The organism is Streptomyces sp. NPDC004111 (genome assembly GCF_042874215.1).
GTDB lineage: Bacteria > Actinomycetota > Actinomycetes > Streptomycetales > Streptomycetaceae > Streptomyces.
Genome location: NZ_JBIAMU010000037.1, coordinates 1 through 51,808, shown reverse-complemented (window position 1 = coordinate 51,808; position 51,808 = coordinate 1). Strand labels below are relative to the sequence as shown.

Annotated in this window: 52 protein-coding genes and 2 pseudogenes; 35 read left to right on the top strand and 19 right to left on the bottom strand. The window is 69.1% G+C overall.

What is annotated here, in order from left to right:
- The 5 genes and pseudogenes from ACFYVL_RS42860 to ACFYVL_RS42840 form a co-directional block, all read left to right on the top strand.
- Positions 1-137 (top strand): annotated as a pseudogene (locus ACFYVL_RS42860) (antibiotic acetyltransferase); the annotation flags it as partial.
- 50 nt (positions 138-187) lie between these two features.
- The gene (locus ACFYVL_RS42855; RefSeq protein WP_389255279.1) at positions 188-1,462 is read left to right on the top strand and encodes an erythromycin esterase family protein; all 1,275 of its coding nucleotides are present in this window, start codon (positions 188-190) and stop codon (positions 1,460-1,462) included.
- Entirely contained in the window at positions 1,459-1,884 is a 426-nt protein-coding gene (locus ACFYVL_RS42850; protein ID WP_389255277.1) for a VOC family protein, read from the top strand. The genes ACFYVL_RS42855 and ACFYVL_RS42850 overlap by 4 nt, the downstream gene beginning before the upstream one ends.
- A 302-nt stretch (positions 1,885-2,186) precedes the next feature.
- Complete coding sequence (locus tag ACFYVL_RS42845) at positions 2,187-2,801, top strand: TetR/AcrR family transcriptional regulator (protein ID WP_389255275.1); 615 nt, start codon at positions 2,187-2,189, stop codon at positions 2,799-2,801.
- Entirely contained in the window at positions 2,801-3,391 is a 591-nt protein-coding gene (locus tag ACFYVL_RS42840) for an SRPBCC family protein (RefSeq protein WP_389255273.1), read from the top strand. The genes ACFYVL_RS42845 and ACFYVL_RS42840 overlap by 1 nt, the downstream gene beginning before the upstream one ends.
- An 815-nt stretch (positions 3,392-4,206) precedes the next feature.
- On the opposite strand, the gene ACFYVL_RS42835 is transcribed toward ACFYVL_RS42840, so the two are convergent.
- Entirely contained in the window at positions 4,207-5,865 is a 1,659-nt protein-coding gene (locus ACFYVL_RS42835; RefSeq protein WP_389255271.1) for an amidohydrolase, read from the bottom strand.
- A gap of 11 nt (positions 5,866-5,876) precedes the next feature.
- Positions 5,877-7,274 carry an MFS transporter gene (locus ACFYVL_RS42830; protein ID WP_389255269.1) on the bottom strand — a complete coding sequence of 466 codons (1,398 nt, stop codon included), beginning with the start codon at positions 7,272-7,274 and terminating at the stop codon, positions 5,877-5,879.
- Between the two features lie 286 nt (positions 7,275-7,560).
- On the opposite strand from ACFYVL_RS42830, the gene ACFYVL_RS42825 reads away from it, so the two are divergent.
- The 3 genes from ACFYVL_RS42825 (at position 7,561) to ACFYVL_RS42815 (ending at position 11,145) form a co-directional block, all read left to right on the top strand.
- Complete coding sequence (locus ACFYVL_RS42825) at positions 7,561-8,592, top strand: LacI family DNA-binding transcriptional regulator (RefSeq protein ID WP_389255267.1); 1,032 nt, start codon at positions 7,561-7,563, stop codon at positions 8,590-8,592.
- Positions 8,593-8,950: 358 nt separating this feature from the next.
- Positions 8,951-9,847 carry a peptidoglycan-binding protein gene (locus tag ACFYVL_RS42820; RefSeq protein WP_389255265.1) on the top strand — a complete coding sequence of 299 codons (897 nt, stop codon included), beginning with the start codon at positions 8,951-8,953 and terminating at the stop codon, positions 9,845-9,847.
- Between the two features lie 320 nt (positions 9,848-10,167).
- Complete coding sequence (locus ACFYVL_RS42815; protein WP_389255263.1) at positions 10,168-11,145, top strand: phosphotransferase family protein; 978 nt, start codon at positions 10,168-10,170, stop codon at positions 11,143-11,145.
- 511 nt (positions 11,146-11,656) lie between these two features.
- On the opposite strand, the gene ACFYVL_RS42810 is transcribed toward ACFYVL_RS42815, so the two are convergent.
- The 8 genes from ACFYVL_RS42810 to ACFYVL_RS42775 form a co-directional block, all read right to left on the bottom strand.
- Positions 11,657-12,019 carry a VOC family protein gene (locus ACFYVL_RS42810; protein WP_389255261.1) on the bottom strand — a complete coding sequence of 121 codons (363 nt, stop codon included), beginning with the start codon at positions 12,017-12,019 and terminating at the stop codon, positions 11,657-11,659.
- Between the two features lie 9 nt (positions 12,020-12,028).
- Complete coding sequence (locus ACFYVL_RS42805; protein WP_389255259.1) at positions 12,029-12,214, bottom strand: hypothetical protein; 186 nt, start codon at positions 12,212-12,214, stop codon at positions 12,029-12,031.
- Positions 12,215-12,538: 324 nt separating this feature from the next.
- Positions 12,539-12,742: a cold-shock protein gene (locus tag ACFYVL_RS42800; protein WP_389255257.1), complete on the bottom strand. Its 204-nt coding sequence runs from the start codon at positions 12,740-12,742 to the stop codon at positions 12,539-12,541.
- Positions 12,743-13,031: 289 nt separating this feature from the next.
- The gene (locus ACFYVL_RS42795; RefSeq protein WP_389255255.1) at positions 13,032-13,286 is read right to left on the bottom strand and encodes an EF-hand domain-containing protein; all 255 of its coding nucleotides are present in this window, start codon (positions 13,284-13,286) and stop codon (positions 13,032-13,034) included.
- A gap of 316 nt (positions 13,287-13,602) precedes the next feature.
- Positions 13,603-14,028 (bottom strand): hypothetical protein, encoded by a 426-nt coding sequence (locus ACFYVL_RS42790; RefSeq protein ID WP_389255253.1) that lies wholly within the window; start codon positions 14,026-14,028, stop codon positions 13,603-13,605.
- Between the two features lie 535 nt (positions 14,029-14,563).
- Complete coding sequence (locus ACFYVL_RS42785) at positions 14,564-15,070, bottom strand: winged helix-turn-helix domain-containing protein (protein WP_389255251.1); 507 nt, start codon at positions 15,068-15,070, stop codon at positions 14,564-14,566.
- A 393-nt stretch (positions 15,071-15,463) separates the two neighbouring features.
- Positions 15,464-15,718 carry a hypothetical protein gene (locus ACFYVL_RS42780; protein WP_389255249.1) on the bottom strand — a complete coding sequence of 85 codons (255 nt, stop codon included), beginning with the start codon at positions 15,716-15,718 and terminating at the stop codon, positions 15,464-15,466.
- Positions 15,719-16,342: 624 nt separating this feature from the next.
- Positions 16,343-16,795 (bottom strand): peptidase inhibitor family I36 protein, encoded by a 453-nt coding sequence (locus ACFYVL_RS42775; protein WP_389255247.1) that lies wholly within the window; start codon positions 16,793-16,795, stop codon positions 16,343-16,345.
- Positions 16,796-16,961: 166 nt separating this feature from the next.
- Here ACFYVL_RS42775 and ACFYVL_RS42770 point away from each other — a divergent pair, with 166 nt between their 5' ends.
- From ACFYVL_RS42770 to ACFYVL_RS42750, 5 genes are all read left to right on the top strand, one after another.
- Positions 16,962-17,135, top strand: coding sequence for a hypothetical protein (locus tag ACFYVL_RS42770; RefSeq protein WP_389255245.1), 174 nt, complete (start codon positions 16,962-16,964; stop codon positions 17,133-17,135).
- Between the two features lie 381 nt (positions 17,136-17,516).
- On the top strand, positions 17,517-17,936 hold the full coding sequence (locus ACFYVL_RS42765) for a hypothetical protein (RefSeq protein WP_389255243.1): 420 nt from the start codon (positions 17,517-17,519) through the stop codon (positions 17,934-17,936).
- A gap of 214 nt (positions 17,937-18,150) precedes the next feature.
- Entirely contained in the window at positions 18,151-18,339 is a 189-nt protein-coding gene (locus tag ACFYVL_RS42760; protein ID WP_389255241.1) for a sigma factor-like helix-turn-helix DNA-binding protein, read from the top strand.
- A gap of 401 nt (positions 18,340-18,740) precedes the next feature.
- Positions 18,741-18,944, top strand: a complete 204-nt coding sequence (locus tag ACFYVL_RS42755; protein ID WP_389255239.1) for a DUF5708 family protein — start codon at positions 18,741-18,743, stop codon at positions 18,942-18,944.
- Positions 18,945-20,074: 1,130 nt separating this feature from the next.
- Entirely contained in the window at positions 20,075-20,857 is a 783-nt protein-coding gene (locus ACFYVL_RS42750; protein ID WP_389255237.1) for an IS5 family transposase, read from the top strand.
- On the opposite strand, the gene ACFYVL_RS42745 is transcribed toward ACFYVL_RS42750, so the two are convergent.
- Together ACFYVL_RS42745 and ACFYVL_RS42740 are read right to left on the bottom strand one after the other, a co-directional pair.
- Positions 20,823-21,317: a hypothetical protein gene (locus ACFYVL_RS42745; RefSeq protein WP_389255235.1), complete on the bottom strand. Its 495-nt coding sequence runs from the start codon at positions 21,315-21,317 to the stop codon at positions 20,823-20,825. The two genes, ACFYVL_RS42750 and ACFYVL_RS42745, sit on opposite strands and share 35 nt — an antisense overlap.
- Positions 21,318-21,646: 329 nt before the next feature.
- A complete protein-coding gene (locus ACFYVL_RS42740) occupies positions 21,647-22,561 on the bottom strand; it encodes a hypothetical protein (protein WP_389255233.1) in 915 nt (304 codons plus the stop codon).
- 394 nt (positions 22,562-22,955) lie between these two features.
- Here ACFYVL_RS42740 and ACFYVL_RS42735 point away from each other — a divergent pair, with 394 nt between their 5' ends.
- From ACFYVL_RS42735 to ACFYVL_RS42725, 3 genes are all read left to right on the top strand, one after another.
- Positions 22,956-23,315, top strand: coding sequence for a hypothetical protein (locus tag ACFYVL_RS42735; protein WP_389255231.1), 360 nt, complete (start codon positions 22,956-22,958; stop codon positions 23,313-23,315).
- A 257-nt stretch (positions 23,316-23,572) separates the two neighbouring features.
- Positions 23,573-24,499 (top strand): hypothetical protein, encoded by a 927-nt coding sequence (locus tag ACFYVL_RS42730; protein WP_389255229.1) that lies wholly within the window; start codon positions 23,573-23,575, stop codon positions 24,497-24,499.
- Between the two features lie 861 nt (positions 24,500-25,360).
- Positions 25,361-25,798 carry a hypothetical protein gene (locus ACFYVL_RS42725; protein ID WP_389255227.1) on the top strand — a complete coding sequence of 146 codons (438 nt, stop codon included), beginning with the start codon at positions 25,361-25,363 and terminating at the stop codon, positions 25,796-25,798.
- Positions 25,799-26,224: 426 nt separating this feature from the next.
- Here the strand turns inward: ACFYVL_RS42725 and ACFYVL_RS42720 are convergent, their stop codons facing one another.
- Entirely contained in the window at positions 26,225-26,935 is a 711-nt protein-coding gene (locus ACFYVL_RS42720) for a DinB family protein (protein WP_389255225.1), read from the bottom strand.
- Positions 26,936-27,576: 641 nt separating this feature from the next.
- Between ACFYVL_RS42720 and ACFYVL_RS42715 the strand changes: the two genes are divergently transcribed.
- Together ACFYVL_RS42715 and ACFYVL_RS42710 are read left to right on the top strand one after the other, a co-directional pair.
- Positions 27,577-28,413 (top strand): hypothetical protein, encoded by an 837-nt coding sequence (locus ACFYVL_RS42715; protein ID WP_389255223.1) that lies wholly within the window; start codon positions 27,577-27,579, stop codon positions 28,411-28,413.
- Between the two features lie 657 nt (positions 28,414-29,070).
- Positions 29,071-29,322, top strand: coding sequence for a protein kinase (locus ACFYVL_RS42710; protein WP_389255221.1), 252 nt, complete (start codon positions 29,071-29,073; stop codon positions 29,320-29,322).
- A gap of 49 nt (positions 29,323-29,371) precedes the next feature.
- Here ACFYVL_RS42710 and tkt read toward each other — a convergent pair whose 3' ends face one another.
- Positions 29,372-31,489: a transketolase gene (tkt, locus tag ACFYVL_RS42705; RefSeq protein WP_389255219.1), complete on the bottom strand. Its 2,118-nt coding sequence runs from the start codon at positions 31,487-31,489 to the stop codon at positions 29,372-29,374.
- A gap of 481 nt (positions 31,490-31,970) precedes the next feature.
- On the opposite strand from tkt, the gene ACFYVL_RS42700 reads away from it, so the two are divergent.
- The 11 genes from ACFYVL_RS42700 (at position 31,971) to ACFYVL_RS42650 (ending at position 41,260) form a co-directional block, all read left to right on the top strand.
- The gene (locus tag ACFYVL_RS42700; protein WP_389255217.1) at positions 31,971-32,699 is read left to right on the top strand and encodes a GntR family transcriptional regulator; all 729 of its coding nucleotides are present in this window, start codon (positions 31,971-31,973) and stop codon (positions 32,697-32,699) included.
- A 76-nt stretch (positions 32,700-32,775) separates the two neighbouring features.
- Positions 32,776-33,231: a PTS sugar transporter subunit IIA gene (locus ACFYVL_RS42695; protein ID WP_389255215.1), complete on the top strand. Its 456-nt coding sequence runs from the start codon at positions 32,776-32,778 to the stop codon at positions 33,229-33,231.
- Positions 33,231-33,512 carry a PTS sugar transporter subunit IIB gene (locus tag ACFYVL_RS42690; RefSeq protein WP_389255213.1) on the top strand — a complete coding sequence of 94 codons (282 nt, stop codon included), beginning with the start codon at positions 33,231-33,233 and terminating at the stop codon, positions 33,510-33,512. The genes ACFYVL_RS42695 and ACFYVL_RS42690 overlap by 1 nt, the downstream gene beginning before the upstream one ends.
- Positions 33,513-33,706: 194 nt before the next feature.
- The gene (locus ACFYVL_RS42685) at positions 33,707-35,212 is read left to right on the top strand and encodes a PTS ascorbate transporter subunit IIC (RefSeq protein ID WP_389255211.1); all 1,506 of its coding nucleotides are present in this window, start codon (positions 33,707-33,709) and stop codon (positions 35,210-35,212) included.
- Positions 35,213-35,774: 562 nt separating this feature from the next.
- Entirely contained in the window at positions 35,775-36,011 is a 237-nt protein-coding gene (locus ACFYVL_RS42680) for a hypothetical protein (RefSeq protein WP_389255209.1), read from the top strand.
- A gap of 283 nt (positions 36,012-36,294) precedes the next feature.
- Entirely contained in the window at positions 36,295-36,624 is a 330-nt protein-coding gene (locus ACFYVL_RS42675) for a hypothetical protein (protein WP_389255207.1), read from the top strand.
- A gap of 172 nt (positions 36,625-36,796) precedes the next feature.
- Positions 36,797-37,276, top strand: coding sequence for a hypothetical protein (locus ACFYVL_RS42670; protein WP_389255205.1), 480 nt, complete (start codon positions 36,797-36,799; stop codon positions 37,274-37,276).
- A 97-nt stretch (positions 37,277-37,373) separates the two neighbouring features.
- A protein-coding gene (locus ACFYVL_RS42665) for an IS5 family transposase (RefSeq protein ID WP_389255281.1) occupies positions 37,374-38,164 on the top strand; the annotation gives its coding sequence in 2 pieces (ribosomal slippage) (positions 37,374-37,689 and positions 37,689-38,164; 792 coding nt in all).
- A gap of 102 nt (positions 38,165-38,266) precedes the next feature.
- Entirely contained in the window at positions 38,267-38,656 is a 390-nt protein-coding gene (locus tag ACFYVL_RS42660) for a hypothetical protein (protein ID WP_389255203.1), read from the top strand.
- Positions 38,657-39,535: 879 nt separating this feature from the next.
- Positions 39,536-39,676 (top strand): transposase family protein, encoded by a 141-nt coding sequence (locus tag ACFYVL_RS42655; RefSeq protein WP_389255201.1) that lies wholly within the window; start codon positions 39,536-39,538, stop codon positions 39,674-39,676.
- 606 nt (positions 39,677-40,282) lie between these two features.
- Positions 40,283-41,260, top strand: a complete 978-nt coding sequence (locus ACFYVL_RS42650; protein WP_389255199.1) for a helix-turn-helix domain-containing protein — start codon at positions 40,283-40,285, stop codon at positions 41,258-41,260.
- Between the two features lie 147 nt (positions 41,261-41,407).
- Here ACFYVL_RS42650 and ACFYVL_RS42645 read toward each other — a convergent pair whose 3' ends face one another.
- From ACFYVL_RS42645 to ACFYVL_RS42635, 3 genes are all read right to left on the bottom strand, one after another.
- Positions 41,408-41,725 (bottom strand): hypothetical protein, encoded by a 318-nt coding sequence (locus ACFYVL_RS42645; protein ID WP_389255197.1) that lies wholly within the window; start codon positions 41,723-41,725, stop codon positions 41,408-41,410.
- 753 nt (positions 41,726-42,478) lie between these two features.
- On the bottom strand, positions 42,479-42,670 hold the full coding sequence (locus ACFYVL_RS42640) for a hypothetical protein (protein ID WP_389255195.1): 192 nt from the start codon (positions 42,668-42,670) through the stop codon (positions 42,479-42,481).
- A gap of 234 nt (positions 42,671-42,904) precedes the next feature.
- On the bottom strand, positions 42,905-43,111 hold the full coding sequence (locus ACFYVL_RS42635; RefSeq protein ID WP_389255193.1) for a hypothetical protein: 207 nt from the start codon (positions 43,109-43,111) through the stop codon (positions 42,905-42,907).
- Between the two features lie 1,144 nt (positions 43,112-44,255).
- Between ACFYVL_RS42635 and ACFYVL_RS42630 the strand changes: the two genes are divergently transcribed.
- The 3 genes from ACFYVL_RS42630 to ACFYVL_RS42620 all read left to right on the top strand — a co-directional run bounded on the left by ACFYVL_RS42630 (position 44,256) and on the right by ACFYVL_RS42620 (position 47,612).
- The gene (locus ACFYVL_RS42630; RefSeq protein WP_389255191.1) at positions 44,256-44,654 is read left to right on the top strand and encodes a DUF6415 family natural product biosynthesis protein; all 399 of its coding nucleotides are present in this window, start codon (positions 44,256-44,258) and stop codon (positions 44,652-44,654) included.
- Positions 44,655-44,917: 263 nt separating this feature from the next.
- Positions 44,918-45,385 carry a hypothetical protein gene (locus ACFYVL_RS42625; RefSeq protein ID WP_389255189.1) on the top strand — a complete coding sequence of 156 codons (468 nt, stop codon included), beginning with the start codon at positions 44,918-44,920 and terminating at the stop codon, positions 45,383-45,385.
- Between the two features lie 10 nt (positions 45,386-45,395).
- Entirely contained in the window at positions 45,396-47,612 is a 2,217-nt protein-coding gene (locus tag ACFYVL_RS42620) for a tetratricopeptide repeat protein (RefSeq protein WP_389255187.1), read from the top strand.
- Between the two features lie 94 nt (positions 47,613-47,706).
- Here ACFYVL_RS42620 and ACFYVL_RS42615 read toward each other — a convergent pair whose 3' ends face one another.
- Entirely contained in the window at positions 47,707-48,285 is a 579-nt protein-coding gene (locus tag ACFYVL_RS42615; protein WP_389255185.1) for a hypothetical protein, read from the bottom strand.
- Positions 48,286-49,181: 896 nt separating this feature from the next.
- Between ACFYVL_RS42615 and ACFYVL_RS42610 the strand changes: the two genes are divergently transcribed.
- Positions 49,182-49,310, top strand: coding sequence for a hypothetical protein (locus ACFYVL_RS42610; protein ID WP_389255183.1), 129 nt, complete (start codon positions 49,182-49,184; stop codon positions 49,308-49,310).
- 852 nt (positions 49,311-50,162) lie between these two features.
- Here ACFYVL_RS42610 and ACFYVL_RS42605 read toward each other — a convergent pair.
- Positions 50,163-50,372, bottom strand: a complete 210-nt coding sequence (locus ACFYVL_RS42605; protein WP_389255181.1) for a hypothetical protein — start codon at positions 50,370-50,372, stop codon at positions 50,163-50,165.
- 282 nt (positions 50,373-50,654) lie between these two features.
- On the opposite strand from ACFYVL_RS42605, the gene ACFYVL_RS42600 reads away from it, so the two are divergent.
- Together ACFYVL_RS42600 and ACFYVL_RS42595 are read left to right on the top strand one after the other, a co-directional pair.
- Positions 50,655-51,104: a hypothetical protein gene (locus ACFYVL_RS42600; protein ID WP_389255179.1), complete on the top strand. Its 450-nt coding sequence runs from the start codon at positions 50,655-50,657 to the stop codon at positions 51,102-51,104.
- 269 nt (positions 51,105-51,373) lie between these two features.
- A pseudogene (locus ACFYVL_RS42595) lies at positions 51,374-51,716 on the top strand (transposase); the annotation flags it as partial.
- Positions 51,717-51,808: the final 92 nt, after the last annotated feature.

The following is a 51,808-nucleotide window of genomic DNA, read 5'->3' as shown; positions in this document are numbered from 1 at the left end:
AGAAGGACATCGCCCGGCTGCTCGCGGTGGCCTGGTGGGACTGGCCCGCCGAGCACCTCACCGCACACGTACGGACCCTCATGTCCGGCAGCGTCCGCCAGTTGCAGCAGGCGGCCCCCTCCCGTCCGAACACGTGATCCCGGCGCGCCCACGTGCGCGCCTCCACCTCCCGGAAATGAGCTGCCCCATGCCCGCCACCGACCCGACGCCCTTCGCCGACTGGCTCCGCGGCCACGCCGCGTCCCTCGACCATCTCGACCCGGCAGCACCCCTGGAAGACCTGGAACCGCTGCGCGGCATCCTCGACGGCGCCCGGGTGGTCGCTCTCGGCGAACACTCCCACTTCATCGCCGAATTCGCCGCGGTGCGACAGCGCATCCTGCGCTTCCTCGTCGAGCGCTGCGGATTCACCGTCCTGGCCTTCGAATACGGCTTCAGCGAAGCCCTCCGGCTCGACGCCTGGGCCCATGGCGAAGGCGCGGACGACGACCTCTCCGCACTCCTGGCGACCGCGGTCCCCATCGGCATCCAGGAGCCCTTGCGCTTTCTGCGCCGGCACAACCGCACGGCCACCGAACCGGTCCGTTTCGCGGGGACCGACATCCCCGCGGCCGGCGGGTCGCTGCTCCCCGCCCTGGCCCCGGTCGCCGACTACCTCCACGACATCGACCCGGAAGCCCTGCCGGCGGTCCGGAGCGCAACCGCGATCGCCGCGTCCTTCGCCGGTGACTCCGCAGCCCTGGCCGCACCCGCATGGGCGCGGCTGCCCAGCGCCGACCAGGACGCGCTCACCGCGCTTCTGTCGCGACTGCTCCTGCGATTCCGCTGCCTGAAACCGCTGTACCTCTCCCGCGGAGACGAGCACAGCTACGACACCGCGCTGCGCTGCCTGGAGGCCGCCCGCCACGGCGACCACACATTCCGCGCCATGGCCGCTCTCTTTGCCGGGAACGGTCTCACCGCCGACACCTCCGCCCGCGACCACTTCATGGCCGAATCACTTCTGTGGCACCTGGACCGGCTCGATCCCGCGGCCCGCGTCGTACTGATGGCGCACAACGCCCACATCCAGAAGTCGCCGGTCGTCTTCGACGGCCACCTCGCAGGGCTCCCCATGGGGCAGTACCTGCATCACGCCCTCGGTGACACGTACTTCGCCCTCGGCCTGACCAGCGTCACCGGCCACACCGCCGAAATGCGCCGCGACGAGGCGGCCCCCTTCGGTTTCACCGTCCACGACACCCCTCTGGAGCCGCCCACGCCAGGCAGCATCGAAGCGGCCTACGCCGACAGCGGCCTCGCCATAGCAGTCGCCGATCTCCGGCGGGCACGGACCACAGGCCTCGTCAGCCCCAACCGCATCCGAATGCAGAGCATCTACCAGCACACCCCGGTCGTCGACGCGTTCGACGGCATTCTCAGTGTCCCCACCTCCACCACCACCGCTCTGGAGAAGCCATGACGAGCAGATTCACCGAATTGGTCATCGACTGTCACGACCCCGAGCGCCTCGCGGCCTTCTGGTGTGCGGTCCTGGACTTCACGGTGCTCGACCGCGGGGAAGGCAGGGTCGAGATCGGCTCGTGGGAACCGACCGCCGAGGCCATCCGGGCCGGCCAGATGCCGCCGACGATCATGTTCATTCAGGTGCCCGAGGGAAAGTCATTGAAGAACCGGCTCCACCTCGACGTGAGTCCCATCGACGCCGACACCCACACCGAGGCGGCCAGGCTGATCAGCCTCGGCGCCACCAAGGTCGACGTGGGTCAGGGCCCCGCCCGCAGCTGGGTGGTCATGGCCGATCCCGAAGGCAACGAGTTCGATGTCCTGCGCACCCTGGCACCCGCCACCCCCACCATGCCCACCGCGCAGTCAGGATCCTAGGTGTGCCCGCTCCCGCCCTGGCCGCCGCGATTCAGCGATGCATGGGGCCCACATCGCCCTTGTTGCTGAGGGGGCACGTACATCGACTCCAGTGCTGGCGCGGGAGCGCGGCGGCTTCAACCGGGCTGGTGCGCGCGGCCGCAGCGCCCCGCCGCCGGGGGTGCGACCAGTTCGACCAGTGCTAAATCCGTGACGGCTCGCTGATCCCGGACCAGAATTCCGCTACGACCGTTGCGTAAAAGGCGAGGGGGTCGTATGGTCCATTTACGAAACCGGCGTATCGAAATAGTGAGGGGGCGGGCATGGCGCAACGGGGCAGGCCCCGTGACGCGGAGACGGACGACCGGATCCTGCGGGCGGCACTGGAGCAGCTGTTGGCGTACGGCTACGGCGGCTTCGTCGTGGACAAGGTCGCCGAGCAGGCCCAAGTGGCCAAGACGACGCTGTACCGGCGTTGGCCCACCAAGGACCATCTGGTTGTCGCAGTGATAGCCCGCATGCAGGACGACGTGACCGTCCCGGACACCGGTGACGTTCACGCGGATCTCATCGACTACGCGGAGCAGATCGCTCTGGGGCTCAACCGCATGCGGCGTGCCGGGCGAGAGGGCGAGGCGGACGACGCTTCGGCGGGCGTGGTTGCCGAACTGGTCGCCGCGGCCGCCCGCCATCCCGACGTGGGCGCACTGGTACGGACATTGTTCGCCCGGCGCAACGAGCTCGTCCTGGAGCTGATCGACCGTGCCCGCCGGCGCGGCGCCCTCCGCTCCGACACCGACCCCGGTGTGCTGTTCGACCAGCTCGCCGGGGCCCTCTACTACCGGCTCCTGGTCACCGGTCAGCCGATCGACCGCAGTTACGCCGAACGCCTTGTCACCGGCGCCCTCCGCGGCGTCCTTCCTCCCAGGGAGAGCTGATGACCGCATTACCGGAAACGGCAGAATCCACGGAAACACAACAGAGGCCCGTCTCGCCTCGCCGGAAGCGCAAGGGCCGCCGTCTGCTCGCCATTCTCGTGCCGCTCATTGTCCTGCTGGCCGCCTACACGGTCTGGACGAACGCCCGCTCCTACAACCTGAGTTCCTCCATCGAGCTGGACGCCACCCCTGAGGACGCCTGGCGGGCCCTCGCCGACCTGTCCGCCTACGACGAGTGGAACCCGTTCATCGTCTCCGCCGACGGCACCGTCCAGAAGGGGGCCACCTTGCACCTGGTGATGCGCGATGCGACGGGAGACACCACCTTCACACCCACGGTGCTGGCCGCTGAGACCGGCAAAGAACTGCGCTGGATCGGCCGGATCGGTCCAGGCTGGATCTTCGACGGTGAACACCGGTTCCTGCTGGAGTCGCTGGGGGAGCACCGGGTCAGGCTGACGCAGACCGAAAGCTTCCGCGGCGTGCTGGTCCCGTTCTTCCGGAACTACCTGCATTCCCACACACTGCCGCAGTTCGATGCGATGAACCGGGCGCTAGCCGATCGTATCGCCACACTTCGGACGTCATGACCCACCGCAGTTGGGACCGCCGGCAAGCCGTCCACGACGTCTCCCACCCGCGGGCCGGCCAACGCCGCGGCCCACCTGCGGGACTTCGCCACCGACGTCGAACGCCTTCTGACGTTACTGGACGTTACTGACTGACACCGACCGGGGCGCCGGCCACGCCTGAAGCCTGCGCCTGCGCCCGGTTCGGCTCCAAGCGTCAAGCGTCCCCCTGGAGGCCAGTAGGCGACGCCGCTTGCACCCCTTCACCAGGGCCCGCAGGGCCGTCCCGCAGACGGACTACGCCCGCGCTGGCCGGGGGTCCAGGACGCCAGTCGGCGCAGGGCCGCCTCCACCCGGTCACCTGCCCCCCGCAGCCGCCGGTTGTACCCACTTTGCGACAGCCGTCGCACGGGCCCGCGGCGGTGCGCGGCCGAGCGCCAGCGACGTCCTGACGGCGACCGGAAGTTCCGGCCTGCGCGGCTGGGCACCCATAGCAGGGCCATTACCGTGAGCCCAGGCACTGCCAGGAGAGTGCGCTCCTTCGCTGAAAGGCTCCGGCTTCTACTGCCATCAGGCGCTGGCCGGAATGGTCCCCTTCGATACGGTGGCGGAGGCGGATCGGGTGCTGGCCTTCCGTCACACCAACCCGTCGTGCCCTGTCCACTGCGGGGGACGGCGGGCAGGGCGACGCAGGCCTGGGGGAGTGTGCCGGGGCTGGCCGGCTCCTCGTCCGCGACGACACGGGACCTCACCCGCGGGCACCTGTTCATGCCACTCCGGCAAGTCGCCACCGGACCCGGACCCCGCCGGGCTCGCCGGGACCGCGCGCCGTGGTATCACGCGCCGTGCTGGATCCGGCCCTGTACGACGGTGGCCAGCACCGGGTTGACCGCCTGCTGCTCGGGGGTGAGGGTGAGCGGGTTGGCGGCCAGTACGGTCAGGTCGGCGAGATGCCCCTCCTTGACCCGTCCTGCGTGGCCCGCGTGCCCGGCGGCGGCCGCGGCGTGGGTGGTGTAGCCCTCGTGGGCCATCCGCGCCGTCAGCGCCTGCTCCGGCTGGACCGGGGCGCACCCGGGCCTCTCCACGGGACGGCGCAGCTGGGCGTCGGCCATCATCGCGCGCGGGTCGGAGGGGGTCACCGGCCAGTCGGAGCCGAGCGCGAGGGTGACCCCGCGGTCGCGCAGGTCCCGGCAGCGCCAGCCGCGTGCGGCGCGCTCCTCGCCGAGCCGTACGGACCAGTTGTCGGTGCGGTCGGCGCGGGTGTGGTGGGTGCCGTGGACCGGTTGCATGCTGGCGACGACGCCCAGCCGTACGAACTCCTCCACCAGTTCGTCCGGCACGGTCTCGATGTGCTCGATCCGGTGCGGCACCAGGTGCCGGGCGTCTCCGGCGCCTTCGATCGCGGCCAGGGCGTGTGCCACTCCGGCGTCGCCGATCGCGTGCGTGGCGGTGGGGATGCCGGCCCGGACGAAGTACCTGAGGGCGCGTGCGTAGCTCCCGGGGTCGCGCCAGGCGGGTTCCTGGTTCTCGCCGTACACGTCGGGGTGTTCCAGCCACGCCGTACCGTTGTCGATGGTGCCGTCCACGAAGAACTTGACGCCCTCGACGGTCCACCGCCGTCCGTGCCGCCCCTGCAGTGAGCACAGCGCGTCCCAGTCGGCCACGCCGGTCCCGGGCATGCACCACGGGGAGAGGCGCAGCCGGAGCGGGAGTTCGGTGCGCTCCTCGATTGCTTCGAGCAGTTCCAGGGTGCCGTCCGCCAGGTCCATGACGTGGGCGCCGGTCAGACCGCAGGCGGCCATCTGCCGCAGCCGGTCGAGCACAGCCTCGACATCGTCCTCGAAGGTGAACCGGGGCAGCACCGGGTCCATGAGGCCCATGGCGCCCGCTTCGAGCAGCAGTCCGGTGGGGGTGCCGTCCGGGCCGAGCTCGACGGAGGAGCTGTCGGCGAAGGTCTCGCCGCCCCTTATCCCGGCGAGTGCGAGTGCCGCGGGACTGGCCACAGCCGAGTGGGCGTCGCGCAGCCGCAGGTGTACGGGGCGGCCCTCCAGCGCTTCCGCGAACACGCGGCCGTTCATCGGCCCGTCGGCGAAAACATTGGGGTCGAGCCCCCAGCCGAGCAACCACCCCTGCTCGCCCAGGGGTTCGGTGGCCCGCAGCGCCTCGATCACGGCGGGCAGGGTGAGGTCGGTGAGGTCCGCGCCGCGCGCCAGGCCGGTGACGCCGCCGACGGGGTGCGAGTGCGCGTCGGTGAGACCGGGCAGGAGGGTCGCGGCTCCGAAGTCGACGACCTCGGTGGCGGGGCCGCGGTGCGCGTCGAGCACCTCGGGCCCGCCGACGGCGAGGATGCGCTCGCCCCGGACGGCGACGGCACGCGCGGTGGGGCGCTGTTCGTCGAACGTCTCGATGTGGGCGGCGAGATAGACGGTGTCGGCGATGGAGTGCGCGGGGGCAGGTGCGGGTGCGGGGGCGTGGGTGGTCTCGGGGGCGGTCATGGGTGTTTCCTTCACTTCGGCAGGGGAGTGGTCTGGACGCCGGGGGTGGGGGCGGCGGGTGTACGAGTGGGTTCGGGGGCGGGAGTGGCCGAGGCGGCGGCGGGCCTGGCTTCGGCCTTCGTGTCATGGGTGGGGCCGGGGTCGGCTTCCGCGTTCCGGGGGGCGCCTTCAGCGACGCCTCCGGCCTCACCGCGCCCACCCGCCTCATCGATCGCGCCGCCGTGTTCGCTCACCCCGCTGCGGCGGGAGACCAGCAGCAGGATCACGCCGGTCACGACGCTCGGCACGGCGACGGTCAGCCCGAACACCACGGGCGCCGCACGGCTGAACAGTGCGCCGCCGACCACCGGTGCGAACGCGATGCCAATGATGTAGACGCTCTGCACGAGCAGGCCGACCCGCCCGGACAGCGCCATCCTGGCCGCCAGTCCGAAAACGAGCGCCAGGATGGCCCCGTACAGGACGCCCCAGACGGTGAGCGCTGTGCCGTAGACGGCCGGGCCGCTCGCAGTGGCGATGAGGAACTTGCAGACGGTGCTGACGGCCAGGATGACGAGGATCGACCAGGACCGGCCGATCCGCTTGAGCGCCACCGGCGCCAGCAGGGCCCCGAGGAGTCCGCCCACGATCTTCAGCGAGAGCAGTTGCGAGGAGGTGTCGGCGGTCAGCCCGACCTGGCCGGTCGCGATGTTCCCGGCCATCGAGTAGACCATGTCCTCGGTCAGCGACCACGCCCCGAAGACCAGGGCCAGCACGATGGCGAGCGTGCCGAACCGCTCGCCGCCGGGTACCAGGGGCTTCCCGGCGAGCCCGGCTTGCTCCCCCGAGCCCTCCGTGTCCTCCGTGGGCGGTTGGGCCGGCAGGTTGGGCAGTGCCCCGGCGAAGCAGAACCCGGTGATTCCGGCCCCGGCCAGCACCAGCAGAACGGTGCGCAGTCCGTCGCCGAGGAGGGGTACGACGGCCAGCAAGAGTGCCGCCATCACCCGGTTGACGACGACCACGGTGCTCGTCGTCCGGTCCGGGTCCACCGTGGCAGCCGACGCCGCGGTGCCCGCCGCGACCACGATGCCGCAGCCCATTCCGCCCACGACGATGCCGCCCGCCACCACCGCCTGTTGTGGGAACAGGGCCGCGATGCCGAATCCGGCTGTCATCGTCGCGAGGCCGTACCGCGCGATGCGCGGCCGGTCGCCCCGGGTCACGTACCGGTTCGCGGCGAACAGGGCGAGCGCCGTGCCCAGCGACATGCCCGTGGCCACCGCACCGGCGCCGGTCACGCTCATCCCCAGGTCGGCGACGAGTCCGCCGATGAGTACGGGCACCAGGTTGGCCGCCAGGAAGGCGACCACCGAGGTCCCCACGAAACTGGTGATCACACGGGGCGTCAGCGACGCGAGGGCACGATTCATGTTGCCTCCTTCACGACTCACGGATTCACAACTCACGACTCACGGATTCGCCGCTGCACGGCTCACGGGCGCGGCTGACGGGCAGGGCTCACGGATGCGGCTCGGGACCGGACGGGTCCGCGCCGGGCAGCCTCCTTTGAGGCACGCGGGGACGAGACGGCCGGACGGCCACATGCAGTGATGCCCGTCACGCCCGCCGCGACGTTGGATCACGCTAGGGAGGTAAAACGTTTTATACAATCCCCTGTCCGCAGTGCTTCGTTGACAACTCGGGAGGGGAAAACGCATGGCACGCAGGCAGGGCGTCACCATCAAGGAGGTGGCCCGCGCGGCGGGGGTGTCCATCACCGCCGTGTCCCACACGCTGAACGGCAAGGGCACCCTCAGTGCCGCCACCCGCGCGCACATCCGTGTCGTGGCCGAGGAGTTGGGGTACGAGGCCGACGCCTTCGCCCGGGGACTGCGGCAGTCCCCGATAGGTGCGGTGGGGCTGGTGCTCCGCTCGCTCGACGCGCTGGGCGACTACGCGCCGGCGGGCGTGGACGTCTTCGAACGCTTCGTGGGTACGGCGGTCTCCCAGGCGCTGAACCGGGGGCTCACCCTCACCCTCGTACCCGATCTGACCCGCACCCCGGTGCCCCCGCTGGCCTTCGCCATGGACGGCTACATCGTCACCAACCCGCACCTGGACGACCCGGTCGTCGCGCTGCTGGAGAAGCGTTCCATCCCGTACGTCACATACGGCGCCGTACCCGGCCGGCCGGACTTCACCCACTGGGCGGGCGAGGACGACCCGGCCTCGATGCGGCTGGTGCTCGCGCACCTGGAGAGCGGCGGGGCTCGCGACGTGGCCCTGGTACGCGGTACCGACAACAACGCCTGGAACAGCGACAACGAGCGTGCGTACCAGGGCTGGTGCGCCGAGCGGGGGCGCGCCGCACGGGTGTTCCGGCTCACCGAGGGCGCGGGGGTGGCCGGCGGGGCAAAGCTCGCCGGGCGCATCGCCGAGGACGGACTGCCGGACGCCGTCGTATGCCTGACGGGCCGCCATGCGGCGGGGCTTCAGCAGGGACTGACGGCTCGGGGCGTCCGTGTACCGGAGCAGCTGATGGTCGTCACCGGCTCTGACTCGGAGCACGCCCGCGCCGCGCGCCCCGCCATCTCCGCCGTGTCCCGCAACCCGGTCGACAGTGTGGCCGCCCTGCTGGACATCCTCCAGGCCCTCATCGCCGACCGCCCGGCCCTGGCCCCCCGGCTGACCAGAGCCCACTTCCGGCCACGCGCGTCGTCCGACCGCCCGGGGGCGGGCCGCGCCTGACGAGGGGCGCCGCCTGGGTGGCGGATCGGCCGGTGTGCGCCCGTGAGCCGACTTCGGCCTCTCTGGTCGCGCAGTACCGTCGCGCCACGGAACCGTGGTGGTGCACCGAACCGGGCGGCTCGCCTCAATCTGTGCCTGTCCCTGGGTAGTTGATGAGGTGGCACTGCCGACGGGGGCAAAGTGTGAGCTGCGCCACAATCCCAGGATGGTTGAGGAATCAACGTCTAGAGTGTCCGTTTTTATCGAATTTTGTTGGCAGTTGACGCCTACTTCGCCGCTGGGGCAGATTCTCCTCAGCACCCCCTCGTTCACCTGGCTGTCACGGCCCTCTCGACTTCTCCATGCCTGGAGCATCTGCATGCCCGACCTGACTGCCCCGCCCGCAGCAGTCACCACCGACACCCCTGCATCGGAGCGAACCCCCGCGCAGGACAACCGCGTCTTCGGCAAGGTGGCCCGTCACCGCGGCAACGGGTCCGCGGGCGCCCGGCCACAGGACATCGAACTGTTCGACGCCACCCTCGCCCTGCCGGAAGCGCCCTCCGCGGACGCACGCCCTGCGGCAGAAACTTCCCGGCGCGTACGCGTGCGCAGGGCCCGGCGCACCGGATCCGCGAGAGCGCACGAGCGTGAGCGGCGCACCGGCTTGGCGATGCCGCTCCTGATCACCGGCACCCTCGCCGCAGTGATCGGGCTGTCGGCCGGCCTCACCGCCGTACTGGACACCTCGCCCCGCGAGCGGAACCTGGCGATGCCCGACGTCCCTCCGCCCAGCACGTCGCCGGACACCGAACTGCCTGCCGTTCCCCAGGCCGCCGCCTCACCGCCCGCAGCGTCCGTCGCACCGGTCAGGCCGCCTGCGGCCGCCATCGCCCGACCGACGAAGTCGTCCGCCCAGCCCACCGCACGGCAACCCACCGCACCGCAGCCCGCCGTACGGCAGCCCACCGCATCGCAGCCCGCAGCGCCGCCGGCCCACAGTCCCCACCCGGCCGGCCCCGCACGCACGGACGCTCTCCAACTCGGCAGCACGGGGCCCGGTGTGGCAGACCTTCAGCGCCGTCTCCAGCAGCTTCAGCTGTATCTGGGGCCGGCCGACGGGACGTTCACCGCCCCGGTGGAAGTGGCCTTGAGCCGCTTCCAGATATCCCGGGCCATTCCGGAGCGGAGCGGCGTGTACGGCCCGCTGACCCGCGCGGCCCTGCACGCCGAGACCGGCCGGAACCTCCACACCGGGCGCCACGAGGGGCAATGAGCCTGGAGGTACGGCGCGAGAAGGACCGCGACATCACTCGCGCGTTCATCCCCGTACGTGACGTTCGACAAGGTGACGACCGGTGCGCCCAGTGCCATCGGGGCCACCACCTCCCGGGCGCCGGGCCACAGCGTGAAACCGGGCGGGCGGTGGTCGTGAGGAAGACCGCCGGGGAGAATCCCGAACTCCGCACGGACCCCGTCCACCGTGACCAAGGCGCTGCGCAGGTCCAGCGGAGCGGTATTGGCGACGAGGGTGCAGGCAGGGCGACGCTTCTCTACGGGATCAGCACCTCTACACGTCTGTGGGAAAGTGCTCGCATGATGCAAGAGCCCAGTGCGGATGTTCATCCGCTCGACCAACATCGTGACCCGTTGCGCGTAGACCTCGTCCGGGGCTTGGCCGCCCAGGTGGCAGCCCACTACGGCGGCGACCTCACGCGGATGCGACGCGCCAACGGGTACTCGAACGCGACGTGGGTCGGTGACGGCATCGCCGTGCGGATCGCGCACACGCCCGTCGACATGACTCGCGAGGCCGCGCTCGTGCGGGCTCTGCCACGAGAGGTCGGGCACCCGGAGATCCTCGGAGAGGGCACTGCTGAGGGCCACGGATGGATCGTGACCGCGGAGGTCCGCGCCCAGAACCTGCACGAGGCGTGGCCGACGCTGACACCTGCGGAGCAACGACAGGCGATCCGTCAGCTGTGGGCTCGAAGCCTGATCGTGCACGACGCGAGCCCGTCTCTCAGGACGCATGTCGCATCGCACGGGGGATTTGTACCGGCGACGTTCGGCGATGCCACGGCGGCGGCCAGACGCGCCGAAGCCGCACTGGGACTCTCCAGCGACCAGCAGTCGCGGCTCCACAAAGTCCTCGGGGACTACTTCCGGGCTGCACCGGTGGTCGAGCAGACCGTCAACCACGGCGACCTCGCCCTGATGAACGCCCTGTGGGACGGTGAGGTCGTCGCCCTGCTGGACTTCGAGTTCGCCGTGCTCGGTCCCATCGAGATCGACCTGTGCCGGCTGGTATGCGAAGCCCGCGTATCCGAGGAAGGCCACCACGTCGATTCGGAGGCAGGCGCCGCCGCTGTGGAGATCGCCGCTCGTCACATGGATCCGGTTCACGGTCGCGCGCTGATCCATGGCGCCGCGGTTCTCGACCAGCTCCGCGACCTCGACATCTTTCTCACCCTCGACTCGGCCGAGGAACGTCGGGAGGACTGGCGTCCGGGCCGCCTGCTCACCGACCTCCTCGACACCGAGGGCGGCTATCTCGCGCCCCTGCTCAGGTAACCGGCTTCTGCACGGCGCGAGGGCGAAGCCCAGCGCGATAGCCGTGCAGGGGTGAGGAGGGCGGAGGCTGTGCCGGTGCAGGTCCTCTTCGACCAGTCGCGGCCGGCCCTTTGCGGGATGCTGCGGGTCATGAGGGTGATGGACCAGGCCAGACCAGTAGCCAATCTCTACGCACATCAGGCAAGTTGAGCTCACGCAGTGGCAGCGTTCGCATCATCACGGGCCTCGGGGGAGTCAGCCAAGCCCCCCGGGGGCCCGGCATTACGAAGTCATCTGATCTCACTCCGAGGGCGGCGCCGAACAGCGACAGGAAGCCACAGGGTGCGCTCGTGCGTCGGGGGTGCGGCCGAGCAGGAGGCCGCCCAGGACAGTGCCGCTGAGCCGCGGACCAGGGCCTTCAGAAGGTGGTCGGCTTCGCCCCCCCCGGGGCGCTGTGTGCGGACGGCCACCGTCTACCTGGCCGGACTCCACACCGCCGGCATCTTTCTCTGGCCTGCCCGACCTTTGAACCTCAGGCGTGACTGTGGACGTTGATGACACTTCCGTCGGGTGCCTGAACAAGGAAGCGTCGGATTCCCCATGGTTCCGTGGTCAAGGGATAGACCACCCGGTACCCCTGGCCCTCGGCTGCGGCGTACGCGGCGTCAACATCCGCGACTTCGACCGCCAGTGTCGAACGGGCGGTCTGCGGGTCCCATGAGTCTGCGACAGTTGAGACCACGGTCATCTGCGCCGTCGGGTTACCGGGCGAGGCCAACATCAAGAAGCCGGGCTCGTCCATGCGCACGTCCATGCCGAGAAAATCACTGTAGAAGCTTCGGCTCTCTTCGATGTCCTGCGAGACGACGTTGGGCACGATGCGACGGATCGTCATCCTCGCACTCTAGCGATGGACCGCGCCCACAGCATGATCCAAGTGCGCATTGCGGTGTGTGGACGAGGGGTCGCCGGTGTGGCCTTCCGGCCAGTGGTTGACCCAGTTGCACAGGGCGCAGGCGTACCGGCCGTTGATGCCGTCATCGTCGGCGTGGCAGCACGGGCAGGTCGAGCGGGTGATCTCCAGCAGCACGGGCCCAGACGGCTCCATGCCTTTCCGTCTTCCCGGGTACGGGCGGGCATCACCACGCCCGGCCCCGAAACCGCGTCTCTCCGCAAGCTTCCTTCGGGGGCGGTAGCGCACAGTTGCTGCCCCCGGGGTGTGTGTGGTGGGCCCCGGCAGCGGAGCAGTGCGGCGGGCCCTGTTGCGGCACACCGGCATCCATGGCACAGGTGATCACCTGGTGCGGGGGACCCACGCCCATCCGGAACCGGCCGGGGCCCGGCCCGGATCCGGCAGGCAACGGCCCGCCGTGCCCGCCCGTGTCGGGTGGGGGCGAGCACGTATCTCCGGGGGTCAGGCGGGGGTGATGTTCTCCGCCTGCGGGCCCTTCTGGCCCTGGGTGATGTCGAAGGTGACGGCCTGGCCTTCCTGGAGCTCGCGGAAGCCGGAGGCGTTGATGTGGGAGTAGTGGGCGAAGACATCAGGGCCTCCGTCGTCCTGCTGGATGAAGCCGAAGCCCTTTTCCGAGTTGAACCACTTCACGGTGCCCGTTGCCATGCGCTGTGCCTTTCACGTACTGCCCGGCCCGCATGGTGCGGAACCTGGCCGTCATCGCGCGGCCCGGCAGGGGTGTGAACTGGCCCCACCCCTGCAAGGCCGTGCCACCACAGCACCTCGTCATGCTCGGACACCCGGTGCACCGGAACCTGCAGATGCCCAGTTTTTCGGTTTTCCACCCCTTTCCAGCCCTGCTCCGGGTGAACTGGAACGGACCTGGCAGACCAACGACCGCCGTTGAGCGGGCCGCCAACCAGTTCGGCGTACGGGCGGGCTGGCTTCCCGGTGGTCAGCTCCAACCGAACCGGCGATCCGCCACTGCGGTGAACTCCTCGAAGGTGAGTGCCGCGTCGCCGTTCTGGTCGGCGGCGTCGAACAGGGCGGAGGAAGCATCGGCGTCCTGCACTCCCCAGGAGGGGATGATGCCCGCGGCAGCCAGCGACGGTCCCCTCCTCCGCAGGGCAACGATCACCTCTTCACGGGTCAGCAGCCCATTGCCGTCCAGGTCAAGGGCGTCGAAGAGTCTGCGGGCCTTGTCACTCATCACATGTCCCCGTTGGTATGCGGCAGTCGGGAAAGCCATCCCGCTCATGCGAAAGGACGCATGCCGAGCGGCCAGGGTTGTCCCCCGACCTCACAGCTCCGCCTTGGGTGCCAAGGCGGAGGACGAATTCGAGACCGCGCTCGTCGTGCCGAGCCCTGTCGAAACGACTCCCACTCGGACCTCCGTAGCCACCCCGCCGTAGGCACCTGACAGAGCCCCTGAGGGCGGGCAGGCAGGCCGGGTGGTCCCGGGGGCCACATCAGCACGAAGGAGTGAAGCGGCCCGCCGCCCCGGTGATGCCCGGCGAGGGCGCCGGTCACAGGAGTTCGCCGACACCCCAGGCAGCGCTCATGTCATTGAGCCACCGGTCCGGGAGCTCCCCGTTATACCGAGCCGCCAGCACGTACCGGGAGCGCACCGCCACCAGGCGCTCCAGGACGATCAGGGACACCGGGTGCGCGAGCAGCTCGCGCCGCCCGTGCTGCGCTGTTGCCGACTGCGGCCCGTACTCCGCGAACAGCTCATCCAGCCGCTCCCGGTAATCCTGCCCGTACTCCTCCAGCACCCCCGGGTATCCCGCATGCTCCGCAGGCGGGATCGCCGACCACGCGACCGGCAGAACCTCCTCGCCCATGCCGTCGCCGAACCGTGCGTGCACCGCGAACAACGCGTACGAACGCACCGCGACCGCCAGGACGGCGTCGGCGTCGCCCTGCCGCACGTCCTCGGCCGCCCGGCCCACCGGACCGCTGTTGTACGCGTCCGGACTCCTCGTGCGTCGGTCACTGGCAAGGCCCTTCCTGGCCGCGAACGCCCGCCGCGTTCTTCGGGGACACAGGGCCGTCGTACCAGTCCCAGGCCCACCCGGTGTGCCGGGTCTGGGAGACACGGAACCCGCATGTGTAGCAGCGCGGCGGGCTGATCCGCTGCGGCACGAACCGGTGCGCAGGAGCCAGCCAGTCTGCCTCGGCCTGCGCATGGTCACTCCGGTGCCACCTGCACCCCCGAAGCCACACAGCCGGTACCCGCCGCGCCCCGGCCCCTCCCGAAACCAGTGCGCCGTGATCAGCACCCGCCCGCTCACCTCGTCCTCCTGGTTGTGCCCGCCGACCACCGCATCCCTATTGCATTCAGTTGCGCCCGGCATTGCGGGCTGAGCTTGTCCTCCCGCTTCCGGACGTTGTCGAGCCACGGCCCCAAGTGGACTGTCACACCGTCCTCGGGCGTTGCTCTGGTGAGCAGGGCGTCGGGAGGAGGGTCTGCGGGCGGGGGTGTGTTCAGGCGTCGATGTAGCGGTAGCCGACTCCGCGTACTGTCTCGATGGCTGTGCGGTGGGGGGAGCCGAGTTTGCGGCGTAGGCGTGCGATGTGGACGTCGACGGTGCGGTGGTCTGCGGCGGCGGTCCGTGTGTCCCAGAGGGCGGAGTACAGCATCTCGCGGGTGTGGACCTGGAGGGGGTGGGCGGCGAGGTGGGCGAGCAGGTCGAATTCGAGCCGGGTGAACTGCAGGGGGCGTCCCGCTACGGCCACGGTGCGGGTGGCGGTGTTCACCTGGATCCGCGCTGTGGTGGTGGTGTTTTCGGGGGTCTGCCTGTGGGCGGGCAGGACTACGAGGTAGCCCGCGAGGGGCGGTTGGTCCTGCGGGGTGCCGAGCGCGGACTGCGGTATTGCGAACCAGGTGGCTTTGGCCAGCTCGGCCCAGGTTGCGGGCGGCCCTTGCGTTTGGTGCAGGTCGGGAAGTTCCTCGTCGGACCGGCCCGGTGTGTGGGTCGGGGTGGTGTTCACGGGGAAACTGCATCCTCTCTCGGGGCAGCGGGCGTCCGCGTCGGTGCCGCTCTGCGGCTGCGGGTGGCCGGGCATGTCCGTCCTGCGCCCGCCCGACACTACCGGTGATGGCCCGGAATCGGAAAGTAACTTCCGGAAGGCGGGATTCTATGGCCTGATCCGGTCGGGTGCTGTCCCGCAGGTATCGGTGTCACCGTGCCGTAAGCGCGCGGCAAAGCCGGGGCTCTTCTGCCGCGAGGCCGTGCGGCTCGGTGCTGGACGCCATCTGGACACGCTGCCCGGGGCCCTTCCCTGCTGCCCGCAGGAGCGCCGGGTGCGGGGCCGGAGGACGGAGCCGGCGGCCGGGACCCGGGAAGGGAGGGGAGGGGGCCGTGCCGGGTATCGGTCCTGGTTTCAGTGTCTGCCGGGTGTCGCGGGGCGTACGCGGACGGGGAGTGTGCGGGAGGTGTTGTTGACGGTGACGGTCAGGGTGATGTTTCCGGGGTGCAGTGCGGTGACCTGTCCGGTGGCGGGGTCGAAGGAGGCGGTGTGGCGGGGGGAGGCGTGGCGGAGGGGGCCGATGTGCAGGTTGGGGGAGCCGGTCCAGTCGGCGCTGACGGGGAAGGCGACAGGGAGGTGCCGGGTGCCCTGGACCAGGGTGGCGCGCACGGGGACGGGGCGGCCGGGGGCGGGCCGGCCGGAGAGCTGCAGGGACAGGGCGTCGACGGTGGGGATTGTCTGGACGGTGGCCCAGTGGGGGCTTCTGGCTGCGGGCTGTTGGCGGGTGGCTTCCTGGTCTTCGCTGGTGGGGCGGTCGGCTCCGACGAGTGACCATTCGGTGAATCCGCCCCGGTGCGCGGGGCGGCGGCGGGGTGGGCAGCGTTCGGGGTGGTGAGGTAGGGCACGCCCTCGACGCGGTAGGCGTGGGGGGTGCCGGTGTGGGCGCCGAGGAAGAGGGTGCCCTTTCCCGAGCGGCGGCGGAAATCCGCGAGCCACTGCTCGACGACGGCCGCTTCCCGGCGGTCGGCCAGGGCGCTGGTGTGGGCCGCGTGGACGTCCCCGCACTACACCGGCCCCGGCGTGGTGTGCGGTGTGGGCGGGCATGAACTGCCCCAGCCCCTGGGCCCGTCCGCTTGCGGTGCTGCCGGTGTCGTCGACCGTGAGTGCGACATGCCCAGGTGCCCCCAGGGGGTGACGATCCGCCCGCCGGGACGGGTCCGGGCCATGCACCGTGGGGCCTGCGGCGGGCTGTTTGCCCGCCGCTCACCATCGCGGTCTTTGCGGTCGATGGGGTCAGCAGCTGCTCACCCACGAGTGGGACAGCAGGAAGACGCCTGCGTCGGGGCCGGTGTTGCCCTTGAACCCCTTGGCCGCGCAGGCGTAGTAGTTCGTGTAGTTCTCCCCGAAGTAGAACCTGACGTCTGCGGGCCCCCCTGCGGTCGTGCCCCGGTTCCAGATCGACTTGACCTTCCGCCCGTGCTCGGGGGCGGGCTCCCAGGTCTGGGTCCACTTGCAGATCCACCGGTGCGAACCCGATCCGGTACTGGTCCTCCAATTCGCGTCGTTGCCGTCCCAGGTGCACACTTCCCCGGTGCCGTCGGGGCCGTTGTAGACGCAGATGTCACCCTCGGCGCAGTTCCGCCAGGGGATCCACTTGTCGGCCGACGCGGTCGGCACCATCAGTCCGAAGAGTGCGATGCACACGGCGGTCGCTGCGATGAGAGCACGGCGTATGGCAACTGGCATGGAATCCCCCTGGTAGTTCCGAGCCTCTGCACCGACGGGCTGCCCGTTCGGTGGTACGTGCCGACAGTGTGGAGGGCCCGGGAACCGGAGCGCGTGGGGTTTTGGCTCCAGCCAAAACGTCGGGCAGACCCGCCCGGGGTACGCCGAGCAGTCCCATGTCACCGACGTGTCTGCCGGTTTCGCGCACATCGTGGCGCTGCTCGGCACCAGCCAGAACATCGAGGGGAAAGTCACCTCCTTCGACCCGACGGCCGTCCCGACCGAGACCAGGGGCCAGACCATCGCGGCAGGCGGCGAACACTCCCTTGCCCTGCTGGGGAACTTGCCGTCCACGCCGTGACCGTTTAGCGGCGTCATCCTCCAGGAAGGCTGTGTGTTCTGCGGGCCCGGCAGAACACACAGCCAAGGCCAGCAGCTGGTGCGCTCTCGGGAGCTCGCGCCCAGTTCAAGCAAGTACACACCCTGAACGACTCTGCAAACCGTCACCGAGCGTCACTGATTAGGGGCTTGAGTACAGCTACTGACCCGCCGCTGCCCCTTGACTGCTTACCGGCGGGGGAGCCCTTGGGCCTGTGTATCGAGAGGTGGGTCAGCGTGCGAGAGTGACCTTGACGGGGACGTTGGAGCAGGTGACGACGGTCTGGGCGAGGGCGTTGGCCTCGGCAGGGTCTGTGCGACATCCTCCTGGTGTGTCTGATCAGGCCCTCGGTACGCTGAGGGCGTGACGATCAAGAGGACAGGCAGACAGTGGCTTGCCGCCGTGCTGGCCGTCTCTGCGGTGCTTACCGCCGGGTGTGCCCGCACCGTCGATACCGCCGCTCTTCCCGGTGCGTACCGCAATGAGAAGAGCGGCGGGCAGATCCGTCTCGCGCGCGACGGAACGTTCACAGCAACGCACCTGTCGATCAGCTCCGGCTCGGACCCTGCCGATTTCCATGGCCGATGGGAGTTCGTCGACAGCGGCGTGGCCGGCGACTTCGTCTACCTCACCATCGAGGACGACGGCCTCGGTAATCTGGCCGGCGTCCAGCTGTACACGAGCGGCGACCGAACGCTGGAGTTCCGCACTCCGGACGATCCGTGGTCCCTGAAGCTCACCAAGGTGCCGGTGTCGAAGAAGCTCCAGCCTGCACGGCCATAGCTTGTTCCTTTCGCTCGGGCCCGGCTGAGCGGCCAGTCTTCGGAGTGATCACAGAGCAAGAGGACGACCTGCCCAAACTCCGCTACCAGGCAACGGAGTTCACCAGCATCCCGAGGGATGAGTCTGCTGTTGTTGGGCAACGGACGGGACACGCTCGCGGAGCGCGCGGGAAAGGTCCGGCGTCGCCGTTTTCAGCGGCGGCAGGGGGCCTTCTTTGCCAGGCGGTGAGGGCCGCGTCCCGTACCTGCGCTATTTTGACGACATGACGCAGGCCGACATCGCCCGCAAGGTCGGCCTGTCCCAGATGCACGTCTCGCGCATCCGCACCCGCACCCGCACCCGCATCTGCCTCCGCCAACAGGCCCTGCCCACCGGCGGACGCCAACCCGCCCACGCGGCGTGAACCCGCCCGCCGGGAGAACAGATGCCCGGAGCGAACGAGGGCCGGGTTTGGTTTTCCGGGAGCGGGGCCGCTGCTGATCAGCTGCAGAGCGCGGGCACCCTGCCTGCGTTCCGGGCCCCTGACGCCGGTCACGTGACTGCTTCGTGCCCGAGTCGCCCCTTGTGGGCAGGGGTGCCGATCAGCACTTCCCGAACAACGGGGGGAGTGAGAAACCTCAGAGTCGGACTGCACCGGTCGCTGGATACGTGGATGGCAGGCTGTCCGGTTCACGGTCCCCCGAACGATGTACCCGCGGTTCGTTCTGCAGGGCGAGGATCCGGGCAGGGCTCGTTCCTATGCTGATCAGGAACTGAAAAGTATGCGCGGTTATGGCGCACGTGCCTGAAGAGGAGTGGCCGTACATGAAGCAGGGATCGAAAAGCATGCTGGAAGGTGTTCTCACCTTCGTCATCGGTTTGGCCCTGTTCTTGTTCACGGATGGGGTGGAAACGCCCGTCGTCACACTGACGAAAGTTGGCGTGGTTCTGATGTGTGTGGGTGGCGTGCTCGTTGCGATGGGTTTGTTCCAGGCGATGCGCAACTCGCGCTCCGTGCAAGGTGGTTGAGGGTTGTCCAGAAACAGTCATTCAGGGACGAGATGTTGTAGTTGCCAACTGGCCTCGGGTCCGGCGCCCCACCGACCGTCGAAGGGCTGGCCGTCGCACCCACGCCGTCACGGATGCGGGGGCGTAAGGCGATTACATGGCCCGCCGCTGGCTCGCGGAGAGCAGCATGTGCCGCGATCCGGCCCGACCAGGCACTCTCACTTCGCTCGTGACACGCCTCGTCGTGGCCGAAGATGCCCCTGTGGGTGAGTCAGTTCCTGAAGCCGGACAGGGCCGCAGCACCGGACGCGCACAGCCAACGAAAGCGGCCGGCACTCAACCGCCTGAGCGGGTAGCACAGGGCACCGGCCTCACCAGAACACCACCCCGCGAAAGGGCGCCGCACTGGCCCCAGCTTCCCATAGAGCCCCGGCAGTACCGAGACTGACTCGACGCCGGGATGCTGGCCAGCCAGCGCAGCGCACCGCGCGGTCCATTTTTAAAGTAGGTCACGAAGCCAAGTCAGCGAGGTGAGGTTCCTCTGCTCCCGCCGTCGGTCACGCGAGGGCCCGCCCTGGCGGCAGTGTCGGGGCCGGTGAAAGCCCCACCCTCCGGGGAACAGGGCCGCCGTGCCCGTTCCAGGCCCACCCAATGTGCCGACTCCGGGAGACCGAGCAACTCCAGGCATTCGGCACCCGGGACCAGGACGACCGCACCCTCGACTTCCTCACCAGGGGGGGGCGAGCCAGGGGCGTGCCGTTCGGAGGGTCGTTGGCGCCGGGGCGGGGCGTACTCGGTGACCGCCTCGGCGTCCTGCCCGGAGGCAAGGTCGGCGCACACCAACTCCAGAGCCGCCCGCAGGCTGGTCAGGGCCGTGCTCAGTAGCCGTTGTTCTATCGATCATCGTGGGCGTGAGTTCGAGTGTGGTTGCCCGGCCGGGTGATCTTCCGGTGGTCTGGGCATGAAGGCAGGGCCTCCCGAACAGCTCGTGGGTGTCGAATCCATCCGAGCGTCAGGAGACCCTGGTGCTGCAGTCTTTCGTGCTGTCCACCGCGTCGTCCAACTCGTCTTCCCGGTCGTGTGACTGCCTCGCCCACATGTACGGGAATGCGGGCGATCGTCCGGGCCGGGAGCCGCAGTATCCGTCGGACATGACGGATGCGGAGTGGGCCGAGGTCCGTGCCGCGCTGCCGGTCCCGGGCTGGCTGGAGGGTCGGGGCGGTCAGCCGGAAGGCTATTGCCACCGGCAGATGGTCGACGCGGTCCGCTACCTGGTCGCGGGCGGTATCACCTGGCGGTCGATGCCCGCGGACTTCCCCGCGTGGGACCGTGTCTACGCCTTCTTCCGACGCTGGCGCGACAAAAGCTGGACGGTTGAGTTCCACGACCGGCTGCGTGACCGGACCCGTCGAGCGGCCGGCCGCGACCGGGAGCCGACGGCGGGCATCATCGACGCCCAGTCAGTGAAAGGCGCCGCCTCCGTACCGGCCACGACCAGGGGCTTCGACGGCGGCAAGAAGGTCAACGGCCGCAAACGCCACATCGTGGTGGACACCCTCGGTCTTCTCCTGGCAGCCATGGTCACGGCGGCGTCCGTCACCGACCGGGAAGCCGGGCAGGCACTGCTGGCCCGGCTGCACGAGCGGCACTGGTGCATCACGCGCATCTGGGCGGACGGCGGCTACACCGGCCAGCTCGCCGACTTCGTCCGCAACGTGCTGCGGATCGTACTGACGGTCGTCAAACGCAGCAATAGCACCAGCGGCTTCGTCGTCCTGCCGAAAAGATGGCTGGTGGAGCGGACGTTCGCGTGGCTGATGCGCTCACGCCGTCTGGCCCGCGACTACGAAGCCCGCACCGACACCGCCGAGGCGATGATCCTGTGGTCGATGAGCATGGTCATGAGCCGCCGCCTCGCCCGGCAACGACACTGAACACTCCGGGTCGCTCCTCCATCAGCCAGCCGCGGGCGGCAAGGCGCTTGACCTTCGACCGCACGGCCTCCACCTTCGCCGGCACAGGCTCCAACCCGACTGCCACCGCGAGTTTTCGACAGTCCATCGCCACGGGATCCGCCCCACCCTCACCCATCAGAGCGTTCATGAGCTGCTGGTAATCCGGTGCCAGCACCGACGCGATGAGGCCTTCGCGCCACACCGGCACCACCGAACCCGGCACCGCACCCACAACCCGCGCCGACGGCTCGCCAGCCACAACGTCCGGTGGCGCCTCCTCACCTCCGCGAGGCCCCGCCAGGACCTCGGCCACCGCCTCACGGGCGATCACGAACCGCTGCCACACCGCCTCGGCCTCCCGCAACTCGGCCTGAAGGACATCCACCCGCTGCCGAGCGGCACGTTCACGCTCCTCCAGCAACCCCATCACCGACGGCATCAGGCACCTCCACCGAAGAGACGAAACGACACTTCGTCCTTGCCACCGGAAGCCCCACCCCATTCCTGACCAGCAAAAACGCATTCATCGCGCTCGGAAAGACAACGGCTTCTCAGATGCCGAGGGCACCGGGCCCTGGCCGGGTCCGGGTGCTGCCGCCTCGGCGCGTACGCCTTGCTCAGAGGGTGGGCGAGCACCTTGAGGTGGCCCGCGGCCTCGTAGAGTGCCTCGCCGGAACCCAGGGTGTGCAGCGGGCTCCGGCCGAAGCCGTCGGCGTCCTTGGAGAAACGCTGGTGGACACCCAGGACCTCGACCGGCCCAGGAGTGCGTCAACGCGTCACGGTGAACTGTGCGGTCTGACCGTGCATGCCGTTCGGTTTGCCGTCCGCCGCCGGTATGAAGTCGACCAGCGTGTAGGTCCCCGGGGTCAGGCCGACCAGGGACAGTTCATCGCCGCCGTTCTCCTGGGCGACGGTGGTGACGTCCTTGGGGGAGAGCTTGCCGTTGAAGAGGTCCGCCCCCGTCGCCCCCTCGGGCAGGCGCAACAGGATGGCCTCGTGCCGTTCCTTGCCGATGTTGGTCAGGCGCAGTACGGCAGAGCCGTGCGGGGCGCGTACCGTGGTGCGGTCCAAGCGGAAGAAGTACTCGCCCATCTCCACCCGTACCTCCTGCGCTTCTGGTGCCACGGGCGAGTCGAGCGCCTCCAAACCGTTGACCTTGAGAAAGCCGTCCCGCCGGTCCTTCCACCAGTTCATCTTGACGTGTGCCAACTGGTGTCCGTACGCGAGGTAGCGGAGGTCCGTGGTGAAGCTGCCGTCCGCGTACGCGCGGATCTCGCCGATGCGCAGGTGCTCGATGCGGAGCCCGCCCAGAACATCAGGGACTGTCTGGTAGCTGTCCTGGCCCATGAAGTCCTTGACGAAGTGCGCGCTGAGCAGCGGGGCTGCGCGCAGGTGGTCACCGGCGTTCATGCAGCCGGCGAAGTTGCGTACGGCGGAGGCGACGCGCTGGTATGTGGCGCGGTCGGAGACCGGCCGGGAGGTACCCGACGGGGCCTTGACGCTGTCTGGGTCCACGACGAGCGGCTCGCCTACGGGAGGCAGCTGCGGTGCGCGGCAGCGCTCGGTCGTGACGGAACGGGGCGACGCGGAGTTCTGGGCGGTGTGGGCGAGGGTTGCCGGTGCGCCCGCCGCCAGGACGATGAGGGCGGCGAGTGCAGTGGCGGCCGATGCGGTCCTGCGCATGATGAGTCCTTTCAATTCACCTGCTGTGATGGTGAGTTGAGCGTCTCAGTAGTCGGGTGGCCGTCCTATCCGGCATGTCCCGGAGCGCCCCTGGAGACGGCGTCGTCCCGTGGAGGGAGATGGCGGAGGGCTTGCGTATGACTAAAGGAGGGAGGTGGCGGGGGCTGGGTACGGCCGAAGGAAGGGGTCGGGGCGTACCTCACGCCCCCGGCCCCCGCTCCTGACGGGAAGGCGGCTGCCGTCTTGTGCGGGACGCAGCACCGCTCTGGCTCGTCTTGCCGCCCGGGTCCAGGTCCCCAGCGCCGCGACGGCCGTCGAGCTGTCGAGCTGTCGAGCTGTCGAGCTGTCGAGCTGTCGAGCTGTCCGCGTACGAGTACCCCGGCTTCGAGGAAACATGAGCGAGGCCCTGGCAGCAGAGGCCGCGTCGTACGGGGTGAAGGTCACGATCGCCGAGCCGACGCAGTGCCGCATGGCCATGGGCACCACGCCGCCCACGCGCTCCGCCCCGAACCCGGCCTACGACACTCTGCGCGCGGCGTTCGCGAGCGCCGCCGCTCAGGCGGCAGTCCCCGACCCGCCGCCCGAGGCTGCCGCCCCCGCGCTGCTCAAGCCGGTGGACGCCGAACACCCGCCACTGCGCGTGGTCTTCAGGTCCCAGGTGCTGCCGGTGATCCGTCATGTGTACGCCGAGCGACTCGCCACCCGGGCCGACTGGGAGCGCCTGTCGCAGGAAGCCGAGGGCGTACCTGCCTGACCCGGACGCCTGGTGGAAGCACGTTGAAGGCCGGGACGGCTGGTGTCCTGGGCGGGGATGCCGGGGGCCGGCACAGCGGCGGCGGGGAGAGTGCGCGCGGTTCTGGGGGAAAAGGGGGCGGGGGAGTGGGAGCGGGGGTACGGGTGTTCCCCTTCCCTGATTGGCATGGAGACGCCGGTGCGGTGCCATATCCCAGGGAGCCGGGCCGCGTTCGCTCGGCCCGCATCCCTCCCCGCCGTGCTCATAAGGAGCCTTCCATGCGCATCTTCGGTACCTGGCCACGTTCGGCCACGGGGGAGGCTCGCAGCGCCGCGGCGGGCCGCCCGGTCTCCCGGCTGCTGGCCGCCCTGGTCGCGGCCGTGACGGCGGCCGTGGCGCTGGTGCTCGCCGGGCCCACCACCGCCTCGGCCTACGACTATCCGGAGCTCTCCGCGCAGTTGTCGGCGGCCACCGTCGCGCCCGGCGACACCGTCACGATCAAAGTGACCGGCACGTCCGGCGAGAGATTCACCGGCACTTACGTCGGTATCTACGGCGGCGTCGGCATGAACCTGGCGGCCATCACCTCCGTCGTCTCCTGCGCCCCCAGCTGCTCGGAGATGGAAATCGGCTACTACCTCCCCGTGGGCGACCTCGACAAGGGGGACCCCATCGATGTCTCCCTCACGCTGAGGATCGACGCGGACGTGCCGCCGCAGACCTTCCCCGTCCGCCGCCAGTTCTTCACCGACCACCAGGGCAACGGGCCCACCTCGTACCCGCCCCACGGCCCGATGCTGACCATCACCGCACGGCCCGCCGACCTCGAGGTGGGCCTGGCGGCCCGGCCCAGGCTCGGCGTCCTGGTGCCGCACGTGGCCTACACGCTGAGCGCGACCAACAACGGCCCCGGCCCGGTCAGTTCGGCCACCCTGAAAGCCACGCTCCCGACCGGGGCGACCGCAACCGAACTGCCGCCCGGCTGCACCCTCACCGCCGGAACCCTCACCTGCACCTACGGCGCCATCCCCGCCGGGGCCACCGTCACCAAGGACTTCCGGGTTCCGCTCACGTTCCTGCGCCTCGGCCCGAGCACCGTCACCGCCGGCCGCACCGCCGGCACCCCCGAGGACCCGGACACCTCCAACGACACCGCCGCCGTCACCTGCATCACCGTCTCCATCGCGCTGATCCTCTGCCCCTGAACACAGCGGATCCCGGCCCTACGCCTGCCCGCGGGGCCGGGATCCGGTGCGGCCGGGCCGGCCGGGCCCCATGGGGAGGCTCAGCCGGCCCGGCCGGTATCCGGGGCGCCGTGGGCGCCAAGTGCCCGCCTTCCCGTTCCCGGGTGGGCGGGCGGGGGGTCACCAGCCGCAGGTGCTGTCCTTGGCAACCGCCCCGAAGTGCCGCTTGATGCCGCAGGCGTATTCCTTGGCCATCGCCACGAGGATGAAGTCCGGCGCGAAGGTTTGCCCGTTCACTGGGCGGACCGGAGGCGATCCAGAACGATCAGGCGCACCGGGCGTGCGAGCCGCCCGTGCTTCACGGCTGCCGACTGCCGCCCCGGGTGTGCCCGCACGCTCCTCAGGTCAGGCAGTCCCCCCCCGACCACACGACCGGCAGGTCCCCCTCGCTCCGGCCGTCGTCGAACCGCACATGCACCGCGAACACCGCGACCGCCCATGCCCCCGTACATCCTCGACCCCTTGGCCCACCGAAGCACTGCACTCCAGGGCTCTGCCCAGGTTGAGCGGCGCCGTCTGAGGTCCGCTCCGCCGCGGTGGAAGCGGTATGCCCACGTGGCCAATGCACTGATCGCCGTAAGTGATCGTTGGCATAGGGAGAACGTCCTTGATCGCATGCCAGGTCTTCGACCAGGTTGGGGACGGCCGTGGGCGCCCCGGCGGCACGGCTTGCGCACGGCCGGGGCACGGCGTCAACACCCCCTCGGGCTAGGCCAGGTTCGCGTCTTTGCGCGACCGGTATGTGCCGCCCGCAGTCAGCCTCATGCCGTCCGTCTTCAACCGGCCCTTGTTCAGGCCTCATTTCCTATCAGGAGCAAACGCATGAGAGCTCGTGGAGCCACTGTCCTCACCGCCGCAGCTGCGGCGTTCTTCTTCACCGCCGCTCCGGCGACCGCAGCAAGCGCTCAAGGAATCGAGTTCGAACGCGCCACGTCACCCACCACGTCCGCCCTTGGTCCCTTCCTCTGCCACTCCACCGCCTATGCCGAGGGGTGCTTCAACTCGAACGGCGACTGGTTCTCCGTCAAGGACAAGAAGAAGGACGGGAAGTCCGCCGTCATCAAATGGGTCCTTCGCCACCTGGACGGCACCGAGGCAGGGCGTGAGGGCAGCTTCTGGATGACCGAAGGCGCCGGCTACACCCGGTACAAGAACAAGAACTTCCCCGAGCGCCACAGCCTCGATTACGAGGTCTGCCGGGGGAGTACCACAACCGGATCATCGACTACAACAGCTGCACCTTCGGCCACTCGGCGCTGACCTGACCAACAGGCCCAAGAAGGAGCACACGGGGCGGAAGCGGCCTCCCGCCACGTGAGCCCCCCCAAACGCCGCATCCGCGAAGCGCACCACAGTCCCCGGCAGAGCAAGCCCGGTTGAACTGCACTGCTTCGTGTGCCCGGTGCCGGTACCCGCAGCAACCGGCACCGGGCACCGCACGTGGAGTTCCTGGCCATCCGCACCCCGGCAGCGCAAGAACCAAGGGCGGCCACGGGCTCGGCGGGCCAGCAGGCACGCGGTGCGGTCCAGTCCCGGCGCCGGGGAGCGTGGAGCAGGTCCCAGCGCTGAACGTCGCGGTAGTACGTCATCAGGTGCGCGACGTACGCCCCTCCGCCCCGGCCCCGCCGCACCCGTCGAGGCGATACTCGCACTGGCCTGCGGCTCGTTGGCCGGCAATGGTGGAGCTCAGTTCTGCTGCGAATTGAGGTCACGGACGCAGAACCCGTGGTGTGCCCAGTTTTCGTTCAGCACCACTCGCAGGCACTCGACCACCGGCTTCCCCTCGGCATACGGCGGCCAGCCCGGTCCCGCAGGCACCGGGGCGGCTGCGGACAACTCGCCGACGGTTACGGTCGCCAGCCATCGCTCCAGCTCGGCGGACTGTTCCTCTCGCACGGCCAGTACTTCGTCGAGGCCCGGGGCCGCCGCTCGATCGAGACCCTGTTCCTCCTGATCCGGCACGAAGCCGGACGCCAACCCGATTCCGGTGAAGGGCTGGGTCGATCCCAGGCAGCAGCGGCGAAACCAAGAGTCGTGCACGAACACCAGGTGGCGCAGGGTCTCTACTGCCGACCACTCGCCGGCGGAGCGCCGGTGCTCGGAGCCCGCGGGCATCGCTCGGAGCCGCTCTACCGTGCCGGCCCAGGCGTCCTGTAGCTGTCGATGGGCTTTCCGTAGATCGGCCGGTTCCTCTGAACGCATCAGAATCCGAACCGGATACCGCCGGTCGAGCTCTGCCTCGACATAGGACATCACCTCCACGCCGTTGACCACCAGGTTGCCGACCAGCCCGTCGATCACGGCGTCCTGCATCACCACGCCGATCAGCCGGGCGCGGGTCAGGTCACACTCGCGAAATTCAGCATCGGTCATATCTTGATCTTCAAAACTCACCATGTCGGCATTGTGCTCCGGTGGGCGGCCAGCAGGAGGGGCCATGCCTAGGGCGTCTGAAAAATCGACTGATGATGTGTCCGCGCCGTGCCGAGCGGGCCGAGGCGTCGTAGTCGGCTCGGCGAGCATGAGGTGCAGGGCGAGCTCGGGCACGGCCCACCCGATCACGAAGAGGCCTCTCGCCACCAACAGCACCTCCGCCGCTGCCTCCCTCTCCCGTCCCGTGCGGAACGTCGCGCATCTCCTGCCACCGGAAGGGACGGTGCGTGAAGGCGGCGCGGTCCTTGCGTACGGTCCTTCCCGGGGCTGAGCCGACGAGGCGCCGTTCTGTTTTCCCCGGCCCCCGGGGCGGGGAAGACGGGTTTGCGGCGGATCCGTCCACGCTCTCGGCCGCCGCGACCACGGGACGGCGACTGCGTACGGGCGGGGATACAGAACTGCGCACGGTCAGGGGTGCGGAACCGGGGTGGGGGCGGGGCGCGTCCTTTCCGGGACCGTGGATAGGACGCCCGTTGTGCACCAACGCTCCCCGGCCACCGGTCCGGCCGCGCCACTTCCCCGCCGCCCCCCCCGGGCCTCCTCCGCCACGGCCGTACACCCCGTTGTGGCGGCGTGTGCGCGAGGGCCAATGGCCGCTTCTGGGCGTGGTGTTGCGGGGCAGCCGGGAGCAGGTGCACCCCGCCGTCCTGCTGGTGCTGCTTCTCCCGTGCCTGTGGTGGGCGACGGTACCGCTGCTGGTCGGCTACCAGCTGGCACGCACCACCCGCCGCGTCTTCCCCACGCTTCCGGAGGGGCATCTCGGGGATCCGACGCTGCTGCGGGTGCAGCGGGTGCGGACCTGGGTCGCCATCGCAGCGTCCGGGCTGCTGCTCGTGGTGTTCGGCGACTGGAGCGACGCCTGGCGAGCACAGGGGCAATTGCTGCAACGGGCGGTGTTCGCCCCCTGGCTGGCACTGATCTGCGCGGTGGTGGCGGTCGCGCTGCTGTTCGGCATCGCCAGGCCGGGCACACGCCGCCCCATGGGGGCTCACCTCTGGCCGGCGGGGCGCTCAGCCCTGTGCTATTTCGCAGCCTGGGCGCTCGTACAGCTGTTGTTCATCGCCGGGGGCAAGGGAATGGGACTGCTCTCCCACACCGGCGACGGACCACTGGGACTGCTGCTCCGAGGCGCCGGGCTGCTGGTGTGCTGGGCACCCTTCTGGTGGATGTGCTGCTTCCTCTGCTTCGCCACCGGACCGGCGCTGCGGCACGCCTTCAACCTGTCCGCCGCACATGCGCTGCTGCCCGCACTGGTCACCACTGTCCTGGCCTGTGTGTTTGCCGTCCGCGTTCTGTCCTCGGGCGGACTGCCCCCGGGCCCGGTGCCGGTCGCCATCTGCGCGTTCCTCGCGGGACCGGTGTCGGTGACGGCCCTGGCGTGGTGGGAGATCCACCGGCTGCGGCAGCAGCACGGGGTGCGGTGGAGAGGCCACCGCACCTGAAGCCGCCCCGACGGCAGTAACCGCTCTGTTCTTCACAGCACCAGCACGGCATCCATCACCTCGACCTGGCCTGACCACAGGCCCCGCCGCGGAAAGGGCCCTACTCCCACCCACATGGCGGGCCGCCTACCGAGACCCCGGGAGAGTGAAGAGGCTTCCGCTGTCCCACCAGGTGATCCCGGCCAGGTCGAGCCGCAGGTGGTGGTCGACGCACTGGAGTGAACTTGCGCGATTCCCCGCAATCGCGTTGAGGACAACACTGCGGGCTCCGTAGCGTCGACCAACACCGACGCACCCAGCACCGAAGGCGGCGTCTCTCGCGCCCCTGCTCAGGTAACCGGCTTCTGCACGGTGCGAGGGCGAAGCCCGGCGTGATGGCCGTGCAGGGGTGAGGAGGGCGGAGGCTGTGTCGTGCAGGTCCTCTTCGACCAGTCGGCGGCCGGGCCTTAGCCGGTGATGCTTCGGGTCATGAGGGTGATGAGTGACCAGGCAAGACCGGTAGCCAATTTCGACGCATCATAGGCGAGTTCGGCCGTGTCCTCCCGGGCTTCCGCTCTCGCTGTGCCTGCCTGCTCGGTCAGCTCGTCCAGGCCTTGATCTGCGCGGCGACCTCACGACTGGGAGTCGTCCCGGGCGGCGCGGGCCAGGCGCAGGACGGTGTCCAGGCCAGGGCTTAAACACGCGCACGCGGCGGGCATCGTGCACCGCGACCTCAAGCCCGACAACGTCCTGCTGATGGACGACCGGGTGATCCTGACCGACTTCGGGATCGCGCACATGGCCGACGCGACCATGGCGCTGACCCACACGGGAACGATCATCGGCCGACAGGGCGAAACGATCACCCCACAGGACGAGATCTGTCCACTACCCAGGTCTCATGACCCGGGTTTCATCACTTGGGCCTGACGACCTGAACCCGACTACCCGGAACTATCCGAGCCCGAATACCCGGACCTCATCGCCGGGCGAGCGCCAGGCTCTCGCGGGCGGCGCTGACCACGGCCTCCACGGTGATGCCCATGTGCCGCATCGCCTCGTCGGCGGGGGCCGAGGTGCCGAAGGTGTCGAAGGTGACGGTGCGACCGGCCTCGCCGATGAGGTCGTGCCAGCCGAAGGCCGACGCGGCCTCGACGACCACGCGGGCCCGGGTGGCCGGGGGCAGTACCGCGTCCCGGTAGTCGGCGTCCTGAGCGACGAACCACTCCTTGCACGGTACGGAGACCACGCGCGCCGCGAGGCCCTCCCCGGCCAGCTCCGCACAGGCGGCCAGGGCGGGAGCGACCTCGCTGCCGCTGGCCAGCAGCACCACGTCGGGTGCGCCCTCGCTGTCGGTGACCACGTACGCGCCACGGGCCACTCCCGTACGCACGTCCTCGGCGGCGGTCGGGAGCACCGGGAGACCCTGCCGGGCCAGGGCGAGACCCACCGGCCCTCGGGTCTCCAGGGCGACCGCCCAGGCGGCGGCAGTCTCGCGGGCGTCGGCGGGACGGACGACAGCCATGCCCGGCATCGCACGCAGGGCCGCCAGGTGTTCGACGGGCTGGTGGGTGGGGCCGTCTGCGCCCAGCGCGACCGAGTCGTGCGACCAGACGTACACGACCGGCAGGCCCATGAGCGCGGCCAGCCGGATCGAGGGACGCTGGTAGTCGCTGAAGACGAGGAAGGTGCCGGCGAACGGGCGGTCGTAGCCGACGAGGGCCATACCGTTCATGGCGGCGGCCATCGCGTGCTCCCGTACCCCCCAGTGGATGTTGCGGCCCGCGCGGCCGCCGGAGCCGGTTCCCTCGGGGAGGAAGGAGCCGCCGCCTACGATCGTGGTCCGGTTGCTGTCGCCGAGGTCGGCTGAGCCGCCCCACAACTGCGGCAGCCGGGCGGCGAGCGCCTGGATTGTCCGGCCGGAGGCGTCGCGGGGCGCCACGAGGGCGCCGGTCTCGAAGTCAGGCAGCCAGTTGGCGGCCTCTTCGGCGGTGAACGGACGCAGCGCCCTGGCGCGCTCGGCCGCTGCTGCCGGGTCGGCGGACTCCAACGCCGCCACCGCCCGGTCCCACTCGCGGCGCAGCTCAAGGCCACGGCCGAGCGCGCTACGGGTGTGGGCAAGCACCTCGGGGGCGACCGCGAAGGACTCCTCGGGGTCGAGGCCCAGGGCGCGCTTGACGTGCGCGACCTCCTCGGCACCGAGCGGAGCGCCGTGCGAGGCGGGGGTGTTGACGGCGTGCGGGGCGGGCCAGGCGATCTGCGACCGGCAGACGATCAGGGTGGGACGTGTGCGCTCGGCGCGGGCCGCGTGCAGTTCGGCGTCGAGGAGGGTGGTGTCTAGATCGCCGTCCGCGCCGAGCGGCACCGCTCGGACCGACCAGCCCTGCGCGACGAACCGGGCGGCGGTGTCCTCTTTGCTGGTCAGGGAGGTGTCGCCGTCGATCTGAATGCGGTTGTCGTCCCAGACGACCACGAGGTTGTCGAGCTCGTGGCGGCCGGCCAGTGCGCCGGCCTCGTAACTGATGCCCTCCTGAAGGTCGCCGTCGGAGCACAGCACGTAGACGGTGCGCCGGGGCACGACCGTGCCGGCTGCGTTGTCGGCCGGGAAGCCGTTCGGGTACCTGCGGTGCTCGTCACGCTTGAGCGCCATCGCCATGCCCACGGCGGTCGCGACGCCCTGTCCGAGTGGCCCGGTGGTCATCTCGACCCCGGGGGTGTGCCGGTACTCGGGGTGGCCTGGGGTAAGGGACCCGAGACTGCGGAACCTGCGCAGATCGTCCAGGGACAGGTCGTAGCCGGTCAGGTGGAGCTGGGTGTAGAGCAGCGCGCTGGCGTGCCCGCAGGAGAGCACGAACCGGTCACGACCCTCCCAGGCGGGGTCCGCGGGGTCGTGCCGCAGGTGCCGGTGGAAAAGCAGGTGCGCGACCGGGGTCAGCGCGAGCGGAGTACCCGGGTGACCGGACCCCGCCCGCTCGACGGCGTCCAGGGCGAGCCCACGGGCGACGGCGACGGCACGCCGGTCGATCGGCTCGAAAACCCGCGGGGCGTTGGGGTCGGGAACCTGCGGGGCGTGAAGGACGCCGGACGTGGTGGACATGAGCACTCCCGGGGGTCGTGATGAGGTACGGGGCGTATGGGCGAGCAGGGCGTGGGTGACAAGTGGCACCGGGCCGAAGGACGCGGGACTCCCGCTTACCGGAGCCTGGAGGGCGCCCGTTCGTAGTCGCGGGCGGCGGGGCGGTCGCTGCCGGTCGTGTCGTCCTGGGCGTCACGGCCGGTGTCGTCCGTCGAGTGGACATGACGTCATGACGACTTCGCCAACGTAAACCTGTTGTCGGCTCAGTCGGCCCGGTTGGGCGGCAAAGCCTCCGAATCCCGTGAAGTCGTGCCCTTCTTCCCTTGGGAGAAGGGGCCAACGACAGGACAGGAGAGGGCTTTGTCCCCATTCCTGATGCCCTCGCCCTGTCTGAAGCTGACAGCGGGAGTTGCAACGGCAACACCCGCCGAATCGCACAGTCGTCATGACGTCCGGACGGGGATACCCACCGACCCCTCGTGACGAGCCAGGAGAGACGGCCATGGCCGAGCACAAATACGCGCAGGTCCGAGATCACCTGCTGCGACGGGCGAGCGAACTGCCCGTCGGCACCCGACTGCCCTCGGAGCCAAAACTGTGCGAGGAGTACGAGGTCAGTCGCATCACCGTACGCCGGGCCATGGACGAACTCGTTGGGGACGGCCACCTGGTGCGCGAGCACGGTCGCGGCACGTTCGTCAGCCGGCCCCGGTACGCGATGCGGCACCGCGAGCGCTTCGTCAACGAGGTCACCGGGTTTCACACTCAACTGACCAGGCAGGGCCACACCGTAGTCTCCGAGGTGCTCGTCCAGCGGCCAGTCCGCGCCGGAGCGCGGATCGCCGCCAGGCTCGGACTCAGCCCGGCCGCCGACGTGATCCGCATCCAGCGGCTGCGCCGGGTCAACGGCGAAATCCACCACCTCGCCGAGTCCTATGCCGACGCCGAGCGCTTCCCCGGCCTGATGACCGCGGACTTCACCCACGACTCCCTCTACGCCTACCTGCGCGCCCGCCACGACACCCTCCTGGCCCGCAACCAGATCGTCGTCGGCCTACACAGGACCGATGACCACGAAGCGCAACTGCTGGGCCTGGAACCGCGCTCGACGGTGCTGCTCGCCGAGTCGACCGTCTACGACCCGCTGCGAAAACCGCTGGTGTACGGCACGTCGAAGTTCCCGCCCAGCACCGCCGAGTTGTCCTTCGACATCACAGCGGACGGCAATTGACCCGCCGCGACGCGACAGCCGTCCGCCACGCGACCAGCAGAACTGAACCCGTACCGCTTCCCTCAAGAGGTGCACCATGCAACTCAGTAACGTCCTGACCCCCGATCGCATCGCCTTCCGCGACGAGCCGACGGACTGGGCCACGGCCGTACGCACCGTGGCCCGCCCGCTGCTCGACGCCGGGGACATCACCACCGACTACGTGGACGCGATGGTGGCCTCCATCGCCGACGGCGGCACCTACATCAACCTGGGTTTCGGCATCGCCCTCGCCCATGCCCGCCCCGAGTCGGGTGCGCTGAGGCCGGCCCTGTCGATGCTCCGCCTCGCCGAGCCTGCCCCCCTGCTCGGGCTGCCCGAGCACGCAGTCGACCTCTATTTCTGCCTCGCGGCCCCCGACCCGGTGACCCACACCGAAGCCATGGCCTCCCTGGCCAGGCTGCTGTCGGACTCCACCGGCCGCGAGGAACTCCGCGCCGCCCGATCCGCGGCGGACGTCATCACGCTCATCACCCGAATCGAGGAGACCTGATGAAGATCATGGCCATGTGCAGCACCGGACTGGGCAGCAGCTTCATGCTCCGCCTCAACATCGCCGACGTGCTCAAGGAGATGGGCCTCACCGACGTCCAGGTCGAGCATTCCGACCTCAGTTCGGCCGACCCCAGCAGCGCCGACGCCTTCTTCGTTGCCAAGGACCTGGAGGACGCAGCGCGCGGGCTGGGTGACGTGACCGTCATGGACAGCCTCATCGACAAGGACGAGCTGCGCGCGAAGGTGGAGGCCGTGGCCGAGCGCCACCACCTGCTGTAGCGTGCCCCGGCCGCCCCACCCGGCTGCACTCCTCCCCGTGCTCCGATTTGGACCCCACGCTTTCCCACCCACGCCAAAAGGCCCCCCACGGCCTTTCGGTTCTCCGTCCCCCCATCCAGTGCGGCCCTCCTGCCGGGCCGTTTCTCCCCTCCATCCGGAGCGAAGCGGCTCCGGGGCGCCGAGGAGGCGTGACCGTGAACGGATTTCTCAAGTCACTGCTTGACGTGTTCAAGGAACCGTCGGTGATCATCGGACTGATCGCGCTGCTGGGCCTGACCCTCCAACGCAAGTCCTTGTCGGACACCGTGAAGGGCACCGTCAAGGCCTTCGTGGGGTTCCTCGTCCTCGCGGCGGGCGCCGGCGTGGTCTCGGGCGCGCTCACCCCCTTCGGGGACATGTTCCAGCACGCGTTCGGCGTACAGGGCGTGGTGCCCAACAACGAGGCCATCGTCGGTGAGGTGCTCACCCAGTTCGGCTCGCAGGCCGCACTGATCTTCTTCTTCGGCATGGTCGTGAACGTCGTCCTGGCCCGATTCACCCGGCTGAAGTTCATCTACCTCTCGGGTCACGTAGCCATCTACCTGGCCGCGATGATCGCCGTGATCCTGATGTCCAACGGCTTCGCCGGCTGGGAGGCCGTGCTCTGGGGCTCGCTCGCCCAGGGCCTGATCACCACGCTGTCCCCGGCGCTCGTCCACCCCTGGGTGCGTGCCGTCACCGGCCGGGACGAGGTGGCCATCGGTCATACCGGCGGCTTCGGGATCTGGTTCGCCGGTCTCGTCGGCCGGATCTGCGGCGGACGTACGACCACGGCCGCCGACGGCGCGCACGGCCCGAAGGCCGGGCCGAGGTCCAAGTCGACCGAGGACCTGAAGATCCCGCAGGGGCTTGGCTTCCTGCGCGACACCACTGTGGTCATCGCGGTCTCAATGGGCGTGGTCTACCTGGTCGTCACCCTGGTCGCCGGGGCCGGGTACGTCGAGTCCACCCTCAGCAACGGCCAGTGGTACCTGATCTGGGCGCTGATGCAAGCCGGCAAGTTTGCGGCCGGAGTGTTCGTCATCCTCGCCGGTGTACGGGCCGTGCTCGCCGAGATCCTGCCCGCCTTCAAGGGCATCTCCGAGAAGCTGGTGCCCTCGGCCAAACCTGCGCTGGACGTGCCGATCCTGTTCACCTTCGCCCCGAACGCCGTACTGATCGGCTTCCTGGCCAGCTTCGTCGGCGGACTGCTCGGCATGGGAGTCCTGGTGGCCGTCGGCGGGACCGTGGTCATCCCCGGGGTCGTGGCCCACTTCATGACCGGTGCGGCCGCTGGTGTCGTCGGCAACGCCACCGGCGGCCGACGCGGTGCCGTCCTGGGCGCCCTCGCCAACGGCCTGCTGATCACCTTCCTGCCGCTGCTGGTCCTCCCGTACCTTGGCAGTACCGGGCTGAAGAACTCCACCTTCTCCGACGCCGACTTCGGAGTGGCCGGACTGCTGCTCGGCGGGACCGCGCACTGGGGCAAGTTCGCGCTGATCGGGCTGATCGTGCTCGGCCTGGCCGCCGTCTTCATCGGCTCCGGCGCAGTGGGCCGCCGCACCGCCACGGCCGCGGCGATCGCCAAGGAGGCCGAAGAGACCGAGGCGGACGAGTCGGACGCGGCGAAGCCCGGGGCAGACGCCGACAAGACCGGGGCGGCCGCCACGAAGAAGCCCTGACCGCACCCGCAGACCGTGGAGGGCCGAGCACTCCCACCTTCCGGGAGTCCGGCCCGCCACGTGTGCGTCCGCGCAGGTCCGGGCGCAGCCCCGACGCGGTGCTCTCCCGCTTCGTCAGCTTCATCTCCGCGCTCCCGCCGCATGCCGAGCGGCTGTCACGCCCCTTGCTCGGCGAAGGCCAACGGGCGAGGAAGGCGGCTGCAGGGGAATGCGAGGCAAGGGCAAGGCGGAACGCCGGTAGAGGCCCGACCGCGGGCGCGGTGCCCCGACCAGGCCCGCCCGGCCGGCCGGGGATCAAGCGTGTCAGCGGCCGTTCAGTACTGGCTCTTCGGCACTTTCCATGAAGTGGATGATCTTCGGATAGCCCTTCCCGGTGAGGGATCATGCTTCTGATCTGCTGAAAGTTCCCTTCCCGCACCTGACGCAGGTGCTCATCGACAGCGTTGCCCGGATCGGGAAGTCGGTACGGATCGTGGCCAGGAATAGATTCTCGTCAGTAGGTTGGCCACCGCTTCCCTCACTCTCGCCTGCATATCGTGATTGACATGAGAGGACTACGGTCTTGGACGAAGAGCACCTTGTGATCCGCCTGAGTGCAGATGAGGCAATTGTGCTCCTGGATTGGCTCGAGCGACTCCAGATGACGGACCTGGGGGACGTCGTCGACGATCGTGCAGTTTGGGCGCCACTGCATACAATTGCAGCAATCTTGGATAAACAAACCCCAATTCCTTCAGAGAACTATCCAAAAAACCTGAGTAAAGCTAGAGCTCGGTTGCGGCGCATCAAGGAGGATTGACCTCCTGTCGCCGAATGGTGGTCGGGTAGCCGGATGGCGTTGCCGTGATCCGGCTCTTTCGGAACCGGACGTGCAGGGTTCCCTCGCATCCGGCCTTGAAGGTCTATGGGGCGTCATTCCTGCTGGTAGGCGGGGTGTTCGGCGTATGAATGGCCAAGGACGGGGCGAGGGGAGGGGCGAACGCACGGTGCGGCCGTTCGAAGCCAGCGTCCGGCCTCTGCTTTGGCCCGGAACAAGGCAGGAGGCTGGGGAACGCGGTGACGCACGATCGGGGGATCGACCCATGGACACGGCCAGTCAGATCCTTCCGCTCGCTGGTGTTGCTGTCGGTGCTGCCACGTCATTTCTGGTGACGAGCCTGAATGAGCGGGCCAAGTGGCGGCGCGAGCAATCCGTGCGGTGGGACAAACAACGTCTGACGGCTTACGCCGAATACGCGCATGCCGTCAAGGATCTCGCCTACCAGTACCGGCGGATCGCGGTTGCCCGGGGGCTGACCGACGGCCCTCACCTGTTGGAACCCACTGCCGTGGTGCTTGACCGGCTGGGGGACGCGGAAGTCCACCGCACTGTCCTCTCCGAAACGCTGCTCCGACGGAGGGCTGTCCCGTAACTCGACGAACAGGTCGGCGGGCGACGGCTGATCGGTCGGCTTGTCCAATTCTGCGGCGACTCGCGGTCACGGCCACGACCTGACCAATCGGGTCGAACTGGGCACAGGTAAGCGGCTGCAAGAGTTATGGGACAGCCTGTAGGTGCATTCACAGCTGAATCGAGAGAAGTAGATGATTACCCTAAGCTTCACCCCGGACAAGGAACGCGATATTCCGCATCAAGCCACAAAGGCGATCGCCCGCAATCAAATCAACCTCGAAAGTGTAAGCGTAACTGACTTGCGCTACGGCTATTTTGACTACCCAACGGTATTCCGTGTCGGCGCGCAGAGCTTCATTTCTTACCCTACGCCAATTGTGGACCTGATGTACTGTTTGGCGCTCTGTGTTCGCGAAATCCCTGTAGGTGGCGAATCGGACATTGACTTCACCGAGAATTCCTACGTCATCCGCTTCGTGCAGTCTGGAGGTTTCCTGGAGATTACTTCATCGGCGGGTGGGTATGCCACATGTCCGGCCGACCTGTTTTATACGGAGGCGCGGAAATTCATTTATGCAGGAATTTCTCATATTGCGGCGGAATATCCTGTACTGCAGAGGCATGCCGCCTTCCGGGAAATCAAAAGAATTGCTGGAATTCAATTGTCGTAGCTATGAGCTCGTAACGCGATCTTGTTGAAGTGCCTTGGTCGGGCGTGACCGGTGTGATGATCCTGCCGTTGGTGGGGGAGTGAGCACTCGGCCGTGGATCGTGGACGACGACTTGTGGGCGCTGATCGAACCGCTGCTGCCGCCCTGGCCGGAGCGGTCTCCAGGCCCCAGGCCGGTGCCGGACAGACTCTGTTTGCAGGGCATCCTGTATGTCCTGTTCAACGATGTGGCCTGGCAACTTCTGCCGCTGGAGCTGGGGTTCGGCTCCGGTCAGACCTGCTGGCGACGGCTGGATCGCTGGCAGCAGGCCGGAGTCTTCGACCAGCTCCACCGGTTGCTGTTCGCCAAGCTGAACGCGGCCGGCGAACTCGACTGGACTCGCGCGTGCGTGGACGGCTCTCACGTCCGCGCGAAAAAAGGGGAGCCGCGACCGGTCCGTCGCCGGTCGACCGGCGGAAGACAGGCAGCAAGCATCACCTGATCTGCGACGGACGCGGCACCCCGCTCCACGTCATCACCACCGCGGCCAACGTCAACGACATCACCCAGACCCTGGCCCTGGTCGACGGCATCCCGCCGGTCGCCGGACGCCCCGGCCACCCGCGACGGCGCCCCGGGGCGGTGCTCGGCGACAAGGCGTACGACTCCAGAGCCGTGCGGCACGAGCTGCGGCGCCGACGCATCCTGCCGGTGATCTCGCGCAAGGGCTCCCCGAACATCAAGGGACTGGGCAGACTCCGCTATGTCGTCGAGCAGACCTTCGGCCTGCTCCACCAATTCAAGCGTCTGGCCGTGCGCTGGGAACGGCGCCCCGAACTCCACGACGCCTTCGTCTCGCTGGCCTGCAGCCTCATCTGCTGGAGACGACTGAGGAAACAGGTAGCTTGAGCGTGCACTGGCCTGGGACAGCACCTCGGCCCAGATTCGGCGCAGGCGTCGTCCGTGAGGATCACATGACGTCGCAGGAACCAGAGAGAAGGGTCTGTCCTGATGCCGCACGAGGCTCCGAGGCCAAGCGAACTGCTCGACAAGGACGAGGCCGAACTGCTCCGTCGGGCGCTGCTGGAATGGAGCGGCCCGGCACACTGCAGCGATCAACTCGCTGTTGGCATGGGATTCACCGACACACAGGATCTCCTCAATCAGTGCGACAGGCTACGGAGTGCGCTCGCTGACAATGCCCCGCTCAAGCCGGTCGATTGGGCACGGACGCTCCTGGTAACAGAGATCGTCTTCGTGAGCGACCTCGTGGGCTCGGGGGGCGAATGGCGGACAACCACCGGGCGGAGTGACGAGGAAACGATCACATTGCTACGCGTGATCCAGCGGAAGCTGGCCAAGACGATCAGCCCCTACTACGGGAAGCGCCCAGCCGAGTAGCCCCCACAGCCAACCCTGACATTCAAGATCTCGTTACGAGCTCAACGGCGATCCGAACAGGGCGGGTAAAACACCGAGAGTAAAGGGGAGAAAGTGACGCGCGCAATTAGAGCGTTCCTCGAGACAGAGGACGCGGCTAGCCCTCGTATGATCTTCACGGCAGAAGATGTCGACGCAATGTTCGATAGTCTCCTGGGAGGGCCTGTGGCCACGGGTGGATACTCTGGGTACCCACCGAGCCCCACGGCCGTGGCCGGCGGGAAAAAATGCCCGTGCTCCTCAGCCCAGTGCCGGGCCGCCACCAGGCCCTCCTCGAACGCCCGCTCCTGGTGGGACCAGACGACCCCCAGCTTCTCCAAATCCCGCACCCGCTCCGGCTCCAGCGTCTGCGCCGCGTGAGCAGTGCGCTGATTCTTCAACCAGGTGATGCGCGTCGTGTCCTTTTCACTGTGTGTCAGGTGGTTGCACTGCTGTTGGGCCCGGGCGGGCGGTGGTGTTGAGGGAACGGACGATGCCGGGTTGGTGAAGTACGCTGTCGTTTTCCGGGTAAGGCGGGTGTGGTGCGTGTAGGAAGGGGCGGGGGTGTTGCCGGGCGACTCCCGCTGAAAGCCGGACGGCGAACACACGGGCCCCGGGTACGCAGCGCCGGTGCGCGGTGCGCAGGTTTGTCGGCGTATATCCGAACGTGGCCGGCAAGATTTCCGTGAAATGGGCTATGCCTCTGTGTGCCGGTGACGCTCCGTCACGAGTAGCGGCAGTGTCAGGGAGCGTGAGGACCTCGTACGAACGTGGGCTCCGCATCTGGATGCGGTGCATGTGGAGCGGGTGTGGTTGGCGGGTGGCGTGGTCCGTATCGCTGCCCGTGCCGGTGAGTTGAAAATGGCGTGTCCAGGCTGCAGTCGCGGGTCAGCGCGGGTGCACAGCCGGTACTCGCGCACGCTGGCCGACGTCGCCGCCGGTGACCGTCCGGTACTGATCAGCCTGTCGGTGCGGCGGTTGTTCTGCGACAGCCCGAGCTGAGGGACTGAGCGTGCGTTGCAGGGGTGCGGGTCCGCCGCTCCGGGGTCTGGGGACACGCCACAGCGCACGGCTCTCTTCGCCGGCCCACGATCCCGCTGCCCCCGACTCTCACCCAAGTCCCGCTCACCCGTGAGGGGTTCACCCGGGGGAGGGGAAATCGTGATGATCGCACCACCACCCACCCGCGGCCCCGCATCCGGGCCGCAGCGCGAGCCTGGTTATCAGCGGCCGCACCGATGATGCCCGCATGACTGAAACGATCATCCGGGCATACCGGTCCCCCGCGGACCCCACCCCCGCCCAGACCGAGATCCTCCACCGCTATGCCAACGCCTCCCGCCGCGGCTTCAGCTTCCCCGGCTCAGTGCCTTGTATCCGGCAGGCCGCTGCCGGACCGGCCACGGCGGCATCGGCAAACCGGTACCTCGTGCGCAGGGCCGGCGCTGGCGTGAGGACGGGCGGCGGATGCGCCTGTCACCGTTCCTGCAAACCCTGCGCCGCCGCCGCAGAAAGTTGACTAAGTATCTACTTTTTTGCTGGGCCTCCGCGCCCCATACTCCTGATCCACTCCGGCGGTGCCGGTGTTCACAGACCTGGAGGTGGGCCGTGCAGGTGGTGCTGGACACCAGCAGATTTCCGCCGCGCGATCGAACGGCGGCATGGGAGGAGACGAGCGCTCTCGCGCTGGTGACAACCCGGTTCCGGTTTCCCGAGCCGGACAAGTTCGGGGCGTTGATCCGCGCCATGGACATCGGCCCTGCCCAGCTTTCGCAGATTTCGTACGGGGGGCTGGTGTCGTACCGGTCTTCCCGGCTTATCCGCCAGTCGGATCCGGAGATTTATCAGATAGCAGTTATCCAATCCGGCCGCCAGTCCATCGAGCAAGGCGGGCATGCATCGACGATGTGTGCGGGAGAAGCCGTCTTCTACGACAGCTCCCGGCCTTTTACAGGAGTCGTCGAGGGGAATCGAAAATCCGGTTGCCTTTTGCTGCAGTTTCCCAGGAAGCTGATGCCGCTGCCCGACAAGGTTGTGTCGCCGATGTGCGGGTCGCCGCTCAGCGGTGCCGGCGGCGTCGGGATGCTCCTGCGAGGTCTGCTCCAGGGGCTGATCGCCTCTGCCGCCGATTACACGGCAGCGGACCTCGACAGGCTCGGTACGACGGTGATCGACCTGGCAGCCGCCGCCGTTGCCCGGCACACGGAGCAGACCTCCCTCCTGATGCAGGAGACACGCTCGGCCACTCTCTACCGCGAAATAGGCGCCTACATCTCGAGCCGCCTCGAAGACCCTCGCCTGAGCCTTGGAACAGTTGCCGCCGCCCACAACATCTCCGTGCGTACCCTGCAGCGCCTGTTCTCACAACATGAGGAATCGGTCGGCGAACTCATACGCAATAAGCGCCTGGCACGCTGCCGGCGGGATCTTTCGGACCAAGCCTTGGCCGGTGTGAGCATCGCCGCAATCGGGGCACGCTGGGGATTTTCCCGCCCTTCGTCATTCAGCCGGGCCTTCCGTGACGTGTACGGGACGACGCCCAACGAATACCGGAGCGGAGCACGGGAGAGCGGGTGCGGTGGCTGACCGGGCCCCACCGGCCGGGCCACCACACCTCAGGAAGCGGCCCCGGCGCGCCCCGGGATCGCGTGCCGAAGCCTCTCCCGTATCGGGCACGACCGCGAAGGGCCCCAAGGGCCCGAACCTCGGGAGGGTTTTACCGGTCCCGCGGGATCAGCAGCTCGGCCACTTGTTGGTCTCGTAGTAGCCGAAGTTCTCTATCGACGTCCATCCGACGTGGTTCGTGCCGTCGATCCGGCCGTACGCCCAGCGGTTGCCGTGGTCGTTGACGACCCAGCACCAGAGCCAGAACTTCTCGCCGTTCAGGACGACGGCGTCCTTGGTGCAGGTCGAGTAGGGGCCAGTCCGCAAGGTGTGGGTGCGGTTGATTTTGGCATACCCGGTGTCCGCGTTGCGGACGGACACCGAACAGCCTACCTGCGCGCCTGCCACGGCCGTCGGGGCGGCGGCGAGCCCGACCCCCAAAGCCATGGTGACAGCAGAAATCAAGGCAGCAGTCTTGTGCTTGAGTCTCACGTCAATCCCTTCGCAGGTACCCCGGCCACGGTGACCGGGGGGTCGACACAGGATGCTGCCGCACATCAATTCGCCCGCGGTTCGCCGATCACGCCAATCGCTATCCCAGAAGCGCCAGGTTTCTCATGCCCGGGGCGGTCCGGGAAGGACCGTCCCGCAGCCCGGCGGTGCGGGGGAATCAGCCGATCCGGCCCGCACACCGCACCGGCACGGGGCTCGCACCGCGGCCCGTGCCGGCAGCGTGCCGACCACCAGGTTGACCGGGGAACCCGCACTGGCCTGCCGGCACGGGCGGTGCCGCTGGTGCGGGGGAGAGAGGGGGAATGAACCGGTCACATCCCACTGCCCCGCTTCCGTCACCGCCCGCCGGTTCCTACGCTGGGCCCCGTACGCCGGGCATCTGCCCCACCGGCTCCCAGCCCCCGGGCCTTGACGACTCGCGATGACCAGCTGGAGCCGCGCCCCGGCATAGAGCGCGGCTCCGGCTTGTGCCCTCGCCGGGCCGGTTCGTGGCCTCTCCCGCTGCTCCGGTTCGTGTGTGAGGGCATCAGCGTGGGGCACCTTCTGGGGAAGGGCCTCGCGCCCGGCCGCCGCTGCAGCGAATCCGGCGGCGGCCGGCCCCCGGCGAACTCCCCAGGAGGTGACGGTGAAGTGCGCGGGCCGGCACACCCCCAGGGCCTAGAGGTCCGCCTTGAGCGCCGTAACGTTTCAGCCTGAGGTGGGCGGGGTGTCGGGAAGCTGGCCGTCTGCGGTGGGCAGGGTGGTGTGGCCCTGTGTCCAGTGGTTGACCCAGTTGCACAGGGTGCAGGCGTACCGGCCGTTGATGCCGTCGACATCGGCGTGGCAGCGCGGGCAGGTCGAGGATGTGATCTCCAGCAGCACGGCCTCGGGCGGCTCCATGCCCTGCGTGTTCCCCGGTGCGGGCCGGCCTCACGCACACAGGCCCCCAGGCATGCGTATCCGCGGGCTTCCCGCGGCAGCGGCACCACACATACCTCCGGGTCGGAGCGACTGACCCTGGACAAGAAAAATGCCGCGGCCCCGGTGCGGCAGCCTGGGCTTTCGTGGCGCAGGCGATCACCGGACACGGAGCCGCGGCAGGCCCCCGTTCCGGGGGCTCGTGCACCCATCTGGTCACAGGACGGTCAGGCCCAGGACGGTCACGATGAGGGCGCATGCTGTGCCGATCATGACGGGCCGCCAGGTGTGCGGGGGTGTCGCGGGTGGTGGGCGGTCGTCGGGGGAGCAGCCGCAGAGGCCGTGCTGTGCGAGGACGGGGGAGTCGAGCCAGTAGGCCGAGGACAGCTCTGCCCGTGGTGGTGTTCTGTGTTCGTCGTTCATGCCGTGGCAACGAGCCGTGTCCCGGCCGCGCATGGCTGCTGGCCGGATTTCACATCACCCGCACGATAAAGATGCATCCGCGCTGGTGAGGAACTCTCCCCGGGCGCGGTGTGAAGGAACGGCACGTCAACAGCGGTGTGCTCGGGGAACGCGCAGGGGGCGGGAACCGTCCGTTACGGCGTACCTCCCGGTGCGCACGGGCTGGCCCTCGGTGGTGAAGGATTCTTCCCTGGCCACGAGGGCGGCGTGTAGAAGGGGTGCGGGTGCGTGGTGGGCGGCCCGGTCGCCGGATGGGGCCTTCGGGGGGCCCGTGGTGCGGGGCAGGCGCGTGGTGCTGAAGGGCTCGGCGGTGGCGCGGAAGGGCCCCGCCGTGGGGCGGTAACTGGATATCTTGGCAGCGGCGTTGGGAGGCAATTCCCTCACCACACCGGCATGGCCAGAGAGCCCCAGCTTGTGCTGTGGCCCGCCGCGCCCTGCGCGGGTGTGACCGGCTGGGGCCGCGGTGCCGACCCCGCGGCCCCAGTCCCGCCTCCCCAAGGGGGAACCTCCCGCTTTTCCTCTGCGGAAGACACCGCGTGCGGAGGCTACCCGGCAGAACCGATACGCACGCACCGACGGCCCGCCGCACCACGGCCTGGGGGCCGCCTGCAGGCCGGCCGGATGCGGAAGCCTGCTTCTTCGGCTCAGGACAACGGCCGGGGCCGGCCGGATGCGCTCGGTGGCGTGCGACCACGGCCCCGGCGTCCGGGAGATGCTCCATCGCGCCCTGGGGGATCGATGCGGTCGTACGCAAACCGGCGGTGGCGGGTGGGGTCGGCCACGCAGATGCCGCGCCCGCAGGTAGGGATGCGGCCCGCGGCGGGAGGCCGGACAGCGCGCTGGCGGGCGCCGACCGCAGTGTCGTGCTGCGGGGCGAGAGCGCGGTGGTGGGGCAGCTTGGTGCCGGTGGGTAGATCATCGGCCGGGATCTTCTGACGCAGATTCGATGCGAGTTGCGGGGAGTGGTGCCACCTGGCCTGAAATAGACATCGACCGGGTCGTCGGTCATCGCTGCGGCCGGTGGCCTGGGCCAGTTCGAGCGTACTCGGCCACCCGGAACCACTTCCGATGTGGCTTCGGTCTGTCACTCTGCCGGAGGCACTCCATGCCCGACCACCCCCACTACACCGTGGAACCCCAGAACAGCACCCCCACCTACCCCCTCGACACCACCCTCATGGCATCCACCGTCACACGCGCCCACCATGTGCTGCGCTCCCACCCGCTGCCCCGCCCCGACGACACCGAACTGCTCACCAGCCTCCTCCACTCCCACCTTGCCCTCCTCGTCCAGGAAACCCGCCCCCTCCTCACCGCAACCGGCCACAGCACCCGCGAACGCGCCCGCCGGCAAGCCGTCCACGACACCGCCCGCCGCACCCTGGAAGCCGCACCCACCCATGGGCTGGCCGCCGCCACTACCCGGCTGCGCACGTTGGCCACGAGCGTGGAACGCCTCCTGGCACTGCTTGCCCAAGACCACCAGGACGCCGGCCGCACCTGAGGCCAACATGTGCGGCCCGGCCCCTGCCCAGAGGCGCCCAGCACTCCCGCAGCGACCTCTCACGGCGTCCGGCCTTCACGCGGCGGTAGCGCTGCGGCGTGGCAGGAGGAGGCCACCGATTCTTCTGCCAGTGTCGGGTCTGGACACCGGGTCAGAAACAGCCAGACGGTGGGTGTGTTCCGCAAATTCCGCCGTACCAGGCCAGGTTGACCCCAGGAGCGCTACCGTGGAGACAGGTACTTTTCGGACGTGCTGGGGGAGCGATGGAGCCGGTATCGGCTGAGCTGCTGATGGCGCTGGCTACCGGCGGTGCCGGAGCAGCGGGCGCGCACGCCTGGCGGTCCCTGGCCGCTCTGGTACGCCGCGGACGCGGACAGACCGGTCCCGGGGACGATGCGCCAGCCGGAGGGCTGGAACCGGCCCTGGCAGAGCCGGAGCTCGTAGTGCTCCAGGCTGAACCGGCCGATGAGCGGCGCGCGCGGGACTTGGTGGTGGCGCTGGCCGCCCGCGCCCGGGCGGACGTGGACTTCGCCGCCGCGCTGGATCAGTGGCATGCGCAGGCCCGCCGGGCAGTGCCGGCCACGGGGGCGGGCGACGTTACGGCCACCGTGTCGGGCGGCAGCCAGGGCACCGTGGTTACCACCCGCGACGTGTCGGGCGGCCTGCATGTCGGGACCCCCGCCCCGCCTACTGCTGCGCCGCCCGAGCAGCCCGGTACCAACGGCGGCTGAGAGGCAAGGGATGCCGGGGGAGGCGACCGGGGCCGGTGACGTCCGTGCGGAGGTGACCGGCGGTCGGCAGGAGGCGGTGGTCACCGCCCGGGACATCACCGGCCCGGTCACCGTCACCACGGCCGGAACCCGGGTGCCCGGGTATCTCCAGGACCCCATCCGCTGGCCCCTGGTGGGGGAGTGGGGCGCCCTGGCGGCGGGCGCCCACCGGGCCAAGGCCGATTCCACCGGGGACGCGGTGCCCCCCTACGTGGCCCGCGACATGGACACAGAACTCAGAACACGGCTGGAACAGGCAGCCGCACACGGTGGACTGGTCCTGGTCGTCGGCGATTCCACCGCGGGCAAGACCCGCGCCGCCCACCACGCAGTACACACCTGTAAGGCCCTGGCCGGATACCGGGTCCTGGCCCCGGACAACGGCCCCGACCTGGTGACCGCCACCGAGGTCCTGACCGCAACCACGGTGCGCTGCCTGGTCTGGCTGGACGACCTCGAACACTTCCTTGGCCCCGACGGCCTGGAGCCGGCAGTACTCGCCGAACTCACGCGGCTGCGGACACCGGTCCTGGCCACCATGCAGCTGCGCCACTACGACACCTACTACCCCCGCCCCGCCGACAAGGGCCCCGCCTCCGCAAGCGGCCCGCGCGCGGACGGGGCGGGCGCCCGGGTCCTGAAACAGACCGAACCCCTGCACCTGCCCCGTCGCTGGAGCACCACCGAACTGGACAGAGCACGCGACTGCGACGACCCGCGGGTCATCGACGCCGTCACCCACCACGGCCCCTACGGCGTCGCCGAATACCTCGCCGCCGGCCCGGCCCTGCTCACCGAGTGGCACCACGCCACCCGCCCCGGCGGCCACCCCCACGGCGCCGCACTCGTCGCCGCCGCCGTCGACCTGACCCGCACCGGACTCCCCCAGCCCTACCCCACCACCCTCCTCACCACCCTGACCGAGCACTACCTCCCCCACAACGACAGACCCCTCCTGCGCCCCGAACCCCTCGAAGAAGCCCTGACCTGGGCCCAACGCCTGCGCTACGGCGCCACCAGCCTCCTCCTGCCCACCCACACCCCCAACACCTGGAACGTCTTCGACTACCTCCCCGACCACACCACCACCCCCATCCCCAACCCCGTCTGGGAAACCGCCCTCAACCACGCCACCAACGAAAACGACCGCCACAACATCGCCCTCCACGCCTCCACCGCAGCCCCGCACATCGCCGAAGCCACCTGGCGCCCCCTCGCCCAACACAACGCTGGCGCCGCCCACAATCTTGGCTTCCTGTTGGCTGAGTTGGGCCGGTTAGAGGAGGCCGAGCGCTGGTATCACCGGGCCGCAGAGGCAGGACAGGCTGACGCCGCCAACAATCTTGGTGTCCTGTTCGCCCAGGCTGGTCGGGTGGCGGAGGCTGAGCAGTGGTTGCGCCGGGCCGTAGACGCCGGAGGCGCCGTCGCCTCCCACAACCTTGGCCTCCTGTTCGCCCAGGCTGGTCGGGTGGAGGAGGCCGAGCAGTGGTTGCGCCGGGCCGCCGAGGCAGGAAACGCCGACGCCGCAAACGACCTTGGCCTCCTGTTCGCCCAGGCTGGTCGGGTGGAGGAGGCCGAGCAGTGGTTGCGCCGGGCCGCCGAGGCAGGAAACGCCGACGCCTTATACATCCTTGGCCTCCTGTTCGCCAAAGCCGGCCGGTTGGAGGAGGCCGAGCCGTGGTATCACCGGGCCGCCGAAGCCGGAAACACCGGCGCCGCGTACAACCTCGGTGTCCTGCTTGCCGAGTTGGGCCGGTTGGAGGAGGCCGAGCCGTGGTGTCGCCGGGCCGCCGAGGCAGGGCATACCAACGCCGCGAACAAGCTTGGCTTCCTGCTCAGCAAGGCTGGCCGGTTGGAGGAGGCCGAGCCGTGGTGTCGCCGGGCCGCGGAGGCCGGAGATACCGGCGCCGCGTACAACCTCGGTGTCCTGCTCTATGAGTCGGGCCGGTTGGAGGAGGCCAAGCAGTGGTATCACCGGGCCGCCGAAGCCGGAAACACCGGCGCCGCGCACAACCTCGGCTGCCTGCTTGCCGAGTTGGGCCGGGTGGAGGAGGCCGAGCCGTGGTATCGCCGGGCCGCGGAGGCCGGGCATACCGGCGCCGCGCACAACCTTGGTGTCCTGCTCGCCCAGGCCGGTCGGCCGAAGAAGACCAAACCGTGGTACCGCCGGGCCATGGACCTGTTATGAGGCAGTTCCCGTGTTGCTGCCGCTGGCCGGCTGGCCCGGCCGGTGCGGTTGGCCGACGGGCAAGGGGGGCGTCGGCCAACCGGTGAGCTTGTGTTCAGGGCCGCTGGGCGTCTCGCAGCCGTTCGACTTGTCGGCTGATCAGCTCGGTGGGGAATGAGAGGCCCTTGGCCGTGCTGAGCTCGGAGAATCTGGCGATGGTGTTCCCCGTACGGACCACGACGAACTGCTCGTTACGGTCGGCCTGCCCCGGTTTCATGGGGATGATCTCGCGGAAGGCCACCGCTTCGTCACCGACCTGCGGTGCTGCCTCCGTTCTCACTGTCACCTCGAATCGCCCCACATAGCCGTCGCCTTCGTACGCCCGGCAGGTGGTGAGGGCCTGCTTGAGTGCTGCGAAGCGCCGTGTGGCCTCGCCCTCCTCGTAGGAGGCGAGTGTCGAGCTGCCGCCCATGACGTTCTTCTTCCAGTTGAAGATCTGGAAGACGTGAGCGATCGACCCTTCGCCGTTACGGGCATCAAGAAGTGGCTGGCAGGCAGGTACGGATATGGGAGGGAAGGAGCGTCCGCTTCCTTTCGGCTGGGGTTCCTGTACCCCCATGGGCTCGTGTGCCTGCGGGACTTCTCCGTCCTTAAACGCGAGTCCCTTGAGCTGGGCCGCCGTCAGGGGCGTCACCGGGGCCGAGGCCGAAGGAGTCGTAGACGATGCTCCAGGTGTGGGTTTCGGCTCTTGTGCCGGGGCGCACCCCGAGGCGAGGAACAGCCCGATGGCCGCTGCTGCGGTCGTTCTTCCCAGCCGTGTCGTGCGCGGTCGCATGAGCCCCCCGGACAGATGTGGATGAGAGGCCGACGCTAGTTGTGTGAGCAGGCAATGACCAGGGGGTATGCGAGGGAGGTGCCAGCGGCGGCAAACGGCTTGGACGTGCTGATTCGGGTCTGATGTCCTCTTCCCAGAGCGTTCCTCCCCACAAGACCACCAGCCAGCCGACGAAGACGCCCTGGGAGGACCACCACCATGAGCGCCCCGACTCCCTGGGCACCCCTGAACCGGGCACCTGCGACCGGGACCGGATCAGCGAAGAGACCGAGGGCTACCGGATCCGATCACAAGACGCGGGCTGCGCCGCACGGGGCGCTGACGGAAGTCGCTGCGGCGACCAGTCTGCGGGGTCACTGCGCTCACGCACCCACCTGGGCGCCATACACGGCGTTCTGACGGCCTGTAACCCGATGCTTCTCCTGGGTGCCAGTGGCGCTCTCTGAGGCCCCTGGGGCACTGTGGGGCCCTTCCACGGAGCATGAGAACGGGCCGCGGCCGCTCTGCCACGCAACCCCACACCGTGCACGGCGCTCTAACGGCTGTAACCCGTCACAGGCCTCCGCACGGTGCTGTGACCGGCGGGACGGTGAGAGTCGATCCCAGCACGCGTCGCACGAGGAGAACCACCGACTCAGCTGGTGCCGCCCTGACGCCACTGGGGAGGAACACTGAGGCCGTGGGGCAACGGGGCGGATGGGTCGGTCGGAACCAGGCCGGAAGGTGCCACCCCGGAGGCAAAGTCGAATTCCACGGTGCCGCCGGAGAACGTCGCGGACACGCTCGGGGTGGCCAAACGGCAGATCAGCGGGGGCCTGAAGCGGTTCAAGGGATACATCGAGGACCTCGGCCGCGAGACCGGCGTCTGGCGCGGCCACATCTGAACAGCCGCCCCCACAGGGTGGGATGGGGCCTGGCCGGGTGTCCCCGGCTGGGCCCTTTGTGCGCAAGAGTGATCGCCCTTGCGTGCAAAGAGCAGCCGGGTCGAACGAGACCGCCGACCCAGGGTCCGGGGGCACGACTAGGTACACGGCTATAGCGGCCAGCCCACGGTCTCGACCCGCCCCCATCGTCCCGCCTCCGCGCCTGCGATCGCAACGCAAATCGACGCATCCGCCCTGGCGGACTTCTCCCCGTTCCCTTGCCGCGCTCCCTCGGGCACCAGCTCTGTCCGCAGACCGGCGAGACGGGACCCGTAGACCCGCTGCGCTCCCTCCCGTCCACCCGACACAGGCCACAAACGATGGTTCCGGTGTGTACCCGCGGCTGGTGCTGCCCGGGCTCCCCCTGAAGAGCGCGAAACGGGCCACCTGCCGGGTTCGGGCCAACTTCCCCTCCCCGGCCCGCACTCTGTACCCGGACGAAGGGCCGACTCGTACGCTGAACGCGTCCCGCTGCCCCGTATCCCACCCCCGGTACCGGCCGCGGGTCTCCCCAGGCCCCGGCGAGCACCCCCGTGCCCTCGCAGGGGCCACTCATCGAAGATGCCGACGACGGCCCCGCACTGATGGATCATGACGCCGTGCGCCGGACCTCACGGGCCCTTCGTGTTCCGGTTATGGGTGCGTCAGCAGGGCCGCTGCACAACACGAACCCCTTCGGCCTGTAGTACTGCGACCAACCGGTCAGTCAGTGGTGTTGCCACAGTGAATCTCGACTCTCTCCGCGTTCCTCGTGTATCGGGGGCCTGCTGATGGTGCCTACTTCGTGATGCCCGTCGACAGCAGCCACGGTTGTCACGCCATCAGCAGGGTCGGCGCGACGAGCGACGAGATCACCAGCCGACGTGTCGCCGCGGAAGCGGCCTGATCCTCGCGCCGCAGCTGCTCACCCTGCTCGGTGGTCTGGTCGTGCTCATTCCGCAGCCCGGCTAGCCCCGCCTCAACCTGGCCGATGCGCTGCTCGGTGGCCCGCTGATCGGCCCGGTAAACGTCCTGCGTCACCACCTGGTCCAGCGGGCGGCGAGCTGGGCAAGGTCCTCGCGCAGTTGCGACATGGCACGGTGCAGCTCCCACAGGGTGGGCTCGGCGCTCGGCGGCACAGACACCGCAGTTCTCCAACAGGCCCCGCGCCTGAACACGAGCCTACGGGTGGCTGGAGGTGATGAGGAGATGTCGGCCGAGTGGGCATGGTGGGTGCCATCGGTGCCCACGTATTCACGTTACGATCATGAGTGCAATGGCGGATCATTGCAAAGTATACAAATGCCTAAATATGGGGGGAACTTCATGATTAAGCGTATGCGGGGCAAGGCGTTTGCTGTGAGTGCAGCCGTGGTGGGGGCCCTCGCTCTGGGCGCAAGCCCGGCCGCTGCAGCAGACACCTGGCAGCCCTGGGTTGCGGGCGCGGACTACAAGTGCGGGGACTCGACGAAGCACCTGTTCTCCAAGAACATCGGGATACAGACGTGCATCTTCCGCGCCCCGGGTTCGAACAGCTTCCAGGCCGTAGCGGTGGCGGTGAATAACTCCCCGAACACGGTCTACCTGGAAACTGCGGTCTTCAACAAGACCACGAACACTGTCGACAACTGCGCGAAGCGCAAGGTCGCTCCAGGCGAGCGGGTTGCCTGCTATGGGACGACCAAGTCCACATCTGTGCGCCCCGTGAAGGGCGACGCCTACATCTGGCTCAACGACGGTCTCAGTGACCTCACTTTGACTGCCGAGTACAAGTAGCAGTCCTGCCGGTCGGTCGCCCTGAGGGCCGACATCACCTGCGATGTCGGCCCTCCCGAAGAGCCTGCCGTGCACGCGATGCGCCTGCTCAGCACAACACCTAAACGTCGCCCTTCGGGACACAAACTGATCTGCCAGCCCAGCGCTTCCCCTGCCAGTCAAGGTTGCTACCCCAATCGTGCAGCAGACCAGGGTGCCTAACTGATCGTTTCAGAATGAGATCGGCGTGGCGACTGGTTCTGGCAATCTTGGCAGGCAGGGCCTGGCGGGTGTCTGCCGATCTTGTCCCGGATGAGCTCTGGGACCGCATAGCTCCGTTGCTGCCGCCGCGACAGGAACGTCGGCACCGGTACCCCGGCCGCCTTCCGGTGTCTGACCGGGTGGCGTTGGCAGGCATCATCTACGTGCTGCGCAGGGGTGTGGCCTGGCGTGACGTTCCAGTGCAGGTGGTGGGCTGCTTCGGCATCACCTATTGGCGCCGACTGCGGGACTGGACCGAGGCCGGGGTCTGGCCGGCCCTGCACCAGGGTCCTGCTGACTGAGCTGCGCGCTGCAGACGCGCTGAACATGGACGACTGCGCAGTCGACGGCTCCCACATCCGGGCTCTTAGAGGGCATTTGATCTAGGCAGATTGCCCTTTCTGTCCTAGTAGGTTCCTCGCCAGGTTGGTGTGGTCTCGTCCGTTATGCGCTTGGCCAGGTTG

What these genes read in the sequence shown, in the direction of transcription:
- ACFYVL_RS42620 (WP_389255187.1), top strand. Translation starts at nt 45,396, where the DNA reads ATGCCGGGGGAGGCGACCGGGGCCGGTGACGTCCGTGCGGAGGTGACC.
- ACFYVL_RS42695 (WP_389255215.1), top strand. Translation starts at nt 32,776, where the DNA reads ATGCAACTCAGTAACGTCCTGACCCCCGATCGCATCGCCTTCCGCGAC.
- ACFYVL_RS42775 (WP_389255247.1), bottom strand. Translation starts at nt 16,795, where the DNA reads ATGCCAGTTGCCATACGCCGTGCTCTCATCGCAGCGACCGCCGTGTGC.
- ACFYVL_RS42800 (WP_389255257.1), bottom strand. Translation starts at nt 12,742, where the DNA reads ATGGCAACGGGCACCGTGAAGTGGTTCAACTCGGAAAAGGGCTTCGGC.
- ACFYVL_RS42660 (WP_389255203.1), top strand. Translation starts at nt 38,267, where the DNA reads ATGCCGCACGAGGCTCCGAGGCCAAGCGAACTGCTCGACAAGGACGAG.
- ACFYVL_RS42795 (WP_389255255.1), bottom strand. Translation starts at nt 13,286, where the DNA reads ATGAGTGACAAGGCCCGCAGACTCTTCGACGCCCTTGACCTGGACGGC.
- ACFYVL_RS42740 (WP_389255233.1), bottom strand. Translation starts at nt 22,561, where the DNA reads ATGCGCAGGACCGCATCGGCCGCCACTGCACTCGCCGCCCTCATCGTC.
- ACFYVL_RS42815 (WP_389255263.1), top strand. Translation starts at nt 10,168, where the DNA reads ATGATGCAAGAGCCCAGTGCGGATGTTCATCCGCTCGACCAACATCGT.
- ACFYVL_RS42725 (WP_389255227.1), top strand. Translation starts at nt 25,361, where the DNA reads ATGAGAGCTCGTGGAGCCACTGTCCTCACCGCCGCAGCTGCGGCGTTC.
- ACFYVL_RS42735 (WP_389255231.1), top strand. Translation starts at nt 22,956, where the DNA reads ATGAGCGAGGCCCTGGCAGCAGAGGCCGCGTCGTACGGGGTGAAGGTC.
- tkt (WP_389255219.1), bottom strand. Translation starts at nt 31,489, where the DNA reads ATGTCCACCACGTCCGGCGTCCTTCACGCCCCGCAGGTTCCCGACCCC.
- ACFYVL_RS42855 (WP_389255279.1), top strand. Translation starts at nt 188, where the DNA reads ATGCCCGCCACCGACCCGACGCCCTTCGCCGACTGGCTCCGCGGCCAC.
- ACFYVL_RS42850 (WP_389255277.1), top strand. Translation starts at nt 1,459, where the DNA reads ATGACGAGCAGATTCACCGAATTGGTCATCGACTGTCACGACCCCGAG.
- ACFYVL_RS42655 (WP_389255201.1), top strand. Translation starts at nt 39,536, where the DNA reads ATGGCGTGTCCAGGCTGCAGTCGCGGGTCAGCGCGGGTGCACAGCCGG.
- ACFYVL_RS42840 (WP_389255273.1), top strand. Translation starts at nt 2,801, where the DNA reads ATGACCGCATTACCGGAAACGGCAGAATCCACGGAAACACAACAGAGG.
- ACFYVL_RS42675 (WP_389255207.1), top strand. Translation starts at nt 36,295, where the DNA reads ATGGACACGGCCAGTCAGATCCTTCCGCTCGCTGGTGTTGCTGTCGGT.
- ACFYVL_RS42720 (WP_389255225.1), bottom strand. Translation starts at nt 26,935, where the DNA reads ATGGTGAGTTTTGAAGATCAAGATATGACCGATGCTGAATTTCGCGAG.
- ACFYVL_RS42745 (WP_389255235.1), bottom strand. Translation starts at nt 21,317, where the DNA reads ATGCCGTCGGTGATGGGGTTGCTGGAGGAGCGTGAACGTGCCGCTCGG.
- ACFYVL_RS42630 (WP_389255191.1), top strand. Translation starts at nt 44,256, where the DNA reads ATGCCCGACCACCCCCACTACACCGTGGAACCCCAGAACAGCACCCCC.
- ACFYVL_RS42670 (WP_389255205.1), top strand. Translation starts at nt 36,797, where the DNA reads ATGATTACCCTAAGCTTCACCCCGGACAAGGAACGCGATATTCCGCAT.
- ACFYVL_RS42825 (WP_389255267.1), top strand. Translation starts at nt 7,561, where the DNA reads ATGGCACGCAGGCAGGGCGTCACCATCAAGGAGGTGGCCCGCGCGGCG.
- ACFYVL_RS42835 (WP_389255271.1), bottom strand. Translation starts at nt 5,865, where the DNA reads ATGACCGCCCCCGAGACCACCCACGCCCCCGCACCCGCACCTGCCCCC.
- ACFYVL_RS42600 (WP_389255179.1), top strand. Translation starts at nt 50,655, where the DNA reads ATGATTAAGCGTATGCGGGGCAAGGCGTTTGCTGTGAGTGCAGCCGTG.
- ACFYVL_RS42820 (WP_389255265.1), top strand. Translation starts at nt 8,951, where the DNA reads ATGCCCGACCTGACTGCCCCGCCCGCAGCAGTCACCACCGACACCCCT.
- ACFYVL_RS42755 (WP_389255239.1), top strand. Translation starts at nt 18,741, where the DNA reads ATGAAGCAGGGATCGAAAAGCATGCTGGAAGGTGTTCTCACCTTCGTC.
- ACFYVL_RS42830 (WP_389255269.1), bottom strand. Translation starts at nt 7,274, where the DNA reads ATGAATCGTGCCCTCGCGTCGCTGACGCCCCGTGTGATCACCAGTTTC.
- ACFYVL_RS42730 (WP_389255229.1), top strand. Translation starts at nt 23,573, where the DNA reads ATGCGCATCTTCGGTACCTGGCCACGTTCGGCCACGGGGGAGGCTCGC.
- ACFYVL_RS42635 (WP_389255193.1), bottom strand. Translation starts at nt 43,111, where the DNA reads ATGAACGACGAACACAGAACACCACCACGGGCAGAGCTGTCCTCGGCC.
- ACFYVL_RS42845 (WP_389255275.1), top strand. Translation starts at nt 2,187, where the DNA reads ATGGCGCAACGGGGCAGGCCCCGTGACGCGGAGACGGACGACCGGATC.
- ACFYVL_RS42700 (WP_389255217.1), top strand. Translation starts at nt 31,971, where the DNA reads ATGGCCGAGCACAAATACGCGCAGGTCCGAGATCACCTGCTGCGACGG.
- ACFYVL_RS42750 (WP_389255237.1), top strand. Translation starts at nt 20,075, where the DNA reads ATGACGGATGCGGAGTGGGCCGAGGTCCGTGCCGCGCTGCCGGTCCCG.
- ACFYVL_RS42625 (WP_389255189.1), top strand. Translation starts at nt 44,918, where the DNA reads ATGGAGCCGGTATCGGCTGAGCTGCTGATGGCGCTGGCTACCGGCGGT.
- ACFYVL_RS42645 (WP_389255197.1), bottom strand. Translation starts at nt 41,725, where the DNA reads ATGGCTTTGGGGGTCGGGCTCGCCGCCGCCCCGACGGCCGTGGCAGGC.
- ACFYVL_RS42640 (WP_389255195.1), bottom strand. Translation starts at nt 42,670, where the DNA reads ATGGAGCCGCCCGAGGCCGTGCTGCTGGAGATCACATCCTCGACCTGC.
- ACFYVL_RS42810 (WP_389255261.1), bottom strand. Translation starts at nt 12,019, where the DNA reads ATGACGATCCGTCGCATCGTGCCCAACGTCGTCTCGCAGGACATCGAA.
- ACFYVL_RS42690 (WP_389255213.1), top strand. Translation starts at nt 33,231, where the DNA reads ATGAAGATCATGGCCATGTGCAGCACCGGACTGGGCAGCAGCTTCATG.